Genomic DNA, 56,186 nt, shown 5'->3' on the forward strand with positions numbered 1-56,186 from the left:
AGGTGATCGAGAACGGGGTTGTCATCCTCGACGGCAACCGCATCGAGGCGATCGGCCCGGCCGCGAGCACGCCTGTGCCGGCCGGCGTCCCGGTCATGGACATGGCAGGCAAGACCATCATGCCCGGGGGGAGGATTGGGGGCTGAGGAGGGAGATTCTTTATTTTCCCCGGCTCCCCTACCTCTTGCCTCAGTACAAACAGCGTAAATGGAGGGGGCGCTAAGGCTGAAATGGGATACCAGCTTGTCTAGATGCCCATTCAAGCTTTCTGCTTCTTCACCCAAGGCATCTTGCCAAATAGCCCGTTGTTCGGGGGGGGTTGGCTTATGGACATCAATTGTAATGGAGGGACGCTGCCGCGATCGCCGTCTTTCCGGACTGATGACGATTAGCGGACTGGTGATTCCTTCAATCAACGTGGCAATGACATTTTCTCGCGCTGGATCGCTTGTCTCTACATCGTCACAGTCGAGTAACAGGACGCTCTCGCTTAAAATGGCTTCCCGATTCCATAGGCGCAGGATGTTGTTAAAATCGCTGGGACTGGTGGGAATTGCTTGGGCGGACATCGCATTCAAGTTGAGCTGTAAAAGAGCGCAAGTCGCAGATGCGATCGCTCGTTTGCTAGCAGTCTCATCTCCACATAGCTGCACTACAGGTAACGCCGAACCTTGTTGCGACGCCTGCAACCACGTTGCTGCCAGTTGTTCTGCCACCTGTCGGTGCGATGGTACCAAACTTTGAACTGATACGTACAATGGCTCGACAATGCCCATGAGCCGTTCATCTAGATGTTGTACGCCAGCGATGTAGTGCAATATTCGCTCGTCAATTCGCAGGGGACTGGAGGTGAGTGTATTGCCTGTCCCAACTTCAATCAGTTGCCAGCGACGCAAGGAGGCAGTGGGTGTCAGCGCATCCCAGTGGGAGGGAGATAGAATCGCCAGCGCTAAGCTCATTGTGGGATACTGCCGATCGTTGCCTTGAGCGATCGCGCACAAAGAAGGAAAGCTGGGGTCGAGTTCCATCCCCACGCATAACAGCAGTATATCCCGCTCAAAATCTGACAAACCGAACGTTTTGCACAGTTGTTCTAATGCTGCTGGAGGCGAAAAATTCCAGGTAAGAGGCGGAAAATCTTCTTCTTGTTCCTGGCTTTTTTCCTCCTTTCGCATCTTAGCGGCTTGACGTTCTAACGCCTGACGTACGCGAGCAACTTGTCCCATGAAGTAGCGCTGATTAGCTGCTTGCCAGTTATTAGTAGCCGTGGCGATCATACAATTGCTACCTTCGGGTCAATATACTGCTGGAAGCTTGGGCTGTCTTTGTCCGTATCTACGCTCAACATACTTTCCGCTCCGTCTACGTGTATCCGCACCAAATATTCACCTGGCTTCACATCTCGAATCGGAACTATCACGGAGGTTGTATCTGCTCGACGCGGTAAAGCATCAAACAGATAAGCGATCGCGTTATCAATTGACCGTCCGTTCAGCGCCACCACGACTCGCTGCTTGTTGCCGATAGTAAGATTCACTTGCAGCGTCAGGTTCGCCGAGCGCAGTTCATCGCCACTTCCCTGAATGTTGGCGATGCTTGCCTCTGTAATCGTTGGACGCAGTACAAACGGTACCACATTCGACTCGACACTGCGCTGGAGAGCGGGCTGGAGGCTTAATGTGGGGGTCTTGCCTCTGGATGTGGCACCGTTTGATCCGACTCCACCGTTCGCTACAGGTTGGCTTGGGCGGTCGATGTGATGAATCACCTGTAGACTTTGTACGCCTGCGCGTAGCGACTCGGTAGAGAAGGCACACAGTGGCAAGGCAATTTGGGTTTCGTGAACTTCTGAGGGCGTTGCTTCCACCTCACCAAGACGCACCCGCGTGATGTTGCTATTCAAATTTTTACCCCGAATCAGCAACGTGCTGTCTGCCAAGATTGGCTGAAACCTACCAGCTTGAGACACCACCTCATGAATCACCGGCTGATTAGAAAATGGCACCACACCGCTGAACCTGTACTCGCGCACGGGTAAGGCTTTCTGGGCTGCTTCTTCCCCTTCAATCATGACTACGGTCGCTCGGTAGGCAACTGACAGGGTGTATGGGGTTTGGAAGAATACCGACCAAACTTTAGATAAATCTTCTAAAGATAAATCCATTGGCACGAAGCTAATCTCTTCTAGCTGTTCGGAGAGGTTAGAGTCTGCCAAGTAGGTAAAGTTAGAATCAGCGATTGTGTCCCAAATCATTTCCTGGGTCAAAGTTGAGCGATCTTTGAGGGTACGAACGATGCTGCCTAAAAGTCGTTGCGGTTCTAACTCAACCTCATTGCCATAGAGACTGATCATGTAATGCAGATCGAGGGCATTGTGCGATCGCTTTGCCATTTCGCCCTTGCGATTGCGATTCCGCACATCAGCGCTGCTGCGCCACACGGGATTGAGACTCACTTGATACAGGTAGATGTTCACTCCCGTCTCTGGCGTGCCACTCCCCAAGTTACTAGGTCGCACCGTTGTCACTCTGGCACCATCCACATCTATTTGTACAACAGCCTGCAAAGTTCTTTGCAAAGCTGCGGTGACAGTGGCGATCGCTAAATAATTGCTCATAAAAAAAATTCAGCAATCAGCTTTTCGTTAAGCTGATTTGTTAGTTTCCACAGTTTAGCTTGATAAAGGTTTCACTTGATAATCACAAGATTCCGACAATTAAGCACTGACTAATCCCAGTTTTAAGGCTTTTACAATTGCTTGAGTGCGGCTGGTGACACTGAGTTTTTCAAAAATTGCTGTTAAGTGAGCTTTAACTGTCGCGACTGTGATGTAAAGGCGGCGGGCAATTTCTTCATTGGAAGATCCTTCAACCAACCAGTGTAAGACTTCTCGCTCTCGATCGGTTAGGTGAATGCTCCGACCGGAAATATGCGATCGCCCTGCATAAAATTGAAACAACCGAAAGAAGCAAGCTGCGACTTCTGGCGATAAATACACTTCATTTTTCATGACGGTGGTAATTGCTTCGCACAGTTGGGTTGCCACCCGATCTTTAAACACGTACCCGCAAGCACCCGCCTGCATCGCCCGAAACACCCATTCGTCTTGCCGGTGTGCTGAGAGAACTAACACTTTCCCCTTATAGGACATTTCTCCCAAACCGATCAAGGCTGTAATTCCATCGACCGGGGGCAATTCCATGTCCAGCAAAATCATCGCTGGCTTTTGCTCAGCGGTTAATTTTAACGCTTGCTCTACAGAAGCCGCCTCGCCGACAATCTCGAATTGCAAAGAGCCGTTATGACTCAAGAAGTCAAGTAGACTCCGTAACCCGGCTCGGAAGCGCGGTTCATCATCCACGAGCAGAATCGAAACTGGCGCTTGTGCGGACATTTTAGATAACCTCAATGCGACTGTTCGTTTTGGAGGGTGAGTAACTTGTTTATCATTCCCCCAGACCAACTGAAAATTGCGGTCTCGGTAGGGTAAATGAAAATTGTGCCCCACCAGAAGGCAAGTTTTCTACCCAGATGGTTCCTTGATGGTCGAGGATAATTTTTTTAGCGATCGCCAAACCCAACCCCGTACCGCCTGGACGCTTAGAATAAAAAGGTGTGAATACTTGTTTCAAGTCTTCTTCAGAAAGTCCGGAACCGAGATCGGAAACTTCCACGATCACTTCAGATTGAAAGACTTGCCAATTACAAGTAATAATTCCCCCAGGGGGACTAAAATGAACTGCATTACTCAACAGATTGTCAAATACCTGTTTCATCTGCCATCGATCCCCCGCCAGCGTAATCGGCTTCTCCGGATAGCGGACATACAGTTGTTTTTGTTCTAACCACGGTTGCAGTCCTTGGATACTTTCAGCCAATGTTTTCCGCAGCTCATAAGGTGCTACCTGTAGTTTTGCCTGCTGTCCGCAGTAAACCAAATCCGTTAAGTTTTCAATTAACTCATTCACAGTTTCACGAACAATCTCAGCCTGGTCTTGCAAGCCGCCGGATGGCAACCCCAAACATAAATTTTCCGCATAAAGACTAATCAGTGCCAAGGGATTTCGCAGTTGATGTTCTGTACGACCTAGCACTTGCTCAAGTAACTGAATCTCAGCTTTTTGACGGGAACACTCGCGAGACATCACCAGGTAATGACTCAGTAATTGAGCCTGTTTCTCTACGCCTTGTTGTTGCAGCCAAGAAAGGGGGGTTCTACTCCATAACAGCAAATACTCAGCTTCTTTGGCTTTCTGCTCACTTAGAGGGCAAACGTAGGTGTAGTAGCTACAAGCAGCGTCAGCAGATGCACTTTTAGCACTCTTGGTTACTTCGCTCAACTTCAGCACTGGCAGGGAATCTTCCCACCCCACCTCAGCAAAAAATTGGGGCAACTCCGCGTAATTTCCTTGGCGCTTGTCTGGATAATCAGCTACTAATTGACGCTTTTGTGTATCTGAATCTTGGTAGACAATCCAGGCTGCTACAACGGGTAGTTGTGCGGCTATCAGTTCGAGATGGAGCTGGCAAATACTCCTAAGATCCGGAGGGTACGGTGTACCTAGCGAACCGAGTGTGGAGGAAGGTGGATGCACCTGTACAGCAAACCGTTTTATTCCAACCTTCATCTGTAACTCCCCGGCATACAGGATATTTCAGCAATGTTGAATCGGATGTAGACACCACTGATTTTTTATTTTGCGAAACTTGTCATCTTCCGCAAGAAATAGATGACAAATCTAGCTTAGTCATGCATTTGAGTATTCAGTAGGATTACACACATTTTTTAAAGTTTCGACCAAAGTCTAATAAACACTCTGGGGTTGTCTTCCTAATCTAGACCTATACAGCCTAAACACCCAGTCTTATGATCCCTGCTGCTGCCCAGACTTTGGCAGAAATCCTGGCTGAGGGGACTTCCCTGCTCAGTACAGAGCAAATTGATTTCAACCACCCTGGTATGCGGCAGGATGTAAGACCAGCACTGAACCTGTTCTGCTACAACATCGGGGAAAACAGTCAGGTAGACCACAGGATTAACCAGGAAAAACCGCATCCACCCACTCTAGGGAAGTATTCCCCGTTATGGTTTGACATTTCGTTCCTAGTCAGTGCCTGGGATCGTACCGTCCTGGGCGAACAGCGTCTGCTGTCAGAAGCATTGATGCTGTTGTTACGTTACCGCTGGCTACCAGAAGAGTTGCTAGCTCCTTCACTACGGGGTTATGGCAACTTGTCAATGACCATTTCTGCCGTTGGGCTTATTGATGCCGTCGCTCTATGGCGGGCGCTGGGGGTTCCATTACGTCCAGCTTTATATGTAACCGTGACAGTTCCCTTAAACCGACTAGGACAAGGAGAACCAAACACACCTATAGAAGCAGTAGGAAATGGGGTAGTAGGTAGTAGGTCGTAACAATTACCTACTACTCTAGGGGCGACCCGCCGAGTCATCCCTACCGATTACCCATTACCAATTACCGATTACCCACCACTAATCAAGGAAGACTACGCTATGCCAATGGATTATTTTGCCCCTGGTGTCTACGTCGAAGAAGTAGACCGTGGCAGCCGCCCGATTGAAGGTGTAAGCATGAGTGTTGCTGGGTTTGTTGGCTTTACCGAGGATGTACGCGGTGATGCCGAACTGTTCAAACCCATGATGATCACCAATTGGAGCCAATTCCTAGAGTATTTTGCCAAACAAGGCTCCGATGGTTACACAGACTTCAACGCCTACCTCCCTTTTGCCATCAATGGCTGGTTCCTGAACGGAGGTGGACGCTGTTGGGTGACTAGCATTGGTACCAAACTCCCCGGTTCGGAACCACCGGCACCGGAGGAAACAGCCACAAAGCTTAGAAGCTCTGGAAATCGTCCCTCTTTGATGTTTGCTATTAAGCCATCCGAAGGCGAAGAGGATGGCAGCTCAGCTCTTGCCCTATCCGGTGGACGAGTCAATGTTTCGATCCTCCCCGATGCACCCAAAGCCCCTGAAGATCCAGAGGCAGAACCCCCACTCAACACAGGTGAATACTTTAAAGTCATCGTTAGTCGCGGTGGCGAGAAACTCGAAGAGTACAGCCACCTGACAATGAACCCGGAAGTCGAGGCTCAAGTGGGTACCTATGTCATCACTGCGCTCAATGAGGGCATAGGCGACCAGGAGGCATCTCAATTTTTGTCCGTCACTGATATGTCCACCAGCGGACAACCCCTGTCTCGGCGACCTGTCAACGGCACCTATGAAGTCAGCCCTCCACCCGTGATTTCTAGCCCAGAGCGCTTTCCACGGGATGTGAATGGGGTGCGCGATGACCGCACGGGCGTACAAGGGATTTTTGAGATTGACGAAGTTTCCATGATTGCCTGTCCCGATTTAATGCTGGCATACCAACGCGGTCTGCTGGATTTGGATCAGGTTCACGGCATCATGGAAATGATGGTTAGTATGTGCGAAAACAACGCTCCCAGCCCCAACTACCGCATGGTGGTTCTAGACCCGCCACCTTGCAAGGGAGGCGGCGATCCTGTACCCCCAGAGCAACAAAAGCCTCAGCACGTAGCTCAGTGGTTAAGTAACTTCAATCGTCGTTCCATGTTTGGGGCATTGTATTATCCCTGGATTAAAGTGGCGAACCCACGCAATGCCGGACGACCGATTCTGGTTCCCCCCTGCGGTCACATGATGGGGATTTGGTGCCGCACCGATGAGACTCGTGGCGTTTTTAAAGCACCCGCTAACGAAGTTCCTCGCGGTGTCCTAGGTCTAGCCTACGAAACTAACTTCCGCGAACAGGAGCTGTTGAACCCTGTAGGTATCAACTGTATCCGCAACTTCGCTAACTACAACCGAGGTTTCCAAGTTTGGGGCGCACGGACTCTGGTAGAACCCGCTAATGTGCAGTGGCGCTATATCAGCGTCCGCCGCCTGATTAGCTACATCGAGCGCTCGATTGAAATCGGTACTCAGTGGGTTGTGTTCGAGCCTAACGATCAAGATTTGTGGGCGCGAGTTTCCCGCACGGTCAGCAATTTCCTCGAACGGCTGTGGCGTGCGGGGGCGTTGTTTGGTGGTTCGCCTGGTGAATCCTTTTACGTCAAGTGCGATGCCAGCATCAATACCCACGAGACGATAATGCTGGGTCGTCTGTATGTCGAAATTGGGGTTTGCCCAGTCCGACCAGCAGAATTCGTCATCTTCCGCATCAGTCAGTGGTCTCCTAACCAGTAGGTTAGAGTCGTCAGCTCAGATATCAGCTCTTTAGCTGATATCTGAACTGATATTAAAAAAATTTGTAAGGGAGGTTTTGAACAATGGCTATTATTACCGTTGAGAATTTTGAATTAGAAATTAAGGGAGTAGGTGACGGTTTACAGTTCAAAAGTGTTGACCTACCCGCTTATAAGACTGAAGTTCAACATGGTGATGCCCTAATGTCTGGTGCCAAGGGATCTGTACGGCAGACTCTTACTAAGAAAAGGGAGGCAGCGGTTCAAATCACTTTAGTAACCCTAGCTAGTGGAGATGCAAAAAGCACTAGCTCGTTGATGCGAAAGTGGCTGCTACAGTGTATGCCAAAAGCCGAGGACGGTGGGGGCTTTCCTACGAGTGCCAGGATGGCGGAAGGCGTAATTAAATCTTATAACTCAGCCGGAGAAATGGTAGATTCGTGGAAGATGAGCGGAGTTTGGATTTGTAAATATCAAATCGGGAAACTCAGTTCAGACGGTGGGTTGCTTGAAGAAACCTTTACGATACAGGTTGACCAATTCGATCCAGCTTGATCTATCTAAGTCTGAGTGTTTGACACAATACTCTTAATTTGAATTGGTTTGCAATCTGCAAACGCCAAAGTCATTCCTTTGTAATTGATTGGAAGGTTATTTATGGCTGATGCCGTTGAGTTGCTCTCTAGTGATAACTTCGATGTAGCAATTGGTGACATCAAAGACATCATTATCAAAGAAGTCAGTGGGATGTCAGTAGATATGTCCCCAAAGGGTGCTGATAATGCCATCGGTTCTGGTCCGAAGGGAAAATCGCTGGTTCTTAGCGTTCCGAGTCAACCCAAGTATGGCGAGATAACGCTGGTTTTGGTGCCAGGAGCGCATCAGGGTGGAAATGACGATAAGCTGTGGGAGTGGTACAAGGATTGCGCCTCGAAAGCCAACCTTGGGGAAGCAGCAAAAGCGCGAAGCTTACGTAAAGAAATGACAATTAATGTCTATTACTCCGGTTCAGACGGGAAGGTGGGGTTAACGTACAGCTTCGTAGGGGTGCTTCCCAATAGTTTTGATGTTCCTAAGCGGGACGCAGGGAGTAGCGAACTGGAAACTTGGACGCTTAAGCTTAACTATGAGCGGATGAAGTTTACTGTATCTGCGTAGAAGGAATATACTCAATGTAAAACTGCTCTGGTGAGGTGAGATGCGATCGCACTCTTATTCACCAGTCACTTATTTATCAGATTGAAAGCGCATTGGTTGTAAGGCGGTATCAATTGTGACAGACTTTCCTGAAATTCTCACCACTTGTCGATTTTTCCTAGAACTAAAACTAAATGGCAGCAATGATGCAGTAGACGGCTACTTTATGGATTGTAGCGGTTTTAAGTCTATCCAGCAGGTGATAGAAATCTCTGAGGTGACACCTCAAAAGTGGGGAAAAGATGGAGAATCTAAGGGTCGAATTGTCACTACAAAAATTCCTGGTAATGTTAGTTACAGCAATATTACTCTGCGCCGGGGTCTGACTTGCTCAATGACGTTGTGGAACTGGATTCAAGCTGTGCAGGATGGAAATTGGGCTGAACAACGACGAGATGGTTCTTTGGTAATTTATAATCAAGCGGCGGAAGAACAGTTTAGATTTGAGTTTCAACGGGCGTGGCCTACTAGCTATAAAATTTCTGATGTGAATGCTGCTGGAGGTGAGCTGGAGATTGAAGAAATGGAAATAACCCTTGAACAGTTAAAACGGATTCAAGTAGCAAGGAATGATTCAAATTGAGTTTGAATTTACTTTACCTAAAGGATACCTTGATGCGGATGGCAATCTGCACCGCAAAGGTGTGATGCGTTTGTCGAGGGCGATGGATGAGATTGTCCCCTTGCGAGATCCGCGTGTTAAATCAAATCCTGCCTACGCTACAGTGATTATTTTGTCCCGCGTGATTGTCCGCTTGGGAGCGTTGGAGGAGGTGACACCTTCAGTTGTTGAAGGCTTTTTTGCTTGTGACTTGAATTATCTTCAGAAATTTTATCGTCAAATTAATGACCTAGAACAGGAAAATGCAGGATTTAAAGAAGCCACGAACCCATCTGCAAATCCTGCACTGGCTTCTGATTCTGAGTAAAGCGTCTCATGTCCAGCGATCGCATCCAAACAGAATTTGAATTTGTCCTCCCTAGAGGATTAGTCGATGCTCAAGGGGGCGTTCATCGCCAGGGGGTGATGCGTCTGGCAACGGCAAAAGATGAAATGTACGTTCAAAAAGACCGTGGCGTTCAGGATAATCCAGCTTATGGGGTCTTGGTGATGCTGTCGCGGGTGATTACTTGTATAGGTACTTTAACAGAGGTAACACCTGCGTTGTTGGAGGGTCTTTTCTCGCGGGATTTAGCATACTTGCGGGAGTTTTACAATCGCATTAACCAGGAGGGGGATGCTTACATTCCGGTTGAGTGTCCCAAGTGCAATAGTCAATTTCAGGTGGAGCTTTCTCTATCGGGGGAATTTTAGGCTACCCCTCGGACTTACTACGCCAAGAGGTAGCCTTGATTGCTTTTCACTTTCACTGGTCTTTAGAGGATATCCTCAATCTGGAACATAGCGATCGCCTATTTTGGGTGACACAAATTAGTCAGATGATGCAGCCAGAATGAAGAAGGGGCAAGAGTTATCCCCTTACCCCTCCTTCATCTGCAATGCTTTGTGTTACGGCGTTGGATTCTGGCTGATGTCTACCTTCACTAAGGGTTCTTCAGCAACTGTGCCGAGATTAACTGACTTTAACAAGTCTTTCCAATCGCTAACTAAGGTGGAATCTTTAGGATTGGCGTTACGTAAGTCAGCTAGAGATGCGACGGTGTCAAGCCACATACCAGCGTCTGCATAGATGGCTGGGCGATCGCGCGGTGCTGCTTTGTCTAGCGCATTCTTCAGCACTAAACTCGGTTGGACTCGTTGAATCCACCCTTCTACAACAATATCTGCCCCCCGATCTTCGGGGTCACAAATCACTGATAACGACCAATGGTATTTTTTGCCAATAACTAGCGGTGGTGCATCCTTTTGAGGAACGCTAATGCTAACAACACCTGCCTTGTTAGGAATCGGAAATTTTGTTTCGTATTTTACCTGCTGACCCGTTTCTCCATCAAATAGAGTAAACTCTGCTTCTTGTGCGGAAGTTTCAGGAAGAGCAACAAATAAGGTCGGGCGAGCGGATATAGTTAATCCTATATTCGTGCTTGGCAATAAAGCCATGAGCGTCTTTCCTGGTGCGGCGCAGCTGCTGCTACCACGCGATGCTCCGGGTTCTCTAGTTTTGGGTGCCCCAACCCTTCTTGGCAGCCTAAATCTTAGGCGACCTGCCACACGCATTTCTCTACGGTTCAGGCTGGGTTGTTGAATCGGTTGGCTTTTTGTTGTGGCGGTAGCTGGAAAGCTAGTAGCGATCGCACTAAGCCCCACCAACAAGGCTAAGGAAAGTGTTGTGAAATACACGGAAGACTTGTTCACCATAATCTTTTAGTTGTTGCAGTGGGTTTACCTGGCGAGCAGCGATCGGAGCGCATATAAGGGGAACGAACCACTTCCCAAAGGGGTCGCCTCCGTGAGGCATCGTGCTTTGTAAAATAAGCTCGACCGCGACCGTAGCGGTTGAAGATCAAAGACTCTTTTATCTTCAACAAAGTTTCCCACTTTTCCAGGCAAATCTCTAGAAATTAACTATTAATTTTGGCATATATATTCCCTCAGTGGTGATTTGAAAGCTCTGCTTTTTGCCTCTTACAAAATTTGATGTTATAACTACTATAAAATTATCTCTCAATTTGGCACTTTTTCTTTTCTTAATCAAAAATTTCATCTATTTATCCAGTTTCTTATCAAAAGCTTCATGAAGTTTTGTAATCGATTGAATGTTTGATTTTTGACGATTCGCGTTGCTGCTTAAACAATTTCCAAAGATACAAGGATGCGTACAAAATCTTAATCTTAAATTCCTCTGTTTAAGCTACACATTGAGCGAAAATTAAAACTCTAGCCCCTAGAGAGGAGGCGACAATTATATGGTTTCTCGGCTCAGTTCAAAGATTCGCTCCCTGCTATCAAACACAAACAACCTACGCACAGCTGCCTTAAGTTTTGGTGGACAAGTAGTTCTCACCAGTGTGGTGGCGACAAGCTTGGTAGTGGGAGCTAGGCAGCTGGGGATACTCCAGGGACAGGAGCTAGGTGCTTTTGACCAGCTGACTCGGATGCGTCCTGATGAAGGCTCAGATAACCGCCTGTTGCTGGTGGAAATCACTGAGGGAGATATCCAAACCGAGAAGGGGTGGCCTATCTCGGATGCCACAATTGCCAAAGCGTTGGAGAAATTAGAGCAGTATGAACCGAGAGCCATCGGGATAGATATTATTCGGGATGTTCCGGTCAAAGACGGGAATGCCAATTTATTGAAGATTCTCCAAGGAAGCGATCGCATCATTACGATCTGCCAACTCAGTGATGGTAAAGAGGCAGGATTTCCACCACCGCCTGGAATCTCACCAGACCAGGTGGGATTTGCTGATTTCGTCAAAGAACCTGATGGATGGGTTCGCCGCAGTCTCTTAGTTGCAAATCCTCCAGTCCCGAAAGCTCCCTTAGAAAACCCACATCTTTGTAGCAATCCCGAAGAGCAACTCACCTCCTTGGATTTGACCCTAGCACTCATGTACCTGCAAGCTGAGGGAATCGAAGCAGAACCTTCAGATGATGGAAACCTGAAGATCGGTTCCACTGTATTCAAAAGCCCCGACCCGAATGCTGGCGGATACCGGAACGCCGACACAGAAGGTTTGCAGATGCTGATTAACTACCGTTCGGCAAATCTACCTGCCCAAAAGATAACGCTCACAGATGTACTTAAGGGCAAGATCGCTCCGGCTTTAGTCAAAGATCGGGTTGTTTTGGTTGGCTACACCGCAGTCAGCGTGAATGACGACTTCAACACGCCCTACAGTGCTGCTCAACAAGGCACTCAGAAAATGCCCGGAGTGGTCATTCATGCTCAGGTTGTGAGTCAAATCCTCAGTGCAGTTCTGGATAAACGACCGCTATTTTGGTACTGGAATGAGTGGGGGGAAATTGGATGGATTTGGGTCTGGTCGTTGGTGGGAGGCTTAGTAGCATGGCGGATTCGGCGTCCCTGGCTCTTGGTGATTGCAGGAGGAAGCGCGATCGCCCTCTTGTTTGGAACTTGCTATGTCTTGTTTCTCCAAGCGGGATGGATACCCCTAGTGCCGCCAGCATTGGCACTGGTGGCAACGGCAGTCGGCGTCGTTTTGGTAGATAGAGGATACGCCAAAGCCATCTATCAGGGCGTCAAAGGGTTTTTAAAAATCGATATTGAGATTGACCACGAAAAGAAAGAACGCCAAGTAGCGGAAATTACAGAAAGTGACTACTTCCAAGAGTTGCAGGAAAAGGCGAAAAATCTCAGGAGTCGAGAAAGCAATCCTTCTGAGAAAACAGCTTCTAAATTAAACGCCGCGATGTCAGAAGCTGCTGAAACAACGGCAGAAACCGACTACTTACAGCAGTTGCAGCAAAAGGGGAAAAAGTTAAGAAATCGACCCAATGATGGGCAAGCAGAAGCTGCCACTGAGTCAACCGTTGAAATACCAGAAGCTGCTGAAACAACGGCAGAAACCGACTACTTACAGCAGTTGCAGCAAAAGGGGAAGAAGCTGAGGAATCGACCCAATGATGGGCAAGCAGAAGCTACCACTGAGTCAACCGTTGAAATACCAGAAGCTGCTGAAACAACGGCAGAAACCGACTACTTACAGCAGTTACAGCAAAAGGGAAAAAAGTTAAGAAATCGACCCAATAATAGGCAAGCAGAAGTTACCACTGAGTCAACCGTTGAAATACCAGAAGCTACACAGGCAAGCCAAGTCACTTCTCCTACCGAAGAATTAAGCAATCGGCACGACGGACATGGAGAAGCCGCAATTGAGTCAAATACCTCAACCCCAGAAGTCATCCAGCCAAGCCAAGAAGCTGAAGACACCGAAGAACTCGATTACTTCCAGCAGTTGCAGCAACGGGCAAACTTGAGAAATTGGCAGGAAGATAGGCAAACACAAGCTGCTACCGAGTTAAATGCCTCAATACCAGAAGTCGCACAAGCAAGCCAAGAAACTGAACTCAGCGAAGAACTCGACTACTTCCAGGAGTTGCAGCAACGAGCAAACTTGAGAAATTCGAGCAGCGACGGGCACGCCGAAACCGCTACCGAGTCAAATTCCTCAACAATAGAAGTTCTAGAGACTAGCCAGGAAGCTGAACTCAGCGAAGAACTCGATTACTTCCAGCAGTTGCAGCAACGGGCAAAAACAGTGAGGAATGCAGAGACTGAATCTACCTAATGGCGGGATGGCGGTGAGATAAAGTGCCATTAGAGGACATCTACCGATACATCGAAGGCTCGCTATTCACATCATTAGCTGAAGGGCAAGGAAGGAAAAGATGAATCAGGATCGAATCGATCAATCACCCGCCGATTCCAGCGGAAAACAGACTGATGTTGGTCTGAATATGCTTGATATTATGAGTTTGCCCGATGACCTGCGGAAACTCGTCAACTGGATGATGCGTCAGAAAAACGTGACCTTGGAGGAAGTGGCAGCTCACACCGGCGAGGGTGAGGAAGTTGTCCGCACCCAGTTGGAAACTCTGGTAACTCAAGGCTTCGTGCAAGAACTAGAAGAGGGAGAAACACGCCGCTACCGACCCCGCCTTGCCCCCAAACAGCGAAGCAAGCTATCTACAAATATCTGGCAGAACCTGGAGTGAGGAAAAACCGAAATAAGCCTCTATCAAGCTGTGGGAATCACCCACAGAAATGCAACGCGCCCTTGAGTGGGCTTTCTCGATTGTTTTCTGTTAAGGATTAAAAATCCTTTCACACATTGAGGTAAACCATGTCAAAAATTGTGTCCATCCACTCATTCCGGGGTGGCACCGGCAAATCGAATTCGACGGCTAATCTGGCAGCTTTAGTCGCTCGCTTTGGGTATCGCGTTGGTATCGTTGACACCGATATTCAATCGCCAGGAATTCATGTGCTTTTCGGTTTCGATGAGCAGAAGATGGAACACTCTCTCAATGACTACCTGTGGGGTCGCTGTTTAATTGAAGAAGCTGCCTACGATGTCACTTCAGTTTTAAGAAAGACTGGCGTTAAAGGCAGCAGCATTCATCTGATTCCTTCTAGTATCAAAGCTGGGGATATTACTAGAGTGCTGCGCGAGGGATTCGATTTTGGTCTCCTCAATGACGGTTTCCAAGATATAATTGAAACCCTGAATCTGGATTATTTGTTTATTGACACCCACCCAGGTCTTAACGAAGAAACTCTGCTTTCTATTACTATCTCTGATATCTTGGTGCTAATTTTGCGTCCAGACCGGCAAGACTTTCAGGGGACTGCCGTGACGGTGGAGGTGGCTCGCAAGTTGCAGGTGCCTAAGATGTTGCTGCTAGTAAATAAGGCGCTACCCGTTTTGGATTTTGATGCTTTGAAGCAACAGGTAGAAAAAACCTACAATGCTCCGGTGGCTGGAATTTTGCCGCTTTCGGAAGAGATGATTCAAATGGCAAGCAGCGATCTCTTTTGCCTGCGGTTTCCAGATCATCCCTTGAGCAAGGTGATGGAAAAGGTTGCCAAGATGATTATGGCTTAAGGGGTAATTGTCAGTGCAATCGAAAAAACAACTGCTTTGTAGGGACGGGTTTAATAAGATACTGGTGAGTAGCCAAGCATATCTATAAACCTGCCTCTATATTATGGACTTTTGTCAATTGGATTAATTGCCCGTAACCATGTGCCAAATAGTTTGGGGAAGTTGGGTTATCTGCTGCCAAATGTCTTCGGGGCCAATGCCAAAGAAGAGTTGTAAAATGAGAACAACTGCCGCAATTAAAATGGCTGTGCCGATGCTGGCTTTCACCACCTTAATTAGTAAGGCGAAGACTAACCAGGATACGATGAGTGCGGCAATTAGAATGATTAAGTCTACTGGCATGGACGTTGCTCTCAAAGGTATTGATCGGGCTGGGGAATTTTGACAAGGTAACAGAATCTTTGCTGGCTCGAAAATACAGATATATTTTTCGTGAAATCGTCTTTACGGACTTCATTTATCTCGATCCAAGCTTTAGTCTGTGGGAAACTTGCTTTTAATTCCCGCTCGCCTGTCTAATTTTCCCCGAAACAGCGATACTTTTACCTTAATTTACTCTCTACCGGGCATATAAAGCAGACGCCATTGCCCTTTCACTTTGCCAAAGACGGCTTGATATTCCAGGGGAGAATAAGCAAAGCGATTGGAAATCAGGACTTACGCAAATAGCACCACATCTGAGGGCAACCACAGGGGGATTGCCCCTACAAAACGCTATATGTATAAGCTTTGCGTAAGTCCTGAAATGTAGCCTGGTTTTCCATTTGGCAAAATCACCGCAGTCCACCCGTTGAGGGAACTGTAATCTTCGCCTTTTTGCGCCCGTTCTCTGGCGCGTTGTTCCTCGATTTGACGATTGACTTTGATGACTTCGTTAACTCTGCATCGCGCTTTAGCACTGCTTCCCGCAACTGTTGCCGAAATTGAGCGAAGTCACTTGCTGGGTTCACTTCGTCTACCAAAACGATGAGTTGATGGGGAAAGTCATCAAGCTTTGGCTATATTGCCACATCTGGTTGAGTGGTTGTCTGTTGCGTTGTGGCTTCAACTTCATCGTTGTTGGTTTGAACGGTGGAAGCGATCGCTGTTGCTTCTGAGGTCGAAGTCGATTCTGGTATACTTTTCTTCCTAACTAATGCCGATAACGTCTTCTAGTTACCTACAATTAAGACGCTGAAATTCCAGGCAAAGTTGTTAAATTTTTGTTTATAAATACATAAATATGCCGGGAGGCTGATGATGTTTAGCGCTCCCAGCTAACGTTGTATTTTATTTCTCTTCTACATACATTGGAGGCTCAATCGCAAAATTGTTCAGCTGCCCCGCTTCATCAAGGATGTAGCCCTCGGTTGTATCTAAACCAGTTCCCTCTTCTTGTTCTCTGGCTGCCTCAACTTGGTGTTTGTTCAGCTCTTTATCCACATTAGATGGAATCACCGCATCTGGTGCATTCACGCCCAATACTGATTGTGATAATTGAACTCCATAGTGGTTGTTTCCTGGTGCCCCTCTTCCCGGTTCAGCTTCTCTAGGATCTTCTGGCAAAACTGGATTTTGTTCGTCGCTCATGAATTTTTTCTCCGATGTTATTTTAAGTTGATCGTAGTCTGTTTATTACGATGTTTCTGTTTATGAAGATAGCTTAGTTAGTATCGCTTTTTACTCTTTCGCGGGTATTAAATTGCTAAACGCCAAGGTAGAGATCGCAGCGGGATTGTTTGATAGCCAGAAGCTAGGCTTGAGGTTGGATAGGCGGGATTTGCTCTGACACAGACAAGACGCGATCGCATTTAACTCTTCCCAGCACCTTGGTAATTAGATGGCGATCGCCGCCGGAACCAAGCTTAATCTTTTACAATAAAATAAATTTACAAATCTACCTTAGTGCTGATATATAGGTAAGCACAATGGAAATGGTTGACAAACCTGATTTTTCTAAGTGTACAGTGCCACATTATTTGTCCGCGATAACAGATTGTTGTCCGCATTGCCAAATTAAATGACCTTTTAATGGATTGTGTCTTTAGACTGGGGTTGACAGATTAATTGTTATTGGATTTTTGTTAAAGCTAATGTACCTATTTAAGTACGATCGCAGCACTCCTTTCAACATCGAGCAGAAAAAGTCGTTTTCACTCCAGACAAGCGCAAAATCATCGACGATTGGAAAAAAGGTGTTCCTGTAGATGGTACTCGCATCGAACGCAAACTTAGAGTTGAATACGGAATAGTAGCTGCTAACTTGACATCTGCAAGTGAGGCAATTTCCAATCGCGCTATTGCTCAAACAACTATAACTCCAAGCGATCGCCCAAATCCAGATTCTAAAGAAAAGGTACAGACGAAAAGTACTGATTCTGCTAAGAAAGTTAAAATTCGTGCTAGTTAACGGCTTTTTTTTAACCAAATCAGATAGCTCTCTTTCCACTGTTTTTTTAAAGAGCTATCTGAACTATTTTTGCTAAAGAATTTGATTTTCTAAAGTTAATCAATAAACAATGAAAACTAAAATTAATTATAAAATTGAACTGTCAAGCGTTGCCGAAATTAGCTACCGAATTATTGGAGGGAGGCTAGTACTTTTTCTTCAATGTTTAATTAACTATGATTATATTGAAGCTTCGCCTCTAATCATTAAACAGACTGATTCGATCGACTATTGGTTAATTGGGGCGGGAGGAACTGGTTCTTGGCTGTCCTATCATATTGCGCGACTGGCACGCAGTTTAAGTAAGCCAGGGAAAAAGGTTAGGTTGGCGTTTGCGAAGCTTGCGCGTCAGCGCGATCGCAGATCCCGATATAGTTGAAGAAGCCAATATCAGCAGGCAGGCTTTCTGCGACAAGGAAATCGGATTGCCCAAAGCGCAGGCTCTAGCGTTGCGATACTCGATAGCTTGGGGAGTGGACACGACGGCTTTCGTGCAAGAATTTGACCCCAAGTTGATTCACTACGCCTACGACAAGCTGACAATCCTTGTAGGGTGCGTGGATAGGGCAGCCGGGAGAGCGGCTATTAACCAGGTTCTTGTGTTGAACCAATGTGATAGTCGCTCTGAAATCCCCCGCGTGTGGTATCTGGATTGTGGGAATCATGCAGCAGCGGGACAAATCTTGCTGGGCAGTTGTTTGGAAACTGACCCGGAGTTCTATAATTTTGGGGGGCTGGGATGTGCGAGGTTGCCATCTCCGATGCTGCAAGCTCCTGACCTTTTGAAACCAAAACCAGAAGAATTGACAAATAACCTATCTTGTGCTGAGATGGCAGTGCTGAACTTGCAGAGCGAGAGCGTGAATGTTCGGGTGGCGGCTGAGGCGGCGGATTACCTGTACCGGATGGCTGCGGGGAATCTTAAGCGGTTTGCTACCTATTTTGATTTGGAGAGTGGGATGGCGCGATCGCTTTATATCACGCAGCAGTCGGTGTGTGTGGTAGTAAAAGCGATCGCAAGTGAAGCAATAACACCATGCTAACCTTACTCCAAAAGATATTCTTGATGCCTCAAATTGTCCAATCTTCGATTGCCAACCCTGCCACTTTCCCGAAATCTCGATGATTGCGGGTTAACAGAATCAATTCATGGGACAGTGCAATTGCTGCGATTCTTGCATCCATCTTTGCCAGTTGAATTCGTCGGGACTTTAATTGCTCAAATGTTGTAGCTGCACCCGCATCGAATGAGAGGATGGGCAATACTTTAAAGTCATTAACGAGTCGCGCCATCATCTCATATCCTTTCACTACGTCCTTGAGGGTGCGATCGCGATTAATATAGGCATGACAGCCAAGCATTTGTTCATGAAAGGTGACAATTGATACGGCAAAATCTGATAGCGGGTATTGAGCCATCCGTGTCGAAAGGTTGCTGTAATCCTTCCCAGTTTGACGCTGAAGAATACTCAGATGGTCTGTATCCAATAGATATTTCATAGCTCGTCTTGCGATTCCAGTACAGACTCATCACCTTTGCGAATCGCTCGTCCGTAAGCCAGTACCTCCTCAAAGGCAGGTTCATCTTTGAAAGACCCTGTAATTTGTTGTAGCCAATTTGTCGATTGAGGATTTGCAACTTGTTTCTGCAATTCGGTAATTGCTGTTTCTACTGCTGCCATCCGTTCTTCTAAAGAGGTGTTGGTTGCCATTGGAGTTTACTCCTATTGTTATGACAGATTGTAACGTCGAAGCGAGCGATCGCATCTCTGGATAGGTGAAGTGCGATCGCGTAGTGTTGTGTCAGTAGTATCGCGTTAGCATAGCGTACCGTAGGCGATCGCAGATCCCGATATAGTTGAAGAAGCCAATATCAGCAGGCAGGCTTTCTGCGACAAGGAGATCGGATTGCCCAAGGCGCAGGCTCTAGCATTGAGATTGACAAATAACCTATCTTGTGCTGAGATGGCAGTGCTGAACGTGCAGAGCGATCGCGTGAATGTTCGGGTGGCGGCTGAGGCGGCGGATAATCTTAAGCGGTTTGCGACCTATTTTGATTTGGAAAGTGGGACGGCGCGATCGGTTTACATTACCCAGCAATCGGTGTGGGCGGCACTGAAATCCAAAGCTTGAGTTCAGTATGCGTCACCAGCCCCACCCAAATGATGGCTTAATGGAAAATTTTCTATTGGGCAGGATGCTATACTGAGCCAAAATCTGATACTTTATCCTTTTTACTCGATCCTGCAAACGGTACGTAAGTTTTTAGGTGAAATTAAATATTTTTTACAATGATTGACCTAAGTACCTTTCATACCTGTCTTGCCCAACAGACTGCTCGTGGCTATGAGCTAGATGACAAACAGAAGGAAGCAGTAGAGTATGACGGAGGTGCTTTGTGGCTTCTCGCAGGCCCAGGTTCAGGTAAAAGCGAGGTACTGGTTACACGCACTCTAAAACTACTCTGTGTAGATGGTGTTAAACCACGCTCCATTATCCTAACCACCTTTACAACGAAGGCAGCACGTAACCTTGAAGATCGCTTAGCTACCTACTGGGCCGCACTACAAAACACCGATCATACTCTTAAATCGGTAGACTTATCTGATATAAGAATAGGAACATTGCATAGTCTATGCAATGATATACTCCAAGAATATCGTTACCCAACATATCAAAACGTTCGTCTTCTTGACCAGGTAGAGCAGGATTTGTTCGTCTACCGTTATGCCTCAATTACAGAGCATCAAGATACAAGCTTCTGGATACCTTTTGCTCATGCAGTCCCTGATTGGCGAACTCAAAATTACCCTCCTAATAAATGGAAGCGAGCCAAGGCCGCAGTTACACTCTTCAACCATATTGTAGAAGATTACGTTGATGTCCAAAAAATGATTCTGGCTGGGGGACACTGGGCAACGCTAGCAGAATTCTATCAGCAATATACTGAAGGTCTAGAGAAAAACTACCGCTGTGACTTTGCTCATCTTCAAGCTTGTTTTTTGGAATTCTTAACCTCTCCATCTAGTAAACGCTTTTTAGAGGGAGATGGTCAAAACCAGTCACCGTTGACGCACGTATTGGTTGACGAATACCAAGACACTAATCCAATCCAAGAGCGCATTTACCTTGCCCTTGCCAACAAAACCCCACATAGCATTACAGTAGTGGGTGACGACGATCAAGCTTTATATCGTTTCCGAGGAGGAAACGTATCTTGCATGGTGAATTTTGACAAGGCTTGTATGGCAGAATTAGGTGAATCTCCTCAAAAAATTCAGCTAGATCAAAACTATCGTTCTCACAGCAGTATCGTTGAATTTTTCAACAGTTATATCACTTCTTTTCCAGAAATGATAGCACCAGGGGTACGCGCCCCTGGTAAAAATCCTGTTACGGCAGCCTCTACAATTTCTGGATCATATCCTGCTGTTTCTTGGATCACTCGGAAAAAAGTAGCAGATTTACCAAATGCTGTTGTCGATTTAGTTAAAAATCACTTAATCGCCGACGGAATTATCTCTGATTATAGTCAATGCGTTTTATTGCTACGTAGTGCGAAGGACTCGCCACGCAATGCTGGCCCTTTTATTGCTGCGTTTCAACAACATAATATTCCGGTTTATAATCCCCGCTCAAAATCTTTCATGGAAAGTGAAGAAATCCAGTGCTTGCTGGCAGCAATGGTACAAGTAATTGACAAAAATCATACTTTTTATTCTTCTTACAAAGATCCAATTGGGCGACCTTTATCATGGGTTGGAACGGTCCAGGGATGGATTGACACTCTCAATACTATTAGAGGTAATCCGAATCTTTTAACTAAGGGACTGGACGACTATTTAATCCATAGTAATGCCGAATTGCCGAAACTATGTGCTGAAAATAAGGGCAACTTTCTCAATCTTAACCTTTTAGAAATCATATATCATATTCTGGCACTAGAACCATTTCGGACATGGCAAAAAGATCCTGTAAGAAACTTACGCCTTTCCAAACTAAGCCGTCTTTTCGATGGCTATCACAGTTTTAAGTTAGACGGGTTGCGGGCGAATAAAGAAGGCGATTTAGATCCCACTTTTCTAAATCGGTTTTACACAATGTTTGTCAGCTATATTATCGAAGCTGGAATTAATGATGACGAAGATGAAGAGGTGATAGTTCCCCAAGGATATCTACCAATTATGACTATTCACCAAGCAAAAGGCTTAGAGTTTCCCTTCGTTTTTGTCGCACAACTGGGTCAAAGCGGAGATGTGGGAGCAGCACACATCCTTGAACAAGATTTAGAACCATTTCGGGAGGAGCTTTATCCTAGAAATACACGCAGTCCAGAACTCTTGGTTGTCGAAGATGACATCCGTTTGCTTTATGTAGCTTACTCTCGTGCCCAGTATGGCCTGATCTTAGTTGGTACGGAAGAACACATTAAAAATCATGTAGCCGCACCAGGACGTAACCATGTTGAATTTCGTCGCAATACACTTGTAATTTAAAGAGAGCATTTATGACCAAACCATTCCAAGGAATTTCAATACCTTTGCCCAATAGTACATTAGTGAAACGACGATATAGTGTCACTCAAGATGTTGTTTCTTTTCGACATTGTGCTCGTCAGTATGGAGTTTTTAACGTTTATAAATATGCCCCTGCTCATCAAACACAGATTTACTTTGGTACGGTACTTCATCAAGTTTTAGATCGCTGTCATGCCCATTTTCATGGCAGAGTCGATCCATCGACTAAGGACTCACTACCTGATAAGGGTTATCTTCTCAGTAAAGAGGAGATTCGCGAATACTTTGGGGAGCTAAAAAGCGCACAAAAAGCTGTCACAACACTGCCGCCACCTCCTAGCGATATTGTGAGGTATTTTATTCAAGTTGAAAATGGCTTGAACAGTCAAGGAATTCTAGCTATTAGGTCAGATACTAGAGTTCAAGCCGTAAATATTCTTCAATATTTCAATGCACTGGAAGGCCCGACGCTTTATCCACGAGTTAAAGACACAGAACATAGATTACAAGCAAATCAGACTAATCACATTTTGCATGGGGTTGTCGATTTGTTAGTAGATTCAACCGATGAAATGGTAGATCCAGCTAACTGCGAAATGTGGGATTATAAAGGCAGCACTCGTGTTGGTTTAAATCCTAAAGACTTGCAGACGTATGAGTTTCAAATGCGGGTTTATGCCTATCTTTATCAACGAAAGCACGGTGTCCTGCCAAAGAAAGCTGTTTTATATTTTCTTAACGAGCTTGATGGCCCGACTTGCCCAACAAAACGCCCAGTTAACGCTCTTTTAGAAGTTAGTATTGAGCCTGATGAAATTCAGGTAGCAATAGATGAGTTCACTAAAACGGTGGGTCAGATTGAACAATCTCGTTTAACTAACGCATGGGAACCTGCTGCTCCAGGTGAGATTAGCGAACAAGATTGTAAAACTTGTGACTGTCGCTGGGATTGTAAAACTCCCAACAGTGGCAAGGGTGTCAAACCGATCTATCCATAAATTAGTTAAATGGTTAGACTTAAAGGGCAGCTACCGCTACCCATCGAAACATGTACCCAATGGAGTAAATCTGTATCCTCCACAGCTATAACTTCAAATTGGCAATAAAAATTAACATCTAAACAATCAAACTTAGACGACCAAATTCTGAAAAATACCTATACCTTATCAATATAAGTAGGGTCAGCTTGAATTCGCTCATCAAAGTCCATATTTTCCCATTCTGTAATAACCCTCGCCGGCCTGTCCATTAAATCCGCAGGAGTGCTACTGGGACGCACGAATGGGTATTTATCCTCATCATCCGGCGCGAATGCGCTACGCGCAGGCTACGCCAACGCCAACTCCACCAGCCCGATATCCTCATCTTCAAACAGATCCGGACTAGCGATCGCATCAACCTTTAGTTCCATTTCAATCACCTCAAAAACACTTCCCACGGTCAACACTTGACCGAGTTTCAACCTGTTAACGCTTAAATAGTCCTGCCATACCTTTTCAACAATTCCTACTCTCACACTTCAAATATTAGGAGAAATCAACACATGGTCGCCACAATTGCCACCGAAGAAGGACTCAAAATTCCCGTTTTCGATGCTGCTTACACCGATGCCAAAGGGCGGAATGTAGGAAAGTTCTTCAACAATCCAGAAATCCTGCGCCACTCGATTCTGCAAGCAATATTTGAACCAGAAGAACTGCAATCATTAATGATTGTCAAACTTGACAAATCAAATCCAGATCCTCGCCAATTACGCGCCAGCATCCACGACCCAGAAGATGGCATCAAACGACGCTTGATATTTCAATCTGGAAACAGCTATTACTTCGGTGACGAAACCCTAGCCCAAAAAATAGGAGACTTATTCATAACCGAAAAAGACACCGCCTGTCGCTACGGTTCCCTTCTAGTCAGCACTTGTATGTCCGGCGTATCAGAATCCGACCATCTGCGAGTAAAAATTGTTGATTTCACCGACCCACAATATGCTAAATATCGAACCGGTGACTGTCACGGTGCAATCAGTTCCGACTTACTTAAAAGCATCGGCGGCGAGAAAAATCGAGCCAGCCAATTTCGTTTCGCTTGGCTACGCAGTTGGAATACAGAAAATACAAAATCCACACCCCAAGTCAGCTTTCTAGCTAAAGGAACCCTCCGTCCCGATGACAACTTACTCGACTCATTAGCCGAGTCCGAAGGTAACAAACCCCAACTAATTTTAGACCGCTCCAGCATCAAAGGCATCAATAAAAAACAACTCAAAGAACTCATTCCTTGTAGCGATTACGAACTACCCAAAGCCATCCTTGGTAATCGCAAAAACAGTCAAATTGGCATCACCCAAACTAGCTGGCAATCCACCGGAGTTTGGTTCAACGAAGAAGCCCAAAAACAAGACCTAGTGCCAGCAGCTAAAGCCGTTCGCGTAGCGTGCGCGTCAGCGCATAGCTCAAAGGCTGGCAGCACTACAGCGCGACTCGATGAAATTGCGCCAAGCCATGATTGAAGATTACGATAAACGCGAGGCATTTTTAGCGCGTTTAAACGAAAGAAAACTCAAAGAACAACAGGACAAACTATCAACTACAATTGATGACGAAATCAACGGTGATAGTGAAGAAAGTACCGAAGATAAAAAGCGAGAAAGACAGGACATTCAGATGCTAAAAGCCGATAAATTCGGACTGATGATAGGCAGTCCCGAATTCACCAATATGGCAGAAAGATGGCTGGCATCTAAATGGAGAAATCTGGCAACCAATCGTACAACTGTGCAACGCCATCGCACAGGTGTCGTAGCTGCAATTTGTAAGCGATCGCCTTAAATATCATTTCCTGGGAAAAACCCTCCGAAGACTGCTGCAACTCCCAACGCCGCAGCTGCCACAGCACCCCATTTAATCGGCGGATTTTTATCCAGCCAGTCAGTAAAGGAGGGTATCGACAGATTGCCAAAGTCTCCTTCAACTCTGTCGTAACCTTCTATAGGCTCATACAGATTGGTTGGTGCGTCTTCGGACTTCGGCTCGTTGGTTTTCTGTAACTCGAAGCCAATCAGCAGTAAGATGCTGTCCGCTAGCGCTGGCGAGATTCGTTGTATTATATCAATCACTTTGCCCACATCTCCGACGATAAAATCACGAGTGGGGTTTTCGGCGACGTAGAGAATAGCTTCGGCGACAAGACTTGGCTCGTAGTACGGCGGCACTCCTGTCGGCTTCACACCTAGCTTGGTGCGAACCTTATTGTAGTATGGCGTGTTGATCACCGATGGCATGATATTAGTGACGCTAATCGGCCATCCTTCGTGTTTCAGCTCAAGACGCAAAGCATCAAGCATACCCTCAACACCATGCTTGGATGCAGAGTAGGGACTTTGGTAAGGTACAGAGCGTCTAGCCTCAACTGAGGAGATATGGATCAGCGCTCCGCGTCCTTCGCGTTTAAGATGAGGTAGCGCTGCCATTGCACCATAAGCTTGCCCTGTCAGGTTAACATCGATGACTTGTTTAAACTCTTCGGGTGTTATCTTGTCGAAGGTGGCGAGGACTCCGGTAGCGGCTGCATGAACCCAGGTATCGAGTCGCCCGTATACCTCCACGGCTTTATCTGCGATCGCTTTTACTTGCTCGAAATCCGTGACATCAGCAACGATAGCGACTGCTTCACCGCCTTGTTGCTGTATCTCATCCACCAAAGACTTTAACCCTGATTCGCTGCGAGCTGAGACTACCACTTTTGCGCCTCGGTGGGCAAACTGCAAAGCTGTCTCGCGCCCGATGCCGCTAGAAGCGCCAACGACGGCGACGACTTGCTCTTTGATTGGCTTTAGTTGCATTGTTGCTAATCCTTATAAAGTGCTGACGACAAACCATTCACCTTTGCCGCTGAAGTGCATCTAGGAACGTTGGCTTAGTGGTCAAATGTTAAGTTCTATTAACTAAATTAATCGACTGACGGCGGGTTACATCAGTCTCAGGGTTGACAATGGGGAGGAGATGCGCCCCTTGCCTACACTTGGCGATCGCTGGGTTGCCTCTCACTTTTACAGAAATCAGCCCCAAATTAATGCAGGTACTCTATGACTGAATTTTCTCGAATTAGGAAAAAAGAAAACAGAGAAACTTATTTACCGCCAATACGGGAGAAGGAGCGATCGCCCTTTTATAGCAGAGCGATAATAGACTAGAAAATATAAGAGAGTAATACTTTGATAACTTTATGAACACAGCAACAATTACCTTACCTTCTACCCTCAAATTAACGATTGACTTGACAGACGAGCAGTTTTTCCAGTTATGTCAGCACAACCGGGATTTAAGATTTGAGCGCACAGCATCGGGAGAATTAATAATTATGCCCCCTACAGGTAGCGAAACTGGAAATCGTAACATCGATTTATCGTATCAACTCCAAGCTTGGAGCCGACAAAACAATCTAGGGCTTGCCTTTGATTCTTCAAGTGGCTTTAAACTGCCGAATGGTGCAAATCGTTCACCCGATGCCTCTTGGGTAAGACGCGATCGCTGGGAGGCTTTAACCGCCGAAGAACAACAAGGATTTGCTCCTCTGTGTCCTGATTTTGTGGTTGAGTTGCTTTCTCCTAGCGATTCGGTGAAAATAGCACAAGCAAAAATGAGAGAATATATAGATAATGGCGCTCGTTTGGGTTGGTTAATAGACCGGAAAAACCAGCGAGTAGAAATCTATCGTCAAGGTCAGAATGTGGAGATTTTAGAAAATCCGGCAACTTTATCAGGAGAAGATGTGCTTCCTGGGTTTGTCTTAGATTTAAAACAAATTATGTAGCTTGATTTAGACGCGATCGCTTTTGATAAGGCAGTTTTTGCAAAAATTCATAAAAGCGAATCAAGACTAGAAAATATTAACAGTTGATGTTGGGATAAGTTCATGCAAACGATGGCGATCGCATTGCCTCCTACTCTCGAATTGAAAATTGATTTGACTGATGAGCAGTTTTGGAAGCTGTGTCAAAACAACCGCGATTATAGATTTGAGCGAACGGCATCGGGAGAATTAATAATTATGCCACCTACAGGTAGCGAAACTGGAAATCGTAACATCAAAATAGCTGCCCAACTAGAAGTCTGGAGTTCTCAGAGCAATCTAGGGCTTGCCTTTGACTCTTCAAGTGGCTTTAAACTGCCTAATGGCGCAAATCGTTCACCCGATGCCTCTTGGGTAAGACGCGATCGCTGGGAGGCTTTAACCGCCGAAGAACAACAGGGATTTGCTCCCATCTGTCCCGATTTTGTGCTTGAGTTGCGATCGAAGAGTGATTCTCTAAAAGAATTGCAAGAGAAAATGCAAGAGTACATGGAAAATGGCGCTAGATTGGGTTGGTTAATAGACCGGAAAAACCAGCGAGTAGAAATCTATCGTCAAGGTCAGGATGTGGAAATTCTAGAAAATCCGGCAACTTTATCAGGAGAAGATGTGCTTCCTGGGTTTGTCTTAGATTTAAAACAAATTATGTAGTTTTAGAAAAGATCGTGCAGTTTTTGTGGGAAAGCGATCGCTGTCGTATGTGAACAAATGTTATCAACAGCAGTGAGTGTTTACAGGCGATCGCAAAAAGTCTTGTAAAATTTTGCCATTCGATATAATGAACGGATGTTAGACTTTAATACCCTATCTGAGTTCTCACGCGCCCACTGTATCGCCATTTGCGCGTTTTTGGTTCCAGCCAACTTGGGTGCTACCATCTCGACAATGATTCTTACTGCACTCTGTCGCCCTCAAGTTCAGGTGTGGCGGAGTGCTGGAGTGGCAACCGTATTTGCTGTGGTGATGGTGCTGCACGTCTTTACTTGGTTCCAGGTTGGGGTGGTGATGCCTCCTACCTATATCCTGCTGTGTTTGGGAAGCACCTGCCTGGTCACGAATATTGTAGCGATCGCCTACAACTACAATACAGTTGTTCTCCGCAAACGCTACCCTAACGCTTCCAGCGCTATCAACCACCCCTGAAACATCCTCATGTCGTCAGTGTTGCCTCGCCTTTGGTTTGATGCTTGTGGTGAATAGAGCAACAACGTCAGGCAATGCTGGCTGCTGATGGGTGTACGTTCACACAGATGTAATCCCAGGCTGTATCAACAAAGATATTTTGCAGCTTGCTAGCCAAACTCCAGTACTCTTCAACGATGTTTAGGCTTGTGTAGTCACTGGTGATATTAAGCGACTGGCAGTAGCTGCTTAACTTCTTAAAGCTCCATTTATTACTGAATAATGACTCATGGCTAATTGCTAAGTATTGAAAAGCAATTAGCCATTCCCTGTTTTAACAAACACTGTTTTTTGAAAGTCAGTAAAATTACCTTAGAATATTATAAATAAACGTAAATAGTTGTCAAGGTCTTTGGGCATAATTCTCTTGATAGATCACAAAAGAATAGAGAATGAATTAGCTTTGTTATAGTTGTTACAAAGGAAGATATGCTAATTTCATCCAGACCCGTAAAAGATGTATTCTATTGCCCAGAAGAATCTAATTTCTACTCTCAATGTTTAGAAAGTTTAGTTTTAAATGAGGGCGCTCATGGTAAAACTATCATTGAGTTCGGTTCAGGAGATGGAACTCCAGTCATTAACTCCTTAATGAGAACCAGATTTGATGGCATCATACATGGATTTGAACTCAATGACTTAGCTTGGAAAACTGCCAAATCAAATATTCAGGAATACGAACTCAGCGCCCAATATATCATCTACAATACCTCTTTTTTTGAAGCATCTCTTCCCAAGGCTGATTATCTGATCTCAAACCCACCATACCTTCCAGCGCCAGATGAGAATATTTACCAACCCCTGTTACATGGCGGTACAGATGGTTCTAAAATTGCCAAACGACTTTTATCTTTAGATTATGAAAATGTTTTACTTATGCTCTCTAGTTATTCTAATCCAGAGGGCTTTATTAATTATGCAATAATGCAAGGCTACTCCATTGCTAATTTCATAATCTCCCCTTTAAACTTTGGCTATTACAGTTCTGAGCCAAAGGTGAAAAACACAATTAGAGAATTGCGAGAAAAGAAGATGGCTTTTTACTCAAAAAACATCTATCTTTTAGCGGGAGTTTTGTTTAAAAAGCAGCATAAATGTCAGGTAGATTTATCTGCTGAGTTGATTCAGATCATGACATCTTTGTAAAAGCTTGAACTGAGAGTGGGGAGAGCGATCGCTAAAGTAATTCCCTCAACTCAGAAAGCCGCTTTAGACAAAAACGAGGGGGTATTGGGAATTTAACAGTTCTCATTGCCCCATTCTTATTGCTTAATTTTTAACCCAAACTATCAAATTTATTCTCGTTCCCAGGTTCAGCCTGGAGAACGAGAAAGGAAGAGGACAGGCAAATTTTATTTTATCGATTGACCTCTCGATCGGCTTCTCTTGCCGAACGCGCGATCGCTGCACCAGCGCGATCGCCCATTAGCTTCTCTTGGTCATATCCCAAGACAATTTCCCAAGCATCATTCGGGTACTTGTCAACCAATGGCAACGCCACATCATCTAACATCCATTGACCGTGACGTTCGTCTTCCCGAATGTGCAGCTCCCAGTAACCCATTGCTGCATCAGAAAGTTTCAACCGTTGCGCTGCTGCTAGATAGGTTTTGTACGCCGCAGGACCTGCCACTTCAAAATAAGTCAATCCACCGCAGTAACGCAAGAAATAAATTTTGCGCTCGGTGACGAGAAAGTTATGATTGGCGCAGGCTAGCACTTCCCAGGGTACTAAATCGAAGTAGCCCTCTGGCTCTGTATTCATGCCAAACTCGTCAAGCATCTGGGCAAAAAAGGTAGAGTGCTTGCGGGAGAGGCGACCGTTACCGTACTCTTCTAGCAGCACTCTGACGAGAGTACATTGCACTGCGTTGGCGGTACCCCCCAGAATCCGCGAAAGGCGGCTGCCTTCGACTAAGCCATCGAAGGAACCAATTGCCAAGATTCGGCGATAACCTGCCTCTGTCGTCTGCTCCCGCAAGTACCGACTATCTTCCGATAGGGGAGGCTCTAAGTCGGCTGCGCCACGCTCGCTCAGGGCTTGCTTGACATCGGCTGGTGAAAGTTGTTGTAGTGCTTCTACGTCAAAGTGTGCCAGTTCCCACTGCTGCCAAGCTGACTCAATTTGGTTGCGAACTTTTTGCAACCAAATTGAGCGCTCGTTGGTGTAATGCCGCAGATCGTCATACCAAAACAGCTTGAGCCGATTGATGCGATACAGCACACGCTGCAAAAAGAGGTGGGAAGCTTCAACTGGCTCATCGCCACTTTCTACGTTATAAGCCGCCTCAATGGCGATCGCGATCGCATTTTCAACGTCGCTTGCTAGTTCAGGCTGTGCAGCCAGCTTGTTGTCTAAATCTTCCATTTCGAGCAGTTTTACAAATTGCTGCTCAGATCCGTTGTAGTTTGTGGCTGTGCGTTGGATCGTTGCCGAACTCGTCGGCTGAAAATCAGTAATGGCGACCATAATTGCCCATGAATTCCATCTTTTTTTGATGCTAGTGCTGTCTGGTTGGAACAATTGTCGGTCTGTAGGTGGAACTTGCGACAGCCAAACGTATTTCTACCTAAATACATAGGTGTTTGAAGATTAACCACAAAGACACGAAGACACAAAGAAGGCACAAAGTTTTCTATCTTGGTGCCTTGGTGGTTCAACAAAGCATTTTTTGCTACAGCACTACGCGATCGCTGCCACCGCAGACAGTAATCCTTGGAATAACCCAATGCCATCGGTACCGCCCAAAATCGGATCTGAGGCCCGTTCTGGATGAGGCATCATCCCCAGCACATTTCCTTTTTTATTGCAAATACCCGCAATATTATTTAAAGAACCGTTATGATTCTCGCCGTGATAACGGAAGAGAATTTGATGGTTATCTTCCAGCTTTGCCAAAGTAGCGGCATCGGCGTAGTATCGCCCCTCGCCGTGGGCAATCGGGAGGGTAATGACTTGTCCAGTAGAATAGGCTTGCGTCCAAGGGAGATGGGTGCGTTCGACTTTGACGGGAACGCGATCGCAAATAAAATGCAAATCTTGATTTCGGGTGAGCGCCCCTGGCAGAAGTCCCGCCTCAGTTAGCACCTGAAACCCGTTGCAGATACCCAAGACAAACTTTCCTTGCTGGGCGTGTTTAATCGTTGCTTGCATCACCGGAGAGAAACGAGCTATAGCGCCACAGCGCAGATAATCGCCATAGCTGAAGCCACCCGGAATCACTACCACATCTAGATCGGAAATATCCGTGTCTTCATGCCAAACCATCCGCGTCGGCTGATGTAGCAAATCGCGAGTGACATAAGCGACATCGCGATCGCAATTAGAACCCGGAAACACAACCACCCCAAATTTCATATTGCTAATAGCTAATGGAAGACTGGCTAACCAGAAGTAGTCAGTAGTCATTAGTCCTTCACAAATGACCAATAACGACTGACCACCAACTACCTAGCCCCTCTTATCCTAAAAGAATATTTCCGTCTCTATCTGACCTGACATCTCCGTTAAATCAAACCGATAATTTTCCGTTACCGGATTCGTCAACAACTGATCGCACATCCGAGCCAATTGATGTCGCGCCTCATCCTCACTCTCTGCCATCACAGTCAGCTCAATATACTTTCCTATTCGCACCTGCTCAACATTGTCATATCCCAGATGCTCCAACCCAGAATGTACCGCCGTGCCTGCTGGATCTAAAACCGAAGGGCGCAGAGTCACGTAGATTTTAGCTTGATATTTCCGATTCATCGGCATTCCTATAAATTCTTCCCTTAGATAGGTGATATTTGTTTTATTCTAAGGTGGAAGCGTGTGAGCTGCGTGAAGTTCTGGCAATTTAAGGTGGAAATAGATAAAGATATCAGCGACAACCTGAAAAGATTAAGGATATCTAGCAAAACTGAAGACCATGAAAGCCCAACGCACCCGCAGTCAGGAGCGTATTTTGAATCTGCTCAAGACGATGAACCGAGCTGTCTCAGCTCAGGATATTTATGTAGAACTTCGCAATCGTAGCCAAAGCATGGGATTAGCAACCGTCTACCGTTCCCTAGAAGCCTTAAAACTAGACGGCGTCGTCCAGGTACGGACGTTGGCAAGTGGCGAATCGCTCTACAGTTGTGTGCAACAAGACAAGCACCACCTGACTTGTTTGCAGTGCGGAGACTCGATTCCCATCAATCAATGTCCAGTCCATGAGTTGGAGAGCCAGCTGCAACAATCGCACTCGTTTAAAATTTTCTACCATACTCTAGAGTTTTTTGGACTGTGCGATCGCTGCTGTGTCGCTCAAGTTGCTAGCGATGCCCTGGATTAACTGTCCTCGTCTAAATCTAAAAATTGAGCTTGGTTCGTGTCTCCGACAATCGAGCGGATGCCTTCCAACGTTGCTGGGATGCTGCGCGGGTCCATAAACATGACCTTGCTGCTACTGCTCTTACCAATCGTCATCCCCATTTCTAGATAATTCTGAGCGAGTAGGTACTGGAGAGCTTCCTGGGCATTGGGGTCACTTTTGAGAGTTTTAGAAATCACTTGCAGCGCTTCAGCGGTAGCCTGAGCCTTGAGAACTTGCTGCTGCCGTTCCGCCTGCGCTTTCAGAACAATCGTCTTTTGTTGCCCTTCTGCCTCCAGAATCGCGGATTTTTGACGGGCTTCCGCCTCCAAAACTTGCGCCTCAGCCTTCCCTTTAGCAGAGTTAACGGCTGATTCGCGTTCGCCCTCGGAGGTGAGAATTGCCGCCCGCTTGCGACGTTCCGCCGACATCTGCAATTCCATCGATTCTTGCACAGCCCTGGAAGGAACGATATCTCGCAGTTCTACCCGCGTGACCTTTACTCCCCAAGGATCGGTAGATTCGTCCAGTTCTCTGAGCAAAAGTTCGTTAATTTGAGTCCGGGCAGTAAAGGTTTCATCTAGTTCCAGCTTGCCCATTTCGGCTCGAATCTGCGTCAGCACCAAATTTACCATTGCTGACTGGAGATTTTCCACTTTGTAGTAGGCTTTCTCCAAATCCAGAATGCGCCAGTACACGACCGCATCAGCGGTAATCGAAACGTTGTCGCGGGTGATACATTGTTGGGGAGCAATATCTAGAACTCTTTCCCGGACGGTTGCTTGGAAAGCGACTCTTTCGTAAACTGGGATCACGAAATTCAGACCGGGTTTTAGTTTCTTGCCGCTATATTTACCTAAAGTTTCGACTAAAGCTTCGTTTCCTTGAGTAACCACCTTGACGCCTGAGAGGGCAGATCCGCCCAAAACTAAAGCAATTAGTAACCCAAAAAATCCTTCCATTGTGAACCTCGTTTTTACAATATTGCAGATTGATAAACCCTAGGATTAGGATTTCAATAGGTGTTCTGGCAGCACGATCAGAGTTGTGCCTTCCCGTCTGACGACGTACACTCTTTGATTGGGAGCGATCGCTAGTTTCTCATCTTCACACCGTGCCCTCCAAGAATTTCCTTCGTAGAGTACCCGCCCCATCTCTCCTGGCAAAATCTCTGTTAAAGTCTGACCCTCGGTGGCATCTTCAATCGAAGACACCTTTCGCCTCGGCATCAAGCGATGGCTGAAGTAAATCAAAGCAATGGAAAACACTAACCAAAGCACCACCTGTAAAGCCGCCGGTAATGGGAGCAGCATCACCAACAGTGCCACCACGAAGGCGCTGATTCCCATCATGAAAGAGGTAAAAGCTGTTGGCACAACTAGCTCTACCAAGCAAAGGATCGTCCCTACCAGTAACCACAACAAAGTCGGGCTGAATCCGAAAGACTGGATCGCCAGCTGGATGAGTAAAGGAGAATCAAACAACCCTGCTAGAAACCAAATCGTCATAAAACTCAATCCCTTCTTGATATCCCAGTAAGGATAGTTATCAAGGTAAGATGAACTATTCCAATGAAAGCCAGCGCCGGATTGGGAAGGCATCTTGCCTTTTTGTTGACTACAACATTTCATCTATAAATTTCCCAGAACCCAGTGGAATTTTTCCTTAAGAATCTCTTGGAAGCTTTTTTATAAAAATTTCAGTTTATGAACAGTTCCCAGTTGAAGAGCGATCGCTATCTTTGGGCAACTGGCTCAGTTGCCGCAATGCTCCCTGTCGGAGAATTCGTGCAAGACAGATATCAGGTTGTTGCACCTCAAATTTGGTTGGATACTCAACCGATACTGCCGCCTCAGATTCCCGAACAGTTGCCAGACAATCTTTACCCTTACCTGCGCTTGTATCAAGAGCGCTTTCATCTCCCCGAAGTATATGGATATGCGTTGCTGGGAAATTCTCCATCCCCGACGGAGATTCTGTTGCTAGAAAATGTCCCACTGGATGCCACAGGCAAGCTATTGCCTTCCATTTTGGACGTATTGCCGCAAGCATCGGCAGTCCGCCAGATTTACTGGCTGTGGCAAATTCTGGAACTTTGGACGCCGCTTGCGGAATTTGGGGTAGCTTCTAGCCTTTTAGTTGCTGACAATCTCCGAGTGGAAGGGTGGCGGTTACGGTTGTTGGAACTTTACGCCGATCCCGTCACCGACCCAGATATCGGAGTTGCCCATACAAACAACGGGAATGGGGTTTCCGACCGCAGGCAAGCCGGAAGAAGTCGGCGAGAGAAAAAATTTCTGCCTCTCACCTTGAGCCTTGAGCCTTTTGCCGCTCACGCCTTAGCGGAACCGACCGGGGAACAAATGGTTGTGGGGTTTGGGCCAAGTCTCCGGGATCTGGGCGTTGTTCTAGCCAGTTGGTGTCGATTAATACAGACATCAGTAGTGACGCCGCTTTTAGAAATTTGCGAACAGATGCAAGCCGAAGATGTGACCGAAAGCGCGATCGCCGAACGGCTGAATCAGCTATTACTAGAGCAGGCAGCGGAACTCCCCTTGCGCTTGCGGGTTGCCGGTGCCACAGATACAGGTCCCCAACACGATCACAACGAAGACACCTGCTATCCCACCGCGCGGGATTTGCTAGCAGCAGACTTCACCCAAACAACTGACCCGTTGATTCCCCACTTGAGCATCGTTTGCGATGGGATTGGCGGTCATGAAGGTGGAGAAGTTGCCAGCCAGCTAGCAGTACAATCCCTGAAACTGCAAGTGCGGGCGCTTTTGGCTGAAGTGGCAGAGCAAACGGAAATCGTGCCGCCGGAACTGGTGAAAGAGCAACTAGCGGCAAGTATTCGGGTGGTAAATAACCTAATTTGTGCCCGAAATGACGAACAAGGACGAGAGTCCAGGCGACGGATGGGAACGACGCTAGTAATGGCTCTCCAGCTGCCCCAGAAGGTGACGACGGCTAATTCTGATTTGGGGAATGCCCACGAACTCTATATCGCCCATGTTGGGGATAGCCGCGCCTACTGGATTACCCCCCATTCCTGCCAGCTGCTGACAGTAGACGATGACGTTGCGGCAAGGGAAGTGCGAATGGGGCGCAGTCTCTACCGCGAGGCATTGCAGCGACCCGATGCGGGGGCACTCACCCAAGCGCTAGGCACGAGGGATGCCGAGTTTCTTCGTCCGAATGTGCAACGCTTCATTGTGGAAGAAGACGGACTGCTGCTGCTGTGTTCTGATGGTCTGAGCGACAATAACTGGGTTGAGCAATCCTGGGCGGATTATGTAGAGCCGGTGCTTCAGGCTAAAATTCCCCTAGAGGCGGCAGTCCAGTCCTGGATTGACTTAGCGAATCAGAAGAACGGTTACGATAATACTTCAGTCGTGATTACTTACTGCCGCGTTTCCCCAGAGTATCCGGTGCTACTCAATTTTGGCGAGATCGGGAATCTCAGCTTGATACCGAAAGCTAGCCTGCAAACCGAACTCGCTGAAACCGTGAAGTATATTGAAGCGGTGCCGGTCGAGATCGTTCCGGCAAAGCCAAACCGACTGCGCCGAGGGAAAGGGTTGGTCGTAGCACTGGGATTGCTGCTGCTGATGGGGGGTAGTGCTGCTGGGTTATATGCTTGGTGGAAATACAATCCTCAAGGGTTACAGCAAATACGCGATCGCTTGTTCAATCCCACACCCTTGCCAGTGTCAGTCCCCGAAAATTCTCCATCTCCCGCTTTCAGTGTGCCGCCATCGCCGCAGAACTCTCCGTCTCCATCCACAGCAGTGCCGCCACCTCCAGTAAATTCGGCGTCGCCAGTTCCGTCAGTACCCCCTCCAAGTCGATAAAGAGGAAGTTACCGTCCTGTGCAAGAATATTAAGGTTGTTCAAAATAGCACAATGCTTGGGTACTGGTAAGAGCCAAGCGTCTTGATAGGCAACGCTCCCAGCTCACGCTTGGTGGAAGCAGTCATTCCTCAAAAGAAGGCTGTACCAGTTTGACTCAGATACCCAACCGGAGATCAAGAAATGAAAGTAGGCGATCGCGTCCGCGTTATCAAATCTGTGATTGTTTACCACCATCCTGAAAATAAGGGTAAGCCTTTTGATGTCAAGGATCGGGAAGGAGAAGTAGTAGCAATCGTTCACGAATGGCAAGGCAGACCCGTCAGCGCCAACCTTCCAGTTTTTGTCCAGTTTGACAAAAAATTTAAAGGTCACTTCCGCGAGGATGAGCTAGAAGCTTTAAATTAGGCAAGTTGTCAATGGCTCATATTCGCTATTAGCTATCTCGCCATTGACTATCATCGCCTACCGCGATTAAACCAGCCAAATATATTGATGTCACCCCGCATTCTCTGCAACTCTTGCCGATTAGCTTCCGCTGTCATTTGATACCACTGGCAGTAACGCTCAAGTTCCTTTCGGTACTCGGCTTCCCGGTAAAAGGCATGAGTCATTTGGTAGGTGGCAAAGATTTCCGCTGCGCGTGGAGGCGCTGGAATAAAGTGTGGGAATTCTTTGGGCATTTTTGAAGGTTGAAGGTTGAAGGTTGGAAGAATAATCGCTTCAAACTACTGTCTAAACTTTTTAAAGCCAGCCTTTAAGGCGATAGATCCCTGTTCCAATGTATTCTTTTAAAGCTCTGGTTGACTTGTGTAACCGCTCGGCATCTGGTAAAACATTCAGTATCCGAGCTTGCAGGCTGCTGTTGAGTTCGAGGAAGTCTGCTTCTGTCACCAAAAAGTCGGTGGGTGCTGCGATCGCTTGAATCCCCTGACGCTTGAAAATCAAGAGCGATCGCGGCATATGCATTGCCGAAGTCACTAATAACACTCGGCGAATTCCCTGCTTTTCTAAGATTTGCCCCACATTCACCGCATTTTCATAAGTGTTGAAAGAGCTAGGATCTTGAAGAATGGCAGATTTAGGGACGCCTAATGTTTCCAAAATTACAGCCATATCCGCAGATTCCGGTGCCCCACTGCCCCGCCAGTCGATGCGTCCGCCGCTGGCAATCACGAGGGGAGCTTTGCCTTCGCGGTATAACTGGGCACCATAGAAGACGCGATCGCCCTCTTCGCTCAAATCCACACTCGGTCGCGGCGGCGAAGCCGATTTCGTGGCACCACCCAAGATGACAATTGCCTCGGCAGTTGGGAGTTCTGCCGGTGGGAGATTTTGCCATTCTAGCGATCGCAATAACGAGTTCTCCACCCAGCCATTACTACCCGCCAACAAGGCAATCAATGCCAGAACAATCGGCACCGCTGCCCAACGAGGACGTTTCCACAGCAATACCAGTGCCACAATCATCAGCACGCAGGCAAGACCCAAGGGATAGATGAATAGCGGTAGCAGTTTTGAGAGAAACAAAAACATAGAAAAAGGTAATGGGTAATTGGGAAAAAGCTAATTGCTATACCATCAGGACTTACGCAACGTCACCACATCTAGGGGCAACCACAGGGGAACTGCCCCTACAAAACGCTATAGGTATAAACTTTGCGTAAGTCCTGACCATTTCAGCTTAAGGTTGCCACAAATAAATTGCTGGAAGTGTCTACTGACAAGACTTGTGCCATCCAAAATCTAAAATCCAAAATCTAAAGTGGTATAACTCCCTGTCTCCCCCTTTGCGCCTCGGCTTTCCATCCCTAGCAGGATTATTCTTCCCGGTTATCTTCTGTGTTGTCTTCCCGGTTATCTTCTGTGTTGTATTCTGTATTATCTTGTTGGTTATTTTCTTTGTTGCCCCGGTCGCGGCGACCACTCAAGCCACGATATGATTTTTTGGGTTTACCATAGCGTTTTCTGTTTGCCGAACTATTCCTATTCAGCCCACTGGAAACTTCTTTAGTCTCCTCAGAACGTAGCTGTCGTGGTTCATCTTTGGCTTTTGACCAGGCAACCACCCATGCCCCCGCAAAACCCCCAACGGCCCCAAGAAAGATGCTCAAGGGTACCCGATACCCCAGCATTACAAAGCAAATCAGAAAAAACAACCAGTACTTCAACCCAGCGGAGAACCCATTTGAGAGTCCAAGCGATCTGAACCCAGTGTTTTTGTCAGTCATAAGTGTCTGGCTAATCGAAGAGTCGCTAATCGAAGAGTGGTTGAACAATCCTTCAATTAGCCAGTCTTCGATTAGCTATTTAATTGTGACTCCCAATCTTGAGTAGTGTCTAAAGTTTTCACGTAGGGTTGTTCCGACTGGGTAAAAGGTTCAGCAGCGGCTTGTTGCTTAGCCAATAGGTCAACGGTGGCATCAGAGACATCGCCAGTACGGGAGGAGAGGCGATCCTTGCAAACTTCCATCGGTGCGGTGCAGTGGAGGATTTGCAAAGGGATTTGGTGAGCAGTGGCTTGAGCGATCGCATCTTCTCTCAACTTCTGCCGATCGTACTTCGCATCTAAAATCACCGACCAACCCTGGCTTGTCAGCATTATCCCCAATTCCAACAACCGGCTGTAAGTCTTCTGGGTCATCTCATCGGAATAAAGGTCTGCCCCCCCCTGTTGTTCCAAGGGAATGCCTCCTAAATGTTTCCGCAGCGCATCCGAACGGATGTGAATTGCCCCCAAGCGTCGCGCCTGGAGTCGCGCTACCGTACTCTTTCCAGAACCCGATAGACCAGACATCAAAAACAGCTTTCCTTGGCGCGAGGAACCGCTAACAGCAGCATCCGCCGGAGACGGCGAGGAGCCTAGAGCAGCATCCGCCGGAGACGGCGATCGCGTGTATTCCCACGCCAGTTGGTAATATTGGGCAGCAGTGGCGGCGGCTTTTTCCTTATCCGCTGCGGGAACAGCAGGATCGTCCAACAAGAAAGAAGTCACCTTCGCCCGTACATAAGCTTGACGGCTCAAGTACAAAGGCAGCACCTGCAACCCCTCCCAATCTCCCATCTGCTCGACATAAGTATTCAAATAGGCATTGCCGAGGTCTGGACGCGATCGCGCATCCATATCCATCACTGCATAGGCAATGTCAAACATAACATCGACAAAGCGAAATGGCTCGTTAAATTCAATGCAATCAAATAGCAGAATCTTGTCTTGCCAGAGGCAAATATTTCTCAGATGCAAATCCCCGTGGCATTCCCGAATCCAATTATTTTGAATTCTGCTTTTAAATAACTCCTCTCTATCAGCAAAGAAAGAGTCTGTATACTGCCTAGTTTTCTCGTAATGTTCCTGAGTTTGCGGTCCACCGATATATTTTTCAGTTTGCCGATAATTTTCATCAATGGCATCTCGAACTTGAGCCACTTCACCAAATTTACGAATATAGTCATCCGTCTGCGCTTTTTCATGAAATTTGGCAACAACCCGTCCCAAATCCTCCATGAGTTTTTCCGTCAGCAAGTCTTGCTCAAACAGGTTGCTGAATAAGCCATCTTGGGGAAACTGGCGCATTTTCAGCACATATTCTACTGGCTCACCCGTACCACTTAGATGAAATTGGTCGTCTGTCTGAGTAATGGGCAAAATTTCTAAATAAATTTCCGATGCACCGCGCTGATTCAGCCGGATTTCTTCATTACAAAAATGCTGCCTTAGCTCTAACGTTGAATAGTTTAAGAAGCCAAAATTCATCGGCTTTTTAACTTTATAAACAAAATCACCCGTCAACAACACATAAGAAACGTGTGTCTGAATCAGCTCAATTGGTTGCGTCACCGAATGAGGATAAAAACTCGGCTGCAACATCTGCTGAATTAAAGGAGGAAAAGAAGCTTCTGTCATATTCTTTGCGTTTTATAGCGTCTTTGCGGTTAAAAAAAAGCCAGGGGCTTAACCCCTGGTCTTAAAGGCAATGAGAAACAAACTGGCGCTTCGTGCGAACTGAAAAGTCAGCGCTTCGCTATCGCCTCATGCAGGTTCGGATACAACATCTGCCGATTCAGTTTCTGTATCTTCAGCCTCGACGCGAGGTTGGAGGACACTTACAGTCACTTGATCTGGCTCACCAAGCGCTGTCACTCCCGGCGGTAGAACGAGTTCGCTGATATGCAGCTTATCCCCTATACGCAAATTAGAGACATCAATCTCAATGGAATCTGGGATGCTTTCAGGCGCACATCGCACCTGAAGTTCCGTGAGTACGGGGTCTAATACGCCGCCGTCTTGCTTAACACCGTATGCCTCTCCCACATAATGTAGGGGCACTTGCACATCCAGGTCGCCATGAGCCGCGACAGCAAAAAAGCTGAGGTGATACAGGGAGGTTTTTTTCCAAGGATGCGTCTGCACTTCTTTGAGCAGTGTTTTACCACTCCAAGAAATGTCAGGAATGTTGAGCTGAATCAAGGTGTTATTAACGGAAGCACCTTTGAGTAAAGTTTCAGCTTTTTTGGCTTCCAAAGTCAGCTCAATTGATTCAGTTCCTTGGTGCCCGTATAAAACGGCTGGGACTAATCCACTGCGGCGAAGGGCATTCGGCTTGCTGCCTTCAGGTCGCTTTTGACATTCAACTGTATGTTCCATCTTTGTTGTTTGTGAGTTGCTAATAGTGTTGCGGTTGTAGATAGAGAGTTTTGCTCTTCGTAGTGGCGCGTAGCGCGTTTTGAATTTTGAGTAAAGAATACTTAATTCAACACTCAACACCCAAAACTTTCTATTACCGATGTGATGTTATCGGCGTGCCGTTGGCGTGCAATAGCGCCCGCTTGGGGCCGTGGATCGGATCTTCTACTATAATCGTTTGATCGCGGCTGGCACCGAGGGAGACGATCGCAATTGGGACATCCATCAACTCTGCGAGAAACTTGAGATAATCCAACGCCTGCTGGGGTAAGTCTTCCAGGGTGCGGCAGTCAGCAGTGGATTGTTTCCATCCGGACAGAGTCTTGTAAATCGGCTGACAGCGGGAAAATTGCCGAGAGTTGGTGGGGAAGTCTTCGGTGCGATCGCCATCAATTTCGTAGGCAACGCAGACTTTAATTTCCTCTAGTTCGTCGAGAACATCTAGTTTGGTGATCGCCAGACAGTCAAGACCGTTAATCCGCACGGCATAACGACCGATCACCGCATCAAACCAGCCACAGCGGCGCTTGCGCCCCGTCGTGGTGCCAAATTCCGCCCCGCGATCGCACAACATTTCTCCGACGCTGCCATTCTGTTCGGTGGGAAATGGCCCTTCTCCTACCCGCGTCGTGTACGCTTTAGCCACCCCAATCACGCGGTCGATCATCGTTGGTCCCACCCCAGCACCCACGCAAGCTCCCCCGGCGACTGGGTTTGAGGAGGTGACGTAAGGATAGGTTCCGTGATCCAAGTCTAAGAGCGTTCCTTGGGCACCCTCAAACAAAACATTGCGCCGTCGCCCAATGGCGTCGTAAATCTTTAGGGAACTGTCCACTATATGGGGACGCAAACGCTCGGCGTACTCCAGGTACTGCTCGATTACGCTTTCTGCATCCAAAGGCGGTAAGTTGTAAAGCTTTTCTAAAATGACGTTTTTATAATCGATCGTCCATCGCACCTGTTCGCGCAACCCATCGGTATCCATCAAGTCTAAGATCCGAATGCCGGTTCGCTCCGACTTATCTGCATAAGTGGGGCCAATGCCGCGTCCGGTGGTACCGATTTTATAGCTACCGCGTCGCTCCTCGGATGCCTGGTCAATTAACCTGTGGTAGGGCATTGTGACGTGGGCATTCTGAGAGATCAGCAGATTGTGGGTGGATATCTTCAGAGCTTCTAATTGATCCAGTTCTTCAATCAGAATCTGCGGATCGATGACCGTCCCACAACCAATAATGCACTCGGTGTCCGGATATAAAATTCCAGAGGGAATCAGGTGCAGTTTAAAGGTCTGCCCTTGCACCACGACGGTGTGCCCAGCGTTGACACCCCCTTGGTAACGTACTACGACATCCGCTGATTTGCTAAGTAAATCAGTTATTTTTCCTTTGCCTTCATCGCCCCACTGGGCACCGATCACAACTACGTTAGCCAAGGGTTTATTAAAAGAGCTAGAGTTTTCACAAATTACAATTATTAACAGATGGTGCTACCGCTGTCAACTTTGATTAACAATTCGCAGCTTCGGTAGGGGTAAGGGCACGCCGTGCCCTTACCAAATAACTAACAACTACCCAAAAGAGGTTCCTGTGTCTTTATATGCTGAATTACATCGCCATCTAGGCGGTTCTGTTGTGCCTCGCATTCTTTGGCGGTATTTCCATCGCAGCGATTCTGAGCTGGCTCAACGATTTCCGAACTATCCAGAATTTGAAGAATTTTACACGCGACCCCGCAACACGCTGGATGAGTATTTAGAACTACATACGCTGGTGGAAAGTACGCAAACGGCAGAAACTTTGCCCTACTTCATCTATCGGCTGATTCGGGGTGCTTATATCTTTGAGAATTTGGCTTATTTGGAGTTGCGATATACACCATATTTGCGAACGTCCGAGCATTTAAGCCAATCAGAAAGAATTGACCAAATGGCGACGATTGTAGACATTGTCGGCAAAGCCAGTCGGGTGCCTGAGTATCCGATTGTAACCAGCCAAATCCTGTGTATGCACTCGCGGCTACCTTATGAGGTGAACCGGGCGATTGTTGATTTGGCAGCACAGAAGAAGGAATATGTCTGCGCCGTGGACATGGCGGGGGGAGATGCCCAAATTTCCCAGCGTTTAGATGAGTTTGTTCAATTGTACAAGGATGCGCGATCGCTCGGCATCAAAACCACGGGTCATCTCTACGAAACCCCTTCTGGCTGTTATCCGGAACTGCTGCCGTATCTGATGCGAATCGGTCATGGCATCCAGATTCCCCTGCTATATCCAGAATTATTAACACAATTGGCTCAACGAAATCAGTGTTTAGAAGTATGTCCCACCACGTACCTAAAAACAGGAACGCTGGAAGATATGTGTCAACTCAAACTGGTGTTTGACCGCTGTTTTGAAGCGGGTGTAGATATTGCCATCTGCACCGATAATGCTGGGTTGCACAATGTGCGTCTGCCCTTTGAGTATGAAAATCTGCTGACGCTGGACATTATTGATTTTGAACAGTTGCAAGCTTGTCAGGAGGCAGCTTTCCGCCATGCCTTTGCTTGGCCTTACAGCCAGCGTCCGGCGTCGCTTTTGACAGGATTGCTGCAACCAGAATCTACGAATGTTTTAACAGTTAGTAGTTAGAAAATTAGTAGAGAAATCGATAGCGTTTTTCACTTGAACCAAATACAGCACAAGAACCTAATCTAGCCTTCTTCCCGATGCTGATTTTTCTCGCTAAATCTTTAAACACTTATCTTCAAATAGCTAAAGTTGAGTTGTCAAAAATGAGTAAATTCAAGACTTGCGAATTGGATGCATAAATGAGTGTTTTAGCTGGCGATGAGCGAACCGACAGGTCGGCGCAACGCGCGATCGCGCAGTCTCAGCATCAACAGGCTTAGAGAAGAAATATCCTTGCGCGTATTCGCAAGATGAGCGAACCGACAGGTCGGCGCAACGCGCTATCGCAGTTGAGCGAGTTGCTCTACGGTTTCCACACCCTCTGCGAACCGACAGGTCGGCGCAACGCTATCGCATTCATTCCGAAATTGTGAGCCAGCATCACGATTGTCCGGACAATCTCCAGACTCTCATTATCCACTGTCATCTGGCTGACGAAGGAGCGGTCAATTTTTAGCTTATCGATTGGAAAACGACGCAAATAACTTAAGGATGAATAACCCGTCCCAAAGTCATCCATATACAACTGAACGCCCAGCTTTCTCAGTCGCCAAAGCATCGCCGACGCAGATTCCACATTTTCCATAATGGCGCTTTCGGTAATCTCTAGTTTTAAACTGCTAGCATCCACGCCAGTTTCCGCAAAAATTTCAGCGATACGTTCCACTAAATCTGGTTGAGAAAACTGTTTGCCCGAAAGATTCACAGCACGATACTCAAAGGGATGGAACTCGGAAATTGCGTCTGCCATTCGCGCAATTGGGCACAAGCTTCGCGCAGTACCCACCAGCCAATCCGAGTAATCATTGCGGTTTCTTCTGCAACCGCAATAAACTCTCCCGGAGAAACAAAACCGCGTTCTGGATGTTGCCAACGTAATAGCGCTTCAAAACTAACAATCTGGTTGGTTTTTAGGCATACAATCGGTTGATAGTGAAGTAAAAACTCCCCTCGTTCGATCGCTCGTTGCAAATCGGTTTCTAACTGCAGGAGAGCCACTGCACGAGCGTGCATATTTTTATCGAAGACCTCATAACGAGCCTTCCCCAATGCCTTAGCTCGATACATGGCGATATCGGCATCGCGCAGCAGATCCTCTGGCTGGTCATAACCCGCTTGCGTCGGGGGTTCAAGCTTTCAGTGCGTAAGTCCTGATAAATTTAAATTTCTCCGTAGAAGCCTTCTTGGACGCTCGCCTCCCTTGCCGCGAGCGAATCGTGTAGGGATAGGGGCGGGTGTCAGCGTGAGTGCCTCTAGATTTACGGGCTTGAAGTACCCGAAAACCTTGACCCGTCATATCCATCTCACCCCAGTTCGGAACGTACACATCCAGAACTACATCGTAACTATTGAGCAGGCTGTAAAGAATGCTCTCATTGAGCGTTTTGGGAAGAATCGTGTCAAATAATGCTACATCAAGTTGCCGCAGCAGACGGTTCTTGCGTTCGATGAAGGTGATGAACTCATCCGGAGCATACTGGACAGCAAGCGGGGTGAGAGAATCTGTAATCAACCGACAGGGTTTGGGCATTGCCCGCAGGTGACGCTCGATATCGTAGAGAAAGCGTTCCATATCAGTCAATGGTTTCTACCATAACCCTCTCCGCCAGGGGCAATTTAACGGTGATTTCTTTATTTTATGCTCAAGATTCTATCGGCAATGGCAACTAGCGGCGGTTGTGCGACTGGCTCCACCTGAGTATGGAGAGGGAGAAATCCTAATTCCCCTGTTTTTTAGGGGAATTGAGGAGGGTAAATCTGCCCGATTGAGATGCGCTTGATTAGTGGGATTAGATGGCTTGAATCCACTCTTTGAGTTCATATTCAGTCCAGATGCCGTTTTGCCAGTAAGGGTCGGCTTCAATCAACTGGCGCACGGCGGCTTCATCTTCCGCTTCGTAGATGCCGAAGACTTTAGAGATATCCTTCGTCGGGCCAATGGTAATCAGAACACCAGCTTCTTTTTGAGCAGCAAGACCGTCTAGATGCGCTTGCCGGTAGGGCGATCGCTTGTCTAAAACATCCTCGCAATAGCTTCCCCACATTATGTATTTAGGCATGGCTAATCGCAGTAAAGTGTTGAGTGTTGAGTGTTAAATTCAACACTCAACACTTGATTTAACTTCTCAGATTAACGCCGAATTTTTCGACGAGAGCTTCGCGGACTTTTTGATGCACTGGCTCGACATCTTCATCGGTAAGAGTGCGATCGCTTTCTCGGTAAACTAAGCGAAACGCTAAGCTGCGCTGTCCTTCTGGGACATTTTTCCCTTGATATTCATCAAACAACTCGACCGATTCTAGTAGGGATGTACCCTTGTGGTTGCCCGCAACGGCAGCTTTAGCGATCGCTCGTTTCAATTCTGAGACAGAAACCTGAATCGAGGCGAACAAAGCCAGATCCCGACTTGATGCTGGGAAAGTAGAGTAAGGCTTGAACAAGGGCGTCCGGTTTTCCTCTGCATCCAGGTAATCCAAAACAACATCCAAATCCAGCTCGAAAACGTAGACTTCATCAGGCAAGTCCCGTTCTTGCCGTAGTTGGGGATGGAGTTGCCCAAACGTGCCCAATCGGTTTCCCTGCACCCACAAAGAAGCCGTGCGTCCGGGATGCAGGCGTGGGTCGCGGCGGTCTGGTTGATATTCTACTGGCAGGCTGAGTTGCTCAAACACGCTTTGCAACGCTCCTTTAGCTTCAAACCAAGTCATTGGTTGTGGCTTCCCGCCTCGCGTCCAAGTGCCTTGGGTGCATGAGTCTCCACCTAAAATTCCAGCAACGGAATCAGCTTCGATAAGTCCATCCTCTTCCCGCCAGAAGATCCGACCCATTTCAAACCCGTTCAACGGGCCGTTGCCTTGTTCTAAGTTGTACTGGAAGGCGTCAATCAAGCCGGAGATCAGCTCAGTTCGCAGAGATGAATATTCTGCAAACATGGGATTAGCGATCGCTACTTCTGTATCGTTCTTGCTTTTCGCTACTGAGTAAGAGTAGTGCATGACTTCTGTCAATCCTGCTGCCCGAAAAGCTTCCCTCATCTGGCGCATCAGCATCTGATCGACAGAAAGATACCCAGGTTCAGTCTTGTCTGGTAGGGTGTCGCAGAATTTGTTGTAGCCGTAGAGGCGAGCAACTTCTTCAATTAAATCAATTTCTCGCTCCAAGTCTCGGTAGCGATAGGGCGGTACTTTCACCGTCCACATCAGGGATTCGGAAGAATGAAGCTTAGAATCTTCTTCATCCTTCCTCGTTTTGCTTTCATCCTTTTTCGTCACTTGCTGTAGCTGACACCCCAGTGCAGTTAGGATGCGCTCAACATCTTCAGCGTGAACTTCCCCCGTGGCATCTCCCAACTCTACCGGACCTAAAACGTGGTTTACCCGGTCTAGACGCAGTTCAATCGAGCGACTCCAGGTTGAGGGGTCGGGTCTTGTATCGGCAATTTCCTGTGCCACGGGAGTGCCACCTGCGAACTCCGAGAGCAGCGCGATCGCTCGTTGACAAGCAATTCCCAATTCTGCCTGATTGACGCCCCGCTCGTAGCGTCCAGAGGCTTCTGTCCTTAAATTTTGACTGCGTGCCGACCGGCGGATTGCCACCGGGTCGAACAAAGCGGCTTCTAAAATTAAATTTTCAGTCCCCTCATAAACTTCTGTTTCTTCACCGCCCATGACTCCAGCTAGTGCCACTGGCTGGTCGTTGGCAGTAATCAGCAGATTTTGGGGTTGCAAGGTGCGGGTTTGACCGTCGAGCGTTTTTAGGGATTCCCCAGTATTGGCAAAGCGAACCCCAATCTGTAGCGGTGAGGTTCCTCCGCCTCCACCACTTGCCAAAGATTGCAAGCGATCGCGGTCAAAAGCGTGCAGCGGCTGACCCCATTCCAGCAAAATATAGTTGGTAATATCTACCACATTGTTAATGGGTCGCACTCCAGCGGCTTGTAATCGCCCCTGCAACCATGCCGGAGAAGGCGCAATTTTGACTTTTTCGATTCCCGTCCCGATATAAGCCGGACAAGCTTGACCAGAAGCAATTCGCAACTTCAAACCGCCATTCCCCGTCGGGATTGACACTTCTGGGGCTTGTGGAAGTCGCAGCGCCGCACCCGTCAGCGCCGAGACTTCCCGTGCTACGCCGACCATACTCAAAGCATCAGCACGATTTGCTGTAGATGTCAAGTCTAAAATCACATCATCTAAGCCCAGGAGCGATCGCGCATCGCTACCCAGTTGCAGATTTTCCTGCCCAAAGATATGAATTCCTGCGGACTCTTTTGCCAAACCTAATTCAGCTAAAGAGCAAATCATCCCCTCAGAAGGAACGCCCCGGAGTTTAGCCGGTTTAATTTTCAGCTCAACAGCAGGCAGATAAGTCCCGATGGTGGCGACAGGCACATAAATATCTGCTCTGGCATTGGATGCCCCACAGACAATATTCAACGGAGACGTTGCCCCCACATCGACCGTACAGACCCTGAGCTTATCCGCGTTCGGATGGGGTTGAATCTCTAGAACTTTCCCCACCACCACCCCATCTGCCCAAGTGCGACGGTCTTCAATATCTTCTACTTCAAACCCAGCCATTGTTAGCGTGTGCGCCAACTCCGCCGGAGTCATCCTCAAGTCAACCAATTCTTGTAGCCAGTTCAGAGAAATACGCATCTACGCTTAAGCTTTTACTTACCTCAGCCCGATCATTTTACCGTTTTGTACAGGTGAAGCTTGTCCGGCGGCGAGTGGGTACCAAAGATGGCACACGCAGACGAAGCCTTCTGGGAGGGTGAATGCGATCGCCTCTCCCGGTGAGCGTGTTCCTTAGCACCAGCGCCCCTCAGCATCTTTGCCCCTTTGTTCTTCCCAAGTTTTGCCCTCACTTCCAGATGTAATCAGAGTTTCAGGGGTAACACCAATCACATCTAGCGCTTCCGGATGTGCTATCAAAGAGATGGAAACAATTTTTGTGCTTAATCCCGATCCGCTTCTTCTGTTCGCCAGTTGTTTGATGACAATTTAATACCATCTATACTGCAATGTTCGAGAAAAATCTTGGCATTTGCAGGAGTACATCGTTTTTCAATTCTTTAAGCAAAGATTAATCGTCTTTAGCAACTCTTTAAAGAATTGTCCGTAAATGTACCATGCTTATTGTTTATTAATGCCTCGATAATTAAAGTTAGGGTAGCAATATCCGGTTGCAGCGTCCCGGTGAGTCTGAATGAGCTACTGCCTCAATCCCGCCTGTCCAAATCCGCAAAACCACGACCACGCCGAAGTTTGTCGGGCCTGTGGCTCCGAACTCCTATTGCGAAAGCGCTATCGAGTCAGTAAAGCGCTGGGACAAGGAGGTTTTGGAGCGACCTTTTTAGCTGAAGATGAGTCTCTGCCTGGGGAGCCGAGTTGCGTGATCAAGCAACTAAGACCGGCAACGACTGTAGCCCACGTTTTACAAATGGCACGCGATCTATTTGAAAGAGAAGCGAGAACCTTGGGAAAGATTGGCAATCATCCCCAGGTGCCACGGCTGTTGGATTACTTTGAAGACAATCAGCAGTTTTACCTTGTGCAAGAGTATATCAGCGGCTTGACGCTACAGCAGGAGGTGAAAGGAGCGGGTCCTCTAAGCGAAGCCGGAGTCAAGCAATTCTTAAGCGAAATTTTGCCCGTTCTGCATTACATCCACAGCCAGCAGGTGATTCACCGGGACATCAAACCAGCTAACTTGATTCGCCGCGAACAAGACCGCAAACTGGTTCTGATTGACTTTGGAGCGGTGAAAAACCAAGTCAATCCGACAACGGCAAGCAGTAGCTCCGAGCAAACCGCTTTGACGGCTTACGCGATTGGGACACCCGGATTTGCCCCACCCGAACAGATGGCAATGCGCCCGGTTTATGCTAGCGATCTGTATGCATTGGGGGTCACTTGCGTTTATCTGCTGACTGGAAAATCGCCAAAAGACTTAGATTACAACCCGTCAACAGGGGAAATGCTCTGGCGAAAGCAGCTTCAGATCAGCGATCATTTTGCCGATGTTCTCAAAAAATTGCTGGAGGTTTCGGTTCGTCATCGCTATCAGTCTACTGAGGAAGTCTTGAGAGCGCTTGACCTTGAACCGTATCTCGACAGCTTGGAGCAAGGCTTAACGACTAAACCCAATAACTCGCAGCGACCACCACAAACGGGCAATCGCTACAACTCTGGAGACTTAAGCAGCCCAACTCTCTCCTCAACCCCTTCGGTTGGCACCTCAGCCTCAGAACGTCTGGCGATGGCAATTCGAGCGCGTCGAGAAAAGTTAGGAATGACGGGACCGCAAACCGGGGGAAGTATGTACAAACCAGGTGCTGCTACCGGCTCTGGTTATCCGCCGACGATGCTCAAAAATAGCGGTTCTAGCGGCAATTCCAAGCCAAAAGTTCCTGCCAAGTTGGATGCCGTCGGCGTGTTAACTGCCTACACCAAAGGCAGACGAGACTTTGCCTCTCAAGATTTAAGTTTGCTGAATCTGCAACGGGTTAACCTATCGGGAGGCATTTTTCATCAGGCTAAGTTGAATAAAACTAACCTTCAGGGAGCTGACCTGACAAGTGCTGATTTTGGCAGAGCGAGTTTAGTTGGGGCAATTCTGAAGGAGGCAAATCTGGGCAGGGCTTACTTTAGCACGGCGAATTTGGAAGGAGCTGACCTACGCGGTGCAGATTTGAGCTTTGCCTATCTCAATCATGCGAATCTCCGAGGCGCAAATTTGTGTGGCGCTAATCTCACGGGTGCAAAAGTTAGCGAGGAACAGCTGGCGCAGGCAAAAACGAATTGGGCAACCGTTTTACCCACTGGCAAAAGAGGTTTTTGGTAATCGGAAATGGGGAAGGAGAGTGATGAGTTTTGAGTGAGAAGAAAGTTCTGTAATTCAAAACTCAAAACTTACACGACTTACGCAATAGCACCACATCTGAGGGCAACCACAGGGGGATTGAACCGACAAGAACGCTATATGTATAAGCTTTGCGTAAGTCCTGACTTAAAAACTTTTACCACTGATTTTTTAGGTTAGCCAATCGGTAAAACTTGCACCGGCTCTCCCACTGGAATGAAGGTTTGACCAACTGGTAAAACAGCGAGACCATTGGTTTGAGCTAGATTAATTAAATTACCCGAACTGTGACTCCCGCCAGCCAAATGAAATTCGTAGGCACCGTTTACTAAATTCATTTTGCCCCAAAGGTAGCTTTCTCGCTTGCCATCTGAGCGCAAATCGTGATGCGATCGCGCTTGTACAAACTTTGGCTCCCAGCCATCAGCAAGACCGGCAAGTTTTCTCACGGCTGGCTGCACAAATCGCCAAAAACTTACCAAAGAGGAAACTGGATTTCCCGGTAGACCGAAGTATAGGACAGGGCGCTGGGCGTTGGGAAATCTGGCGACGGTTAAAGGTTTACCGGGTTTAACAGCAACCGCACGGATGTGAATCTCAGCACCGAGTTGGGCAAGAATTTCATCCACATAATCGTAGTCGCCTACGGAAACACCGCCGGAAGAAATTACCACGTCAGCGGTGGCGACAGCTTGCGCGATCGCCTTCTTTAGTGCCTCTGGTTCATCCCTGACAATCCCCATCATCTGAGGTTCAGCGCCCGTCTGGGCCACTAATGCAGCGAGGGCATATTGATTGGAGTCTACAATCTGACCGGGCTTCAGGGGTCGATCGGGTGTCACCAATTCGTCGCCAGTGGACAAAATTGCCACGCGAGGGCGTCGGTAAACGGGCAATTGAGTACACTGAGCAGCTGCCAAAATAGCGATTTCGGGAGCATTGAGTCTAATCCCCGCTGGTAAAAGTGGGGTTCCCGCCTGGTAAAAAGACGCCCGGTGACGTACGAAGGCTCCTGGTGCTGCTGGAGCAGCTAAGATAAACACTTGCTTGTCCTCCCGTCGCGTCACTTCCTGCATCACTACGGTGTCAGCGCCCTCTGGCATCACAGCACCCGTCAAAATGCGGGCGGTTTGCCTTGTTTGGAGCGATCGCTGCGGTTGATATCCGGCTGGAATCTCCTCTACAATTTCCAGTACCGCTGGCTGTTCGGCACTAGCTGCTTGCACATCGGCAAATTGCACCGCATACCCATCCATTGCTGAGTTAGTCCAGTGGGGAAAATCCAGTTCGCTCGTCACCGCACCCACTAAAATCCGACCATTGGCACTAGAAAGGTCTACAACCTCAGCATCCATCTGATTATCCAGAGGTTGCACTAAATCGAAAATGATTGCCTCTGCTTCTTTAACCAACAGCATCGCCATCAATTCAGCCTCTAATCTCAAGAATTATCTAAAGAATTGTCAGTCAGTAGAGACGCTGATTAATCGCATCTACAGGTTAGTTGCATTGCATAGCGGCTCTTTTAACCAAGATATCTGTAAGTCGCTTTTGTCTATCCGATGAAACCCGCCCATGCCAGTTAGTTAGTAAGCGGTTTTTGGAGTGTCTTACCCTACAGTCGTCGCTCCCATCGATGCCTTAACGGACAACGGACAAAAAGCGGATAGCTGAAAGCTTAATATAGAAATAGACCGTCGGAAAAGCCATTTTTCATGCGTAACGAACTAACCAACCGCCGATTTCCTAAGGTTCCTATTGAGCGACGGTGTATTGCTTTTACGATTGATTTTCTAATTATTTGGCTGTTTAGCTTGCCCTTTGGGGCAAATGCTCCGGGCATCCCGATTGCACAAATCCTGGTTTTCATTGTCGCATGGCTGGCTTTGCGGGTGATTCTGGTTGCGAGAAATCAGGGACAGAGTGTGGGACGCTGGGCAATGGATATGAAAGTAGTCGATCCCAAATACCGCAAAACGCCGGGGCTTTTTGAGTTATGCAAGCGCGAAGGTATTCTGGGATTCGCTGCTGTTTTGGCGATGGTGGGACTGAGCATTGGTTTGGCGAACGGAATCTCTTTGCTGCTGCTGATCAGCCCTCTAGCTGTGGATTGTGGGGTGGCTTTTGCAGATGCTGAGTGGCAACAAGCTTTTCACGATCGCGTTGGGCGAACCTGTATCGTGCAGACACGCCGGGGTTACTCTCTAGATATTAGGGTCAAGAAATTACTTGCTCAAGTGACTCGTCGTATGAAATAATAATGGTTTGTGTTTAATTTTGTCCACTTGGATTTTGTAGAAATAGCATTATGGCAAGTAAGAAGGGGGCGCGCCTGATTGTGACGTTGGAATGCACCGACTGTCGCACCAACATCGCCAAGCGATCGCCAGGAGTTTCCCGATACACAACCACCAAGAACCGCCGTAACACCACGGCGCGGATTGAACTGAAAAAGTTTTGCACCCACTGCAACAAACATACCGTCCACAAAGAAATTAAGTAATTATCAGTCCTGAGTCATTAGTCTGATATTAATGACCAATGACTGCTGAGTGCTGACCGCTGACAATTCACAACGAACCACTAACGATGACTTACTTCCGTCGCCGCCTTTCCCCGATTAAACCTGATGAACCCATCGACTACAAAGATGTCGATCTATTGCGGAAATTTATTACAGAACGGGGTAAAATACTGCCTCGCCGAATTACAGGTCTAACAGCCAAGCAACAACGAGATTTAACCGTAGCAATTAAACGGGCACGCCTTTTGGCTTTATTGCCCTTCATCAACGCTGAAGGTTAACTCAATTTTGGATTGGGGATGGGTGGATTTTGGACTTAGATCGAAAATCTACAATCTACAATCGCCACGCCGCTAAACTGGTAGATAGATGGGTCCAATGAATGCTACTGCGTAAGCCAAAAACTTGTGGAGAAAGGAACGTTAATTGAGTTTCGGCTGCATGGAGAGCGGCGTCTTGCTGTTGCAGAACGTCAAGAGGGCAAAACGCACTGGATTGTGGTAGACGAGAAAGGTCAATCCCACACCATCCATCCCCGGCAAATTACCTATGAGATTGCAGGTCAAAGTTATAAACCTGCACAGATTTCCAGCTTCTTCCAAGAGGTACAGCGCTATCTAGACCCAACCGGCTTGGAGGTAGCGTGGGAACTGTTGGTAGAGGATGGGATGAGCGTTACAGATGTGGAAATGGCGTCAGTGCTGTTTTCCGACCAAAGCCCGCCGCTGTGTTACGCGGCGTACTATTTGCTGTCTGAAGATAGACTTTATTTCAAGCAAAAAGGCGATCGCTACGAGCCGCGTCCTGCTACTCAGGTAGCAGAACTGAAACATCAGATAGAAGTCGAAAAAGAACGGCTCTGGCGACGAAAAGAATTTGTAGAGCGCGTGCAAAAGGCACTCGCAGGCGAACAGGTCGAGTGGGAACGCCGCGAACGCCAACGCCTGGAAGCCATTGAAAAATATGCGGCTTTGTTGACAGATGTTGTCCGTGCTGGACTGAATCAAGAATCTCTGAATCGCGCCTATCCCCCTCCAGCACCTGTTTTGGAAACCATGAGCGAGCTTGGACGCCCCGGAACTCCCCAAGCTGCGTTTCAACTGCTGGTGGATTTGGGATTTTGGAGTCCTCACGAAAATCTATATCTGCGGCGCAGTCAGATCCCCGTTCACTTTCCAGACAAGGTGATAGAAGTGGCTAAGCAGTATGCTGAGTTCGCGCCGAACGATCCGGATGAGCACCGATTGGATCTGACTCATTTGAAGGTGTACACGATTGATGATGAAAGTACCAAGGAGATAGACGATGGCTTGAGTATGGAAACCCTCGCCGATGGGCGTCAGCGGCTTTGGATACACATTGCCGACCCCTCGCGCTTGGTTTCGCCAGGAGACGAATTAGACTTAGAAGCTAGACGGCGCAGCACGACGTTGTATTTACCGACGGGGATGATTCCGATGTTCCCGCCGAGTTTGGCAACCGGGCCGATGAGCCTAGTGCAAGGAAAAATTTGTTGGGCGCTGAGTTTTGGCGTGGTTTTGGATGAAAGGGGAGCCGTAGAGGACTATAGCATCTGTGCCAGCTTAATTAAGCCGACCTATCGCCTGACTTACGACGATGTGGATGAGATGCTGCAACTGGGTATCCAGGCAGAACCAGAGATAACAGCGATCGCTTCTTGGGCGAAACGTCGCCAATTATGGCGGCAGTCTCAAGGATCGATTAACATCCATATGCCAGAGGCGATGATTAAAGTAAATGGTGACGAAATCATCATTGAAATTTTAGAAGACTCACCCGCACGCCAATTGGTGGCGGAGATGATGATTCTCACTGGTGAAGTTGCCGCCCATCACGGCAAAACTCACAATATTCCCCTGCCCTTTCGCAGTCAACCCCAACCCGAACTTCCCTCAGAAGAGGAACTATTGCAGCTGCCAGCGGGACCCGTGAGGTTTTGTGCAATGCGGGGATGTATGCCCCGCAGTGAAATGAGTATCACGCCGGGACGACACGCCGGTTTGGGGCTGGAAACCTACGCTCAGGTAACATCTCCGATCCGCCGCTACAGTGACTTGCTGGCGCATTTCCAAATAAAGGCGCACCTGCGCGGCGAACCCACCCCCTTCTCAGCGCAAGAGTTACAAGAAGTCATGCTGGGTATCGGCACCGCTTCCCAAGAAGCAAGGTTAGTGGAACGCCAGACAAATCGTTATTGGGGGTTGGAGTATCTGCGGCGTCATGGCGATCAGGTTTGGCAAGCGCTGATGCTGCGATGGTTGCGAGAAGATGACCGATTAGGATTAATTTTGTTAGAAGATTTAGGGTTGGAGTTGGCGATGCGGTTCACCCACTCAGTGGCACTGGGCGATCGCCTGGAAGTCCGAGTTAGCCACGCCGATCCCCGGCAAGATGTCATTCAGTTCCGCCAGCTCATCGATCAAGAAGCTCAGCCAGCTGGCACGTAAAAAAAAGAGTGCTGAGGACTGACTCAAGAGGACTGAGTGAGAAAATAGTGCTGAGGACTGACTCAAGAGGAAGAAAAAACAAAATAGATTTCACGTTTCCCCTGATGCTTATTTTCTACCTTAATTATCAGTCTTCAGCTTTCAGTCCTCAGTCCTTTCCAGCGGGGCGAGAAAAGACAAGCTATGAATAACATTCGCAGAACTATCGCCATTTTAGGAATTACCACGCTAATTGGTGGACTTCCCCTTGCTGTCTACGCTCAGTTGCCACCCAGCCAGTTGCTGAGTGCCGCTGATAATAACAAGGCAGCGATGAGCGCGGTTGATTTATACAACCGGGGCGTTGATAAACTGGATGCCGGTGATTATGAGGGGGCGATCGCAGACTTTAACGAAGCGATCCGGCTGGCTCCCAACGATGCGGAGTCCTATTACAACCGGGGGTATGCCCGTCACGTTCTCGGAAATTACCAGCAAGCGATCGCAGATTATACTGAGGCGATTCGGATTAATCCTCAGTACGGAAATGCTTACGGCAACCGGGGATATTCTTACTATCTTCTAGAAAATTATCAACAAGCGATCGCTGATTCCACCGAGGCGATTCGACTCAATCCCAAAGATGCGAGTGTCTACATCAACCGAGGCAATGCCCACGACGATCGAGGAGAAACTCAAGCCGCAATTGCCGATTATACCGAAGCCTTACGAATCGACCCCAAGAATGCCAGAGCTTATTACAATCGGGGTTTGGCTTACAACCGGCTAGGAGAACACGCCAAAGCGCTTGACGATTATACTCAGACGGTAAATTTAGATTCTAAATTTGCTGAAGCCTA

At 47.5% G+C, this 56,186-nt stretch carries 58 protein-coding genes and 2 pseudogenes (1 of these 60 running past the window's edge); 31 read left to right on the forward strand and 29 right to left on the reverse strand.

All coding sequences use genetic code 11. From position 1 onward, the window contains the following. The 4 genes and pseudogenes from AC2VDX_RS22375 to AC2VDX_RS22390 all read right to left on the reverse strand — a co-directional run. Positions 1-1,277, reverse strand: a pseudogene (locus tag AC2VDX_RS22375) (ATP-binding protein); the annotation flags it as partial. Continuing rightward, a complete protein-coding gene (locus AC2VDX_RS22380; RefSeq protein WP_378176939.1) occupies positions 1,274-2,617 on the reverse strand; it encodes a Pvc16 family protein in 1,344 nt (447 codons plus the stop codon). The gene AC2VDX_RS22380 and the pseudogene AC2VDX_RS22375, both read right to left, overlap by 4 nt. Before the next feature lie 99 nt (positions 2,618-2,716). Continuing rightward, positions 2,717-3,394 carry a response regulator gene (locus tag AC2VDX_RS22385; RefSeq protein WP_378176942.1) on the reverse strand — a complete coding sequence of 226 codons (678 nt, stop codon included), beginning with the start codon at positions 3,392-3,394 and terminating at the stop codon, positions 2,717-2,719. A 52-nt stretch (positions 3,395-3,446) separates the two neighbouring features. Next, the gene (locus AC2VDX_RS22390) at positions 3,447-4,628 is read right to left on the reverse strand and encodes a sensor histidine kinase (RefSeq protein ID WP_378176945.1); all 1,182 of its coding nucleotides are present in this window, start codon (positions 4,626-4,628) and stop codon (positions 3,447-3,449) included. A gap of 239 nt (positions 4,629-4,867) precedes the next feature. Between AC2VDX_RS22390 and AC2VDX_RS22395 the strand changes: the two genes are divergently transcribed. The 8 genes from AC2VDX_RS22395 (at position 4,868) to AC2VDX_RS22430 (ending at position 9,888) form a co-directional block, all read left to right on the forward strand. After that, positions 4,868-5,416, forward strand: a complete 549-nt coding sequence (locus AC2VDX_RS22395; protein ID WP_378176948.1) for a Pvc16 family protein — start codon at positions 4,868-4,870, stop codon at positions 5,414-5,416. A 99-nt stretch (positions 5,417-5,515) separates the two neighbouring features. Further along, positions 5,516-7,234 carry a phage tail sheath family protein gene (locus tag AC2VDX_RS22400; protein WP_378176951.1) on the forward strand — a complete coding sequence of 573 codons (1,719 nt, stop codon included), beginning with the start codon at positions 5,516-5,518 and terminating at the stop codon, positions 7,232-7,234. A gap of 83 nt (positions 7,235-7,317) precedes the next feature. Further along, a complete protein-coding gene (locus AC2VDX_RS22405) occupies positions 7,318-7,788 on the forward strand; it encodes a phage tail protein (protein ID WP_378176953.1) in 471 nt (156 codons plus the stop codon). Between the two features lie 102 nt (positions 7,789-7,890). After that, positions 7,891-8,391 carry a phage tail protein gene (locus AC2VDX_RS22410; protein ID WP_378176956.1) on the forward strand — a complete coding sequence of 167 codons (501 nt, stop codon included), beginning with the start codon at positions 7,891-7,893 and terminating at the stop codon, positions 8,389-8,391. A 115-nt stretch (positions 8,392-8,506) separates the two neighbouring features. Further along, the gene (locus tag AC2VDX_RS22415) at positions 8,507-9,013 is read left to right on the forward strand and encodes a phage tail protein (RefSeq protein ID WP_378176959.1); all 507 of its coding nucleotides are present in this window, start codon (positions 8,507-8,509) and stop codon (positions 9,011-9,013) included. Beyond that, a complete protein-coding gene (locus tag AC2VDX_RS22420) occupies positions 9,000-9,359 on the forward strand; it encodes a hypothetical protein (RefSeq protein ID WP_378176962.1) in 360 nt (119 codons plus the stop codon). Before AC2VDX_RS22415 ends, AC2VDX_RS22420 begins: the two co-directional genes overlap by 14 nt. A gap of 8 nt (positions 9,360-9,367) precedes the next feature. Next, the gene (locus AC2VDX_RS22425; RefSeq protein ID WP_378176965.1) at positions 9,368-9,745 is read left to right on the forward strand and encodes a phage tail assembly protein; all 378 of its coding nucleotides are present in this window, start codon (positions 9,368-9,370) and stop codon (positions 9,743-9,745) included. Beyond that, positions 9,739-9,888: a DUF6760 family protein gene (locus AC2VDX_RS22430; RefSeq protein ID WP_378177207.1), complete on the forward strand. Its 150-nt coding sequence runs from the start codon at positions 9,739-9,741 to the stop codon at positions 9,886-9,888. The genes AC2VDX_RS22425 and AC2VDX_RS22430 overlap by 7 nt, the downstream gene beginning before the upstream one ends. Before the next feature lie 52 nt (positions 9,889-9,940). On the opposite strand, the gene AC2VDX_RS22435 is transcribed toward AC2VDX_RS22430, so the two are convergent. Beyond that, entirely contained in the window at positions 9,941-10,750 is an 810-nt protein-coding gene (locus AC2VDX_RS22435) for a DUF928 domain-containing protein (RefSeq protein ID WP_378176968.1), read from the reverse strand. A 548-nt stretch (positions 10,751-11,298) separates the two neighbouring features. Between AC2VDX_RS22435 and AC2VDX_RS22440 the strand changes: the two genes are divergently transcribed. The 3 genes from AC2VDX_RS22440 (at position 11,299) to AC2VDX_RS22450 (ending at position 14,961) form a co-directional block, all read left to right on the forward strand. Next, a complete protein-coding gene (locus tag AC2VDX_RS22440; RefSeq protein WP_378176971.1) occupies positions 11,299-13,644 on the forward strand; it encodes a CHASE2 domain-containing protein in 2,346 nt (781 codons plus the stop codon). Between the two features lie 100 nt (positions 13,645-13,744). Continuing rightward, positions 13,745-14,071, forward strand: a complete 327-nt coding sequence (locus AC2VDX_RS22445) for an ArsR family transcriptional regulator (protein ID WP_378176974.1) — start codon at positions 13,745-13,747, stop codon at positions 14,069-14,071. A 128-nt stretch (positions 14,072-14,199) separates the two neighbouring features. After that, entirely contained in the window at positions 14,200-14,961 is a 762-nt protein-coding gene (locus tag AC2VDX_RS22450; protein WP_378176977.1) for a MinD/ParA family ATP-binding protein, read from the forward strand. 123 nt (positions 14,962-15,084) lie between these two features. On the opposite strand, the gene AC2VDX_RS22455 is transcribed toward AC2VDX_RS22450, so the two are convergent. The 3 genes from AC2VDX_RS22455 to AC2VDX_RS22465 form a co-directional block, all read right to left on the reverse strand. Continuing rightward, positions 15,085-15,303 (reverse strand): hypothetical protein, encoded by a 219-nt coding sequence (locus AC2VDX_RS22455; RefSeq protein ID WP_378176980.1) that lies wholly within the window; start codon positions 15,301-15,303, stop codon positions 15,085-15,087. Positions 15,304-15,734: 431 nt separating this feature from the next. Next, on the reverse strand, positions 15,735-15,923 hold the full coding sequence (locus AC2VDX_RS22460; protein WP_378176983.1) for a hypothetical protein: 189 nt from the start codon (positions 15,921-15,923) through the stop codon (positions 15,735-15,737). A 307-nt stretch (positions 15,924-16,230) separates the two neighbouring features. Beyond that, positions 16,231-16,530: a hypothetical protein gene (locus tag AC2VDX_RS22465; protein ID WP_378176986.1), complete on the reverse strand. Its 300-nt coding sequence runs from the start codon at positions 16,528-16,530 to the stop codon at positions 16,231-16,233. A 1,191-nt stretch (positions 16,531-17,721) separates the two neighbouring features. On the opposite strand from AC2VDX_RS22465, the gene AC2VDX_RS22470 reads away from it, so the two are divergent. Further along, on the forward strand, positions 17,722-18,432 hold the full coding sequence (locus tag AC2VDX_RS22470; RefSeq protein WP_378176989.1) for a ThiF family adenylyltransferase: 711 nt from the start codon (positions 17,722-17,724) through the stop codon (positions 18,430-18,432). Positions 18,433-18,460: 28 nt separating this feature from the next. Here the strand turns inward: AC2VDX_RS22470 and AC2VDX_RS22475 are convergent, their stop codons facing one another. Together AC2VDX_RS22475 and AC2VDX_RS22480 are read right to left on the reverse strand one after the other, a co-directional pair. Next, positions 18,461-18,889 (reverse strand): type II toxin-antitoxin system VapC family toxin, encoded by a 429-nt coding sequence (locus AC2VDX_RS22475; RefSeq protein ID WP_378176992.1) that lies wholly within the window; start codon positions 18,887-18,889, stop codon positions 18,461-18,463. Beyond that, a complete protein-coding gene (locus AC2VDX_RS22480; RefSeq protein ID WP_378176995.1) occupies positions 18,886-19,101 on the reverse strand; it encodes a hypothetical protein in 216 nt (71 codons plus the stop codon). The genes AC2VDX_RS22475 and AC2VDX_RS22480 overlap by 4 nt, the downstream gene beginning before the upstream one ends. 220 nt (positions 19,102-19,321) lie before the next feature. Between AC2VDX_RS22480 and AC2VDX_RS22485 the strand changes: the two genes are divergently transcribed. The 3 genes from AC2VDX_RS22485 (at position 19,322) to AC2VDX_RS22495 (ending at position 22,904) form a co-directional block, all read left to right on the forward strand. Then, positions 19,322-19,522: a hypothetical protein gene (locus AC2VDX_RS22485; RefSeq protein ID WP_378176998.1), complete on the forward strand. Its 201-nt coding sequence runs from the start codon at positions 19,322-19,324 to the stop codon at positions 19,520-19,522. Between the two features lie 158 nt (positions 19,523-19,680). Beyond that, positions 19,681-21,885 carry an ATP-dependent helicase gene (locus tag AC2VDX_RS22490; RefSeq protein WP_378177001.1) on the forward strand — a complete coding sequence of 735 codons (2,205 nt, stop codon included), beginning with the start codon at positions 19,681-19,683 and terminating at the stop codon, positions 21,883-21,885. Positions 21,886-21,896: 11 nt separating this feature from the next. Further along, entirely contained in the window at positions 21,897-22,904 is a 1,008-nt protein-coding gene (locus tag AC2VDX_RS22495) for a PD-(D/E)XK nuclease family protein (RefSeq protein ID WP_378177004.1), read from the forward strand. Between the two features lie 329 nt (positions 22,905-23,233). Here the strand turns inward: AC2VDX_RS22495 and AC2VDX_RS22500 are convergent, their stop codons facing one another. Then, entirely contained in the window at positions 23,234-23,422 is a 189-nt protein-coding gene (locus AC2VDX_RS22500; protein WP_378177009.1) for a hypothetical protein, read from the reverse strand. 27 nt (positions 23,423-23,449) lie between these two features. Here AC2VDX_RS22500 and AC2VDX_RS22505 point away from each other — a divergent pair, with 27 nt between their 5' ends. Further along, positions 23,450-24,415 carry a hypothetical protein gene (locus AC2VDX_RS22505; protein WP_378177012.1) on the forward strand — a complete coding sequence of 322 codons (966 nt, stop codon included), beginning with the start codon at positions 23,450-23,452 and terminating at the stop codon, positions 24,413-24,415. Then, positions 24,390-24,734, forward strand: a complete 345-nt coding sequence (locus tag AC2VDX_RS22510) for a hypothetical protein (protein ID WP_378177015.1) — start codon at positions 24,390-24,392, stop codon at positions 24,732-24,734. The genes AC2VDX_RS22505 and AC2VDX_RS22510 overlap by 26 nt, the downstream gene beginning before the upstream one ends. On the opposite strand, the gene AC2VDX_RS22515 is transcribed toward AC2VDX_RS22510, so the two are convergent. Beyond that, positions 24,731-25,747: an SDR family oxidoreductase gene (locus AC2VDX_RS22515; RefSeq protein ID WP_378177018.1), complete on the reverse strand. Its 1,017-nt coding sequence runs from the start codon at positions 25,745-25,747 to the stop codon at positions 24,731-24,733. The genes AC2VDX_RS22510 and AC2VDX_RS22515 overlap by 4 nt on opposite strands. 383 nt (positions 25,748-26,130) lie before the next feature. On the opposite strand from AC2VDX_RS22515, the gene AC2VDX_RS22520 reads away from it, so the two are divergent. From AC2VDX_RS22520 to AC2VDX_RS22535, 4 genes are all read left to right on the forward strand, one after another. Then, on the forward strand, positions 26,131-26,718 hold the full coding sequence (locus AC2VDX_RS22520; protein WP_378177021.1) for a Uma2 family endonuclease: 588 nt from the start codon (positions 26,131-26,133) through the stop codon (positions 26,716-26,718). Positions 26,719-26,820: 102 nt separating this feature from the next. After that, on the forward strand, positions 26,821-27,408 hold the full coding sequence (locus AC2VDX_RS22525) for a Uma2 family endonuclease (RefSeq protein ID WP_378177024.1): 588 nt from the start codon (positions 26,821-26,823) through the stop codon (positions 27,406-27,408). Positions 27,409-27,543: 135 nt separating this feature from the next. Continuing rightward, positions 27,544-27,900, forward strand: coding sequence for a hypothetical protein (locus AC2VDX_RS22530; protein WP_378177027.1), 357 nt, complete (start codon positions 27,544-27,546; stop codon positions 27,898-27,900). Positions 27,901-28,368: 468 nt separating this feature from the next. Next, a complete protein-coding gene (locus AC2VDX_RS22535; protein WP_378177030.1) occupies positions 28,369-29,085 on the forward strand; it encodes a class I SAM-dependent methyltransferase in 717 nt (238 codons plus the stop codon). Positions 29,086-29,296: 211 nt separating this feature from the next. On the opposite strand, the gene AC2VDX_RS22540 is transcribed toward AC2VDX_RS22535, so the two are convergent. The 3 genes from AC2VDX_RS22540 to purS all read right to left on the reverse strand — a co-directional run bounded on the left by AC2VDX_RS22540 (position 29,297) and on the right by purS (position 31,693). After that, a complete protein-coding gene (locus tag AC2VDX_RS22540) occupies positions 29,297-30,409 on the reverse strand; it encodes an iron-containing redox enzyme family protein (protein WP_378177033.1) in 1,113 nt (370 codons plus the stop codon). Between the two features lie 213 nt (positions 30,410-30,622). Then, a complete protein-coding gene (gene purQ / locus AC2VDX_RS22545) occupies positions 30,623-31,297 on the reverse strand; it encodes a phosphoribosylformylglycinamidine synthase subunit PurQ (RefSeq protein ID WP_378177210.1) in 675 nt (224 codons plus the stop codon). 108 nt (positions 31,298-31,405) lie between these two features. Next, entirely contained in the window at positions 31,406-31,693 is a 288-nt protein-coding gene (purS, locus tag AC2VDX_RS22550; protein WP_378177035.1) for a phosphoribosylformylglycinamidine synthase subunit PurS, read from the reverse strand. Between the two features lie 160 nt (positions 31,694-31,853). On the opposite strand from purS, the gene AC2VDX_RS22555 reads away from it, so the two are divergent. Beyond that, positions 31,854-32,261, forward strand: coding sequence for a Fur family transcriptional regulator (locus AC2VDX_RS22555; protein WP_378177038.1), 408 nt, complete (start codon positions 31,854-31,856; stop codon positions 32,259-32,261). On the opposite strand, the gene AC2VDX_RS22560 is transcribed toward AC2VDX_RS22555, so the two are convergent. After that, on the reverse strand, positions 32,258-33,241 hold the full coding sequence (locus tag AC2VDX_RS22560) for an SPFH domain-containing protein (RefSeq protein WP_378177041.1): 984 nt from the start codon (positions 33,239-33,241) through the stop codon (positions 32,258-32,260). The two genes, AC2VDX_RS22555 and AC2VDX_RS22560, sit on opposite strands and share 4 nt — an antisense overlap. A gap of 45 nt (positions 33,242-33,286) precedes the next feature. Beyond that, a complete protein-coding gene (locus tag AC2VDX_RS22565) occupies positions 33,287-33,910 on the reverse strand; it encodes an NfeD family protein (protein ID WP_378177044.1) in 624 nt (207 codons plus the stop codon). Between the two features lie 75 nt (positions 33,911-33,985). Between AC2VDX_RS22565 and AC2VDX_RS22570 the strand changes: the two genes are divergently transcribed. Continuing rightward, positions 33,986-36,133, forward strand: coding sequence for a PP2C family protein-serine/threonine phosphatase (locus tag AC2VDX_RS22570; RefSeq protein ID WP_378177047.1), 2,148 nt, complete (start codon positions 33,986-33,988; stop codon positions 36,131-36,133). 181 nt (positions 36,134-36,314) lie between these two features. Then, entirely contained in the window at positions 36,315-36,539 is a 225-nt protein-coding gene (locus AC2VDX_RS22575) for a ferredoxin-thioredoxin reductase variable chain (RefSeq protein WP_378177050.1), read from the forward strand. 50 nt (positions 36,540-36,589) lie between these two features. On the opposite strand, the gene AC2VDX_RS22580 is transcribed toward AC2VDX_RS22575, so the two are convergent. The 6 genes from AC2VDX_RS22580 to AC2VDX_RS22605 form a co-directional block, all read right to left on the reverse strand. After that, positions 36,590-36,814, reverse strand: a complete 225-nt coding sequence (locus AC2VDX_RS22580; protein ID WP_378177053.1) for a hypothetical protein — start codon at positions 36,812-36,814, stop codon at positions 36,590-36,592. Positions 36,815-36,875: 61 nt separating this feature from the next. Then, positions 36,876-37,667, reverse strand: a complete 792-nt coding sequence (locus AC2VDX_RS22585) for a YdcF family protein (RefSeq protein ID WP_378177056.1) — start codon at positions 37,665-37,667, stop codon at positions 36,876-36,878. A 284-nt stretch (positions 37,668-37,951) separates the two neighbouring features. Continuing rightward, positions 37,952-38,362: a hypothetical protein gene (locus tag AC2VDX_RS22590; protein ID WP_378177059.1), complete on the reverse strand. Its 411-nt coding sequence runs from the start codon at positions 38,360-38,362 to the stop codon at positions 37,952-37,954. 71 nt (positions 38,363-38,433) lie between these two features. After that, positions 38,434-40,035 (reverse strand): bifunctional aminoglycoside phosphotransferase/ATP-binding protein, encoded by a 1,602-nt coding sequence (locus AC2VDX_RS22595; protein WP_378177062.1) that lies wholly within the window; start codon positions 40,033-40,035, stop codon positions 38,434-38,436. 126 nt (positions 40,036-40,161) lie between these two features. Next, complete coding sequence (locus tag AC2VDX_RS22600; RefSeq protein WP_378177065.1) at positions 40,162-40,776, reverse strand: 50S ribosomal protein L25/general stress protein Ctc; 615 nt, start codon at positions 40,774-40,776, stop codon at positions 40,162-40,164. Positions 40,777-40,909: 133 nt separating this feature from the next. Continuing rightward, complete coding sequence (locus AC2VDX_RS22605; RefSeq protein ID WP_378177068.1) at positions 40,910-42,250, reverse strand: adenylosuccinate synthase; 1,341 nt, start codon at positions 42,248-42,250, stop codon at positions 40,910-40,912. Between the two features lie 154 nt (positions 42,251-42,404). Here AC2VDX_RS22605 and AC2VDX_RS22610 point away from each other — a divergent pair, with 154 nt between their 5' ends. Next, positions 42,405-43,448, forward strand: coding sequence for an adenosine deaminase (locus AC2VDX_RS22610; RefSeq protein WP_378177071.1), 1,044 nt, complete (start codon positions 42,405-42,407; stop codon positions 43,446-43,448). Between the two features lie 153 nt (positions 43,449-43,601). Here the strand turns inward: AC2VDX_RS22610 and AC2VDX_RS22615 are convergent. From AC2VDX_RS22615 to AC2VDX_RS22635, 5 genes and pseudogenes are all read right to left on the reverse strand, one after another. Beyond that, positions 43,602-44,597, reverse strand: a pseudogene (locus AC2VDX_RS22615) (putative bifunctional diguanylate cyclase/phosphodiesterase); the annotation flags it as partial. Positions 44,598-44,616: 19 nt separating this feature from the next. After that, positions 44,617-45,060, reverse strand: a complete 444-nt coding sequence (locus AC2VDX_RS22620; protein WP_378177074.1) for a hypothetical protein — start codon at positions 45,058-45,060, stop codon at positions 44,617-44,619. 217 nt (positions 45,061-45,277) lie between these two features. Continuing rightward, positions 45,278-45,547, reverse strand: coding sequence for a YciI family protein (locus tag AC2VDX_RS22625; RefSeq protein WP_378177077.1), 270 nt, complete (start codon positions 45,545-45,547; stop codon positions 45,278-45,280). A gap of 58 nt (positions 45,548-45,605) precedes the next feature. Then, positions 45,606-48,146 (reverse strand): phenylalanine--tRNA ligase subunit beta, encoded by a 2,541-nt coding sequence (gene pheT, locus AC2VDX_RS22630; RefSeq protein WP_378177081.1) that lies wholly within the window; start codon positions 48,144-48,146, stop codon positions 45,606-45,608. Between the two features lie 32 nt (positions 48,147-48,178). After that, on the reverse strand, positions 48,179-48,358 hold the full coding sequence (locus AC2VDX_RS22635) for a hypothetical protein (RefSeq protein ID WP_486928244.1): 180 nt from the start codon (positions 48,356-48,358) through the stop codon (positions 48,179-48,181). A gap of 341 nt (positions 48,359-48,699) precedes the next feature. On the opposite strand from AC2VDX_RS22635, the gene AC2VDX_RS22640 reads away from it, so the two are divergent. Further along, a complete protein-coding gene (locus AC2VDX_RS22640) occupies positions 48,700-50,337 on the forward strand; it encodes a serine/threonine-protein kinase (protein WP_378177087.1) in 1,638 nt (545 codons plus the stop codon). 194 nt (positions 50,338-50,531) lie between these two features. Here the strand turns inward: AC2VDX_RS22640 and AC2VDX_RS22645 are convergent, their stop codons facing one another. Continuing rightward, positions 50,532-51,773, reverse strand: a complete 1,242-nt coding sequence (locus AC2VDX_RS22645; protein WP_378177213.1) for a molybdopterin molybdotransferase MoeA — start codon at positions 51,771-51,773, stop codon at positions 50,532-50,534. A gap of 297 nt (positions 51,774-52,070) precedes the next feature. Between AC2VDX_RS22645 and AC2VDX_RS22650 the strand changes: the two genes are divergently transcribed. From AC2VDX_RS22650 to AC2VDX_RS22670, 5 genes are all read left to right on the forward strand, one after another. Then, positions 52,071-52,613, forward strand: a complete 543-nt coding sequence (locus AC2VDX_RS22650; protein WP_378177089.1) for an RDD family protein — start codon at positions 52,071-52,073, stop codon at positions 52,611-52,613. A gap of 50 nt (positions 52,614-52,663) precedes the next feature. After that, a complete protein-coding gene (gene rpmG / locus AC2VDX_RS22655; protein ID WP_378177092.1) occupies positions 52,664-52,858 on the forward strand; it encodes a 50S ribosomal protein L33 in 195 nt (64 codons plus the stop codon). Positions 52,859-52,944: 86 nt separating this feature from the next. After that, positions 52,945-53,160 (forward strand): 30S ribosomal protein S18, encoded by a 216-nt coding sequence (gene rpsR, locus AC2VDX_RS22660; protein ID WP_378177095.1) that lies wholly within the window; start codon positions 52,945-52,947, stop codon positions 53,158-53,160. Positions 53,161-53,286: 126 nt separating this feature from the next. After that, on the forward strand, positions 53,287-55,347 hold the full coding sequence (locus AC2VDX_RS22665) for a ribonuclease catalytic domain-containing protein (RefSeq protein ID WP_378177098.1): 2,061 nt from the start codon (positions 53,287-53,289) through the stop codon (positions 55,345-55,347). Positions 55,348-55,530: 183 nt separating this feature from the next. Then, positions 55,531-56,186, forward strand: the 5' portion of a protein-coding gene (locus AC2VDX_RS22670; protein WP_378177101.1) for a tetratricopeptide repeat protein. 148 nt of this gene lie beyond the right edge of the window; the window shows 656 of its 804 coding nt (coding positions 1-656); the start codon lies at positions 55,531-55,533; its stop codon lies beyond the right edge, outside the window.

The sequence above is a fragment of the Coleofasciculus sp. H7-1 genome, assembly GCF_057473865.1.

Excerpts from the sequence above, each read along its gene's own strand:
- AC2VDX_RS22380 (WP_378176939.1), bottom strand. The coding sequence starts at position 2,617 with ATGAGCAATTATTTAGCGATCGCCACTGTCACCGCAGCTTTGCAAAGA.
- AC2VDX_RS22385 (WP_378176942.1), bottom strand. The coding sequence starts at position 3,394 with ATGTCCGCACAAGCGCCAGTTTCGATTCTGCTCGTGGATGATGAACCG.
- AC2VDX_RS22390 (WP_378176945.1), bottom strand. The coding sequence starts at position 4,628 with ATGAAGGTTGGAATAAAACGGTTTGCTGTACAGGTGCATCCACCTTCC.
- AC2VDX_RS22395 (WP_378176948.1), top strand. The coding sequence starts at position 4,868 with ATGATCCCTGCTGCTGCCCAGACTTTGGCAGAAATCCTGGCTGAGGGG.
- AC2VDX_RS22400 (WP_378176951.1), top strand. The coding sequence starts at position 5,516 with ATGCCAATGGATTATTTTGCCCCTGGTGTCTACGTCGAAGAAGTAGAC.
- AC2VDX_RS22405 (WP_378176953.1), top strand. The coding sequence starts at position 7,318 with ATGGCTATTATTACCGTTGAGAATTTTGAATTAGAAATTAAGGGAGTA.
- AC2VDX_RS22410 (WP_378176956.1), top strand. The coding sequence starts at position 7,891 with ATGGCTGATGCCGTTGAGTTGCTCTCTAGTGATAACTTCGATGTAGCA.
- AC2VDX_RS22420 (WP_378176962.1), top strand. The coding sequence starts at position 9,000 with ATGATTCAAATTGAGTTTGAATTTACTTTACCTAAAGGATACCTTGAT.
- AC2VDX_RS22425 (WP_378176965.1), top strand. The coding sequence starts at position 9,368 with ATGTCCAGCGATCGCATCCAAACAGAATTTGAATTTGTCCTCCCTAGA.
- AC2VDX_RS22435 (WP_378176968.1), bottom strand. The coding sequence starts at position 10,750 with ATGGTGAACAAGTCTTCCGTGTATTTCACAACACTTTCCTTAGCCTTG.
- AC2VDX_RS22440 (WP_378176971.1), top strand. The coding sequence starts at position 11,299 with ATGGTTTCTCGGCTCAGTTCAAAGATTCGCTCCCTGCTATCAAACACA.
- AC2VDX_RS22445 (WP_378176974.1), top strand. The coding sequence starts at position 13,745 with ATGAATCAGGATCGAATCGATCAATCACCCGCCGATTCCAGCGGAAAA.
- AC2VDX_RS22450 (WP_378176977.1), top strand. The coding sequence starts at position 14,200 with ATGTCAAAAATTGTGTCCATCCACTCATTCCGGGGTGGCACCGGCAAA.
- AC2VDX_RS22455 (WP_378176980.1), bottom strand. The coding sequence starts at position 15,303 with ATGCCAGTAGACTTAATCATTCTAATTGCCGCACTCATCGTATCCTGG.
- AC2VDX_RS22465 (WP_378176986.1), bottom strand. The coding sequence starts at position 16,530 with ATGAGCGACGAACAAAATCCAGTTTTGCCAGAAGATCCTAGAGAAGCT.
- AC2VDX_RS22475 (WP_378176992.1), bottom strand. The coding sequence starts at position 18,889 with ATGAAATATCTATTGGATACAGACCATCTGAGTATTCTTCAGCGTCAA.
- AC2VDX_RS22480 (WP_378176995.1), bottom strand. The coding sequence starts at position 19,101 with ATGGCAACCAACACCTCTTTAGAAGAACGGATGGCAGCAGTAGAAACA.
- AC2VDX_RS22490 (WP_378177001.1), top strand. The coding sequence starts at position 19,681 with ATGATTGACCTAAGTACCTTTCATACCTGTCTTGCCCAACAGACTGCT.
- AC2VDX_RS22495 (WP_378177004.1), top strand. The coding sequence starts at position 21,897 with ATGACCAAACCATTCCAAGGAATTTCAATACCTTTGCCCAATAGTACA.
- AC2VDX_RS22505 (WP_378177012.1), top strand. The coding sequence starts at position 23,450 with ATGGTCGCCACAATTGCCACCGAAGAAGGACTCAAAATTCCCGTTTTC.
- AC2VDX_RS22510 (WP_378177015.1), top strand. The coding sequence starts at position 24,390 with ATGAAATTGCGCCAAGCCATGATTGAAGATTACGATAAACGCGAGGCA.
- AC2VDX_RS22515 (WP_378177018.1), bottom strand. The coding sequence starts at position 25,747 with ATGCAACTAAAGCCAATCAAAGAGCAAGTCGTCGCCGTCGTTGGCGCT.
- AC2VDX_RS22520 (WP_378177021.1), top strand. The coding sequence starts at position 26,131 with ATGAACACAGCAACAATTACCTTACCTTCTACCCTCAAATTAACGATT.
- AC2VDX_RS22525 (WP_378177024.1), top strand. The coding sequence starts at position 26,821 with ATGCAAACGATGGCGATCGCATTGCCTCCTACTCTCGAATTGAAAATT.
- AC2VDX_RS22530 (WP_378177027.1), top strand. The coding sequence starts at position 27,544 with ATGTTAGACTTTAATACCCTATCTGAGTTCTCACGCGCCCACTGTATC.
- AC2VDX_RS22535 (WP_378177030.1), top strand. The coding sequence starts at position 28,369 with ATGCTAATTTCATCCAGACCCGTAAAAGATGTATTCTATTGCCCAGAA.
- AC2VDX_RS22540 (WP_378177033.1), bottom strand. The coding sequence starts at position 30,409 with ATGGTCGCCATTACTGATTTTCAGCCGACGAGTTCGGCAACGATCCAA.
- purQ (WP_378177210.1), bottom strand. The coding sequence starts at position 31,297 with ATGAAATTTGGGGTGGTTGTGTTTCCGGGTTCTAATTGCGATCGCGAT.
- purS (WP_378177035.1), bottom strand. The coding sequence starts at position 31,693 with ATGAATCGGAAATATCAAGCTAAAATCTACGTGACTCTGCGCCCTTCG.
- AC2VDX_RS22555 (WP_378177038.1), top strand. The coding sequence starts at position 31,854 with ATGAAAGCCCAACGCACCCGCAGTCAGGAGCGTATTTTGAATCTGCTC.
- AC2VDX_RS22560 (WP_378177041.1), bottom strand. The coding sequence starts at position 33,241 with ATGGAAGGATTTTTTGGGTTACTAATTGCTTTAGTTTTGGGCGGATCT.
- AC2VDX_RS22565 (WP_378177044.1), bottom strand. The coding sequence starts at position 33,910 with ATGAAATGTTGTAGTCAACAAAAAGGCAAGATGCCTTCCCAATCCGGC.
- AC2VDX_RS22570 (WP_378177047.1), top strand. The coding sequence starts at position 33,986 with ATGAACAGTTCCCAGTTGAAGAGCGATCGCTATCTTTGGGCAACTGGC.
- AC2VDX_RS22575 (WP_378177050.1), top strand. The coding sequence starts at position 36,315 with ATGAAAGTAGGCGATCGCGTCCGCGTTATCAAATCTGTGATTGTTTAC.
- AC2VDX_RS22580 (WP_378177053.1), bottom strand. The coding sequence starts at position 36,814 with ATGCCCAAAGAATTCCCACACTTTATTCCAGCGCCTCCACGCGCAGCG.
- AC2VDX_RS22585 (WP_378177056.1), bottom strand. The coding sequence starts at position 37,667 with ATGTTTTTGTTTCTCTCAAAACTGCTACCGCTATTCATCTATCCCTTG.
- AC2VDX_RS22590 (WP_378177059.1), bottom strand. The coding sequence starts at position 38,362 with ATGACTGACAAAAACACTGGGTTCAGATCGCTTGGACTCTCAAATGGG.
- AC2VDX_RS22595 (WP_378177062.1), bottom strand. The coding sequence starts at position 40,035 with ATGACAGAAGCTTCTTTTCCTCCTTTAATTCAGCAGATGTTGCAGCCG.
- AC2VDX_RS22600 (WP_378177065.1), bottom strand. The coding sequence starts at position 40,776 with ATGGAACATACAGTTGAATGTCAAAAGCGACCTGAAGGCAGCAAGCCG.
- AC2VDX_RS22620 (WP_378177074.1), bottom strand. The coding sequence starts at position 45,060 with ATGGAACGCTTTCTCTACGATATCGAGCGTCACCTGCGGGCAATGCCC.
- AC2VDX_RS22625 (WP_378177077.1), bottom strand. The coding sequence starts at position 45,547 with ATGCCTAAATACATAATGTGGGGAAGCTATTGCGAGGATGTTTTAGAC.
- pheT (WP_378177081.1), bottom strand. The coding sequence starts at position 48,146 with ATGCGTATTTCTCTGAACTGGCTACAAGAATTGGTTGACTTGAGGATG.
- AC2VDX_RS22640 (WP_378177087.1), top strand. The coding sequence starts at position 48,700 with ATGAGCTACTGCCTCAATCCCGCCTGTCCAAATCCGCAAAACCACGAC.
- AC2VDX_RS22645 (WP_378177213.1), bottom strand. The coding sequence starts at position 51,773 with ATGCTGTTGGTTAAAGAAGCAGAGGCAATCATTTTCGATTTAGTGCAA.
- AC2VDX_RS22650 (WP_378177089.1), top strand. The coding sequence starts at position 52,071 with ATGCGTAACGAACTAACCAACCGCCGATTTCCTAAGGTTCCTATTGAG.
- rpmG (WP_378177092.1), top strand. The coding sequence starts at position 52,664 with ATGGCAAGTAAGAAGGGGGCGCGCCTGATTGTGACGTTGGAATGCACC.
- rpsR (WP_378177095.1), top strand. The coding sequence starts at position 52,945 with ATGACTTACTTCCGTCGCCGCCTTTCCCCGATTAAACCTGATGAACCC.